General features: G+C 72.1%; 40 protein-coding genes and 1 pseudogene. 16 read left to right on the forward strand and 25 right to left on the reverse strand.

Annotated elements, in window-relative coordinates:
• A pseudogene (locus tag AOK22_RS11975) lies at positions 1-813 on the forward strand (serine/threonine protein kinase); the annotation flags it as partial.
• A gap of 74 nt (positions 814-887) precedes the next feature.
• Positions 888-1,079 carry a hypothetical protein gene (locus AOK22_RS39645; protein WP_079036504.1) on the forward strand — a complete coding sequence of 64 codons (192 nt, stop codon included), beginning with the start codon at positions 888-890 and terminating at the stop codon, positions 1,077-1,079.
• Here AOK22_RS39645 and AOK22_RS11980 read toward each other — a convergent pair.
• A complete protein-coding gene (locus AOK22_RS11980; protein WP_055698589.1) occupies positions 1,072-2,355 on the reverse strand; it encodes an adenylosuccinate synthase in 1,284 nt (427 codons plus the stop codon). The genes AOK22_RS39645 and AOK22_RS11980 overlap by 8 nt on opposite strands.
• A 175-nt stretch (positions 2,356-2,530) precedes the next feature.
• Between AOK22_RS11980 and AOK22_RS11985 the strand changes: the two genes are divergently transcribed.
• Positions 2,531-3,379 (forward strand): diacylglycerol kinase family protein, encoded by an 849-nt coding sequence (locus AOK22_RS11985; protein WP_055698590.1) that lies wholly within the window; start codon positions 2,531-2,533, stop codon positions 3,377-3,379.
• Positions 3,380-3,403: 24 nt separating this feature from the next.
• On the opposite strand, the gene AOK22_RS11990 is transcribed toward AOK22_RS11985, so the two are convergent.
• Complete coding sequence (locus AOK22_RS11990; RefSeq protein ID WP_079036505.1) at positions 3,404-3,940, reverse strand: GbsR/MarR family transcriptional regulator; 537 nt, start codon at positions 3,938-3,940, stop codon at positions 3,404-3,406.
• A 105-nt stretch (positions 3,941-4,045) separates the two neighbouring features.
• Between AOK22_RS11990 and AOK22_RS11995 the strand changes: the two genes are divergently transcribed.
• Positions 4,046-4,966 (forward strand): ABC transporter ATP-binding protein, encoded by a 921-nt coding sequence (locus AOK22_RS11995; RefSeq protein ID WP_055698591.1) that lies wholly within the window; start codon positions 4,046-4,048, stop codon positions 4,964-4,966.
• Positions 4,963-6,585 (forward strand): ABC transporter permease, encoded by a 1,623-nt coding sequence (locus AOK22_RS12000; RefSeq protein ID WP_055698592.1) that lies wholly within the window; start codon positions 4,963-4,965, stop codon positions 6,583-6,585. The genes AOK22_RS11995 and AOK22_RS12000 overlap by 4 nt, the downstream gene beginning before the upstream one ends.
• A gap of 15 nt (positions 6,586-6,600) precedes the next feature.
• Here the strand turns inward: AOK22_RS12000 and AOK22_RS12005 are convergent, their stop codons facing one another.
• From AOK22_RS12005 to AOK22_RS12035, 7 genes are all read right to left on the reverse strand, one after another.
• Entirely contained in the window at positions 6,601-7,818 is a 1,218-nt protein-coding gene (locus AOK22_RS12005; protein WP_055698593.1) for a cytochrome P450, read from the reverse strand.
• A gap of 55 nt (positions 7,819-7,873) precedes the next feature.
• A complete protein-coding gene (locus tag AOK22_RS12010) occupies positions 7,874-8,548 on the reverse strand; it encodes a response regulator (protein WP_055698594.1) in 675 nt (224 codons plus the stop codon).
• Positions 8,545-9,918 (reverse strand): sensor histidine kinase, encoded by a 1,374-nt coding sequence (locus AOK22_RS12015; protein ID WP_055698595.1) that lies wholly within the window; start codon positions 9,916-9,918, stop codon positions 8,545-8,547. The genes AOK22_RS12010 and AOK22_RS12015 overlap by 4 nt, the downstream gene beginning before the upstream one ends.
• 94 nt (positions 9,919-10,012) lie before the next feature.
• On the reverse strand, positions 10,013-10,894 hold the full coding sequence (locus tag AOK22_RS12020; RefSeq protein ID WP_055698596.1) for an alpha/beta hydrolase: 882 nt from the start codon (positions 10,892-10,894) through the stop codon (positions 10,013-10,015).
• A 90-nt stretch (positions 10,895-10,984) separates the two neighbouring features.
• Complete coding sequence (gene kynU / locus AOK22_RS12025; RefSeq protein ID WP_055698597.1) at positions 10,985-12,205, reverse strand: kynureninase; 1,221 nt, start codon at positions 12,203-12,205, stop codon at positions 10,985-10,987.
• Positions 12,198-13,091, reverse strand: coding sequence for a tryptophan 2,3-dioxygenase family protein (locus AOK22_RS12030; RefSeq protein ID WP_079036506.1), 894 nt, complete (start codon positions 13,089-13,091; stop codon positions 12,198-12,200). Before AOK22_RS12030 ends, kynU begins: the two co-directional genes overlap by 8 nt.
• 150 nt (positions 13,092-13,241) lie before the next feature.
• A complete protein-coding gene (locus AOK22_RS12035) occupies positions 13,242-13,838 on the reverse strand; it encodes a CGNR zinc finger domain-containing protein (protein ID WP_055698598.1) in 597 nt (198 codons plus the stop codon).
• A gap of 120 nt (positions 13,839-13,958) precedes the next feature.
• On the opposite strand from AOK22_RS12035, the gene AOK22_RS12040 reads away from it, so the two are divergent.
• Positions 13,959-15,089 carry an NADH:flavin oxidoreductase gene (locus AOK22_RS12040; protein ID WP_055698599.1) on the forward strand — a complete coding sequence of 377 codons (1,131 nt, stop codon included), beginning with the start codon at positions 13,959-13,961 and terminating at the stop codon, positions 15,087-15,089.
• Between the two features lie 52 nt (positions 15,090-15,141).
• Here AOK22_RS12040 and AOK22_RS12045 read toward each other — a convergent pair whose 3' ends face one another.
• The 8 genes from AOK22_RS12045 to AOK22_RS12080 form a co-directional block, all read right to left on the reverse strand.
• The gene (locus AOK22_RS12045; protein ID WP_055698600.1) at positions 15,142-15,555 is read right to left on the reverse strand and encodes a DUF3151 domain-containing protein; all 414 of its coding nucleotides are present in this window, start codon (positions 15,553-15,555) and stop codon (positions 15,142-15,144) included.
• A 101-nt stretch (positions 15,556-15,656) separates the two neighbouring features.
• Positions 15,657-16,679, reverse strand: a complete 1,023-nt coding sequence (gene fbaA, locus AOK22_RS12050) for a class II fructose-bisphosphate aldolase (protein ID WP_055698601.1) — start codon at positions 16,677-16,679, stop codon at positions 15,657-15,659.
• 157 nt (positions 16,680-16,836) lie between these two features.
• Positions 16,837-17,388, reverse strand: a complete 552-nt coding sequence (pyrE, locus tag AOK22_RS12055; protein WP_055698602.1) for an orotate phosphoribosyltransferase — start codon at positions 17,386-17,388, stop codon at positions 16,837-16,839.
• A gap of 10 nt (positions 17,389-17,398) precedes the next feature.
• Entirely contained in the window at positions 17,399-18,193 is a 795-nt protein-coding gene (locus tag AOK22_RS12060) for an aldose epimerase family protein (RefSeq protein ID WP_055698603.1), read from the reverse strand.
• Between the two features lie 102 nt (positions 18,194-18,295).
• A complete protein-coding gene (locus tag AOK22_RS12065) occupies positions 18,296-19,150 on the reverse strand; it encodes an SRPBCC domain-containing protein (protein WP_055698604.1) in 855 nt (284 codons plus the stop codon).
• A gap of 60 nt (positions 19,151-19,210) precedes the next feature.
• Positions 19,211-20,779 (reverse strand): polyamine aminopropyltransferase, encoded by a 1,569-nt coding sequence (locus tag AOK22_RS12070; RefSeq protein WP_055698605.1) that lies wholly within the window; start codon positions 20,777-20,779, stop codon positions 19,211-19,213.
• Positions 20,780-20,891: 112 nt separating this feature from the next.
• Positions 20,892-21,416, reverse strand: coding sequence for a DUF2617 family protein (locus AOK22_RS12075; RefSeq protein ID WP_055698606.1), 525 nt, complete (start codon positions 21,414-21,416; stop codon positions 20,892-20,894).
• Between the two features lie 405 nt (positions 21,417-21,821).
• Positions 21,822-22,127: a hypothetical protein gene (locus tag AOK22_RS12080; RefSeq protein WP_055698607.1), complete on the reverse strand. Its 306-nt coding sequence runs from the start codon at positions 22,125-22,127 to the stop codon at positions 21,822-21,824.
• 122 nt (positions 22,128-22,249) lie between these two features.
• On the opposite strand from AOK22_RS12080, the gene AOK22_RS12085 reads away from it, so the two are divergent.
• Positions 22,250-23,449 (forward strand): pyridoxal phosphate-dependent aminotransferase, encoded by a 1,200-nt coding sequence (locus tag AOK22_RS12085; RefSeq protein ID WP_193433235.1) that lies wholly within the window; start codon positions 22,250-22,252, stop codon positions 23,447-23,449.
• Positions 23,450-23,570: 121 nt separating this feature from the next.
• A complete protein-coding gene (locus tag AOK22_RS12090) occupies positions 23,571-24,791 on the forward strand; it encodes a glycosyltransferase family 39 protein (RefSeq protein WP_055698608.1) in 1,221 nt (406 codons plus the stop codon).
• Between the two features lie 9 nt (positions 24,792-24,800).
• Here AOK22_RS12090 and AOK22_RS12095 read toward each other — a convergent pair whose 3' ends face one another.
• Together AOK22_RS12095 and clpB are read right to left on the reverse strand one after the other, a co-directional pair.
• Positions 24,801-25,349: a YbjN domain-containing protein gene (locus tag AOK22_RS12095; protein ID WP_055698609.1), complete on the reverse strand. Its 549-nt coding sequence runs from the start codon at positions 25,347-25,349 to the stop codon at positions 24,801-24,803.
• A 166-nt stretch (positions 25,350-25,515) separates the two neighbouring features.
• On the reverse strand, positions 25,516-28,119 hold the full coding sequence (gene clpB, locus AOK22_RS12100) for an ATP-dependent chaperone ClpB (protein WP_055698610.1): 2,604 nt from the start codon (positions 28,117-28,119) through the stop codon (positions 25,516-25,518).
• Positions 28,120-28,256: 137 nt separating this feature from the next.
• On the opposite strand from clpB, the gene AOK22_RS12105 reads away from it, so the two are divergent.
• Positions 28,257-28,694, forward strand: a complete 438-nt coding sequence (locus AOK22_RS12105; protein ID WP_055698625.1) for a pyridoxamine 5'-phosphate oxidase family protein — start codon at positions 28,257-28,259, stop codon at positions 28,692-28,694.
• A gap of 109 nt (positions 28,695-28,803) precedes the next feature.
• On the opposite strand, the gene AOK22_RS12110 is transcribed toward AOK22_RS12105, so the two are convergent.
• Positions 28,804-29,160: a Rieske (2Fe-2S) protein gene (locus tag AOK22_RS12110; protein ID WP_079036507.1), complete on the reverse strand. Its 357-nt coding sequence runs from the start codon at positions 29,158-29,160 to the stop codon at positions 28,804-28,806.
• Between the two features lie 324 nt (positions 29,161-29,484).
• Between AOK22_RS12110 and AOK22_RS12115 the strand changes: the two genes are divergently transcribed.
• From AOK22_RS12115 to AOK22_RS12125, 3 genes are all read left to right on the forward strand, one after another.
• The gene (locus tag AOK22_RS12115; protein WP_063795244.1) at positions 29,485-30,474 is read left to right on the forward strand and encodes a hypothetical protein; all 990 of its coding nucleotides are present in this window, start codon (positions 29,485-29,487) and stop codon (positions 30,472-30,474) included.
• Complete coding sequence (locus AOK22_RS12120; RefSeq protein ID WP_055698612.1) at positions 30,471-31,478, forward strand: helix-turn-helix transcriptional regulator; 1,008 nt, start codon at positions 30,471-30,473, stop codon at positions 31,476-31,478. Before AOK22_RS12115 ends, AOK22_RS12120 begins: the two co-directional genes overlap by 4 nt.
• Before the next feature lie 280 nt (positions 31,479-31,758).
• Positions 31,759-32,733, forward strand: a complete 975-nt coding sequence (locus tag AOK22_RS12125) for a helix-turn-helix transcriptional regulator (RefSeq protein ID WP_055698613.1) — start codon at positions 31,759-31,761, stop codon at positions 32,731-32,733.
• A 74-nt stretch (positions 32,734-32,807) separates the two neighbouring features.
• On the opposite strand, the gene AOK22_RS12130 is transcribed toward AOK22_RS12125, so the two are convergent.
• The 5 genes from AOK22_RS12130 to dnaK form a co-directional block, all read right to left on the reverse strand.
• On the reverse strand, positions 32,808-33,326 hold the full coding sequence (locus AOK22_RS12130; RefSeq protein WP_055698614.1) for a hypothetical protein: 519 nt from the start codon (positions 33,324-33,326) through the stop codon (positions 32,808-32,810).
• Positions 33,327-33,424: 98 nt separating this feature from the next.
• Complete coding sequence (locus AOK22_RS12135) at positions 33,425-33,874, reverse strand: heat shock protein transcriptional repressor HspR (RefSeq protein ID WP_055698615.1); 450 nt, start codon at positions 33,872-33,874, stop codon at positions 33,425-33,427.
• Between the two features lies 1 nt (position 33,875).
• Positions 33,876-35,069 (reverse strand): molecular chaperone DnaJ, encoded by a 1,194-nt coding sequence (gene dnaJ, locus AOK22_RS12140; protein WP_055698616.1) that lies wholly within the window; start codon positions 35,067-35,069, stop codon positions 33,876-33,878.
• 33 nt (positions 35,070-35,102) lie between these two features.
• Positions 35,103-35,783, reverse strand: coding sequence for a nucleotide exchange factor GrpE (gene grpE / locus AOK22_RS12145; RefSeq protein ID WP_055698617.1), 681 nt, complete (start codon positions 35,781-35,783; stop codon positions 35,103-35,105).
• A complete protein-coding gene (gene dnaK / locus AOK22_RS12150) occupies positions 35,783-37,651 on the reverse strand; it encodes a molecular chaperone DnaK (protein ID WP_055698618.1) in 1,869 nt (622 codons plus the stop codon). The genes grpE and dnaK overlap by 1 nt, the downstream gene beginning before the upstream one ends.
• A 362-nt stretch (positions 37,652-38,013) precedes the next feature.
• Here dnaK and AOK22_RS12155 point away from each other — a divergent pair, with 362 nt between their 5' ends.
• From AOK22_RS12155 to AOK22_RS12170, 4 genes are all read left to right on the forward strand, one after another.
• A complete protein-coding gene (locus AOK22_RS12155; RefSeq protein ID WP_055698619.1) occupies positions 38,014-40,293 on the forward strand; it encodes a (Fe-S)-binding protein in 2,280 nt (759 codons plus the stop codon).
• A gap of 216 nt (positions 40,294-40,509) precedes the next feature.
• Positions 40,510-41,853 carry an FG-GAP repeat domain-containing protein gene (locus tag AOK22_RS12160; RefSeq protein WP_055698620.1) on the forward strand — a complete coding sequence of 448 codons (1,344 nt, stop codon included), beginning with the start codon at positions 40,510-40,512 and terminating at the stop codon, positions 41,851-41,853.
• 226 nt (positions 41,854-42,079) lie between these two features.
• On the forward strand, positions 42,080-43,474 hold the full coding sequence (locus tag AOK22_RS12165; protein ID WP_055698621.1) for an FG-GAP and VCBS repeat-containing protein: 1,395 nt from the start codon (positions 42,080-42,082) through the stop codon (positions 43,472-43,474).
• A gap of 81 nt (positions 43,475-43,555) precedes the next feature.
• Positions 43,556-45,031, forward strand: coding sequence for an FG-GAP and VCBS repeat-containing protein (locus AOK22_RS12170; protein WP_055698622.1), 1,476 nt, complete (start codon positions 43,556-43,558; stop codon positions 45,029-45,031).
• Positions 45,032-45,099 lie beyond the last annotated feature (68 nt).

A 45,099-nucleotide genomic window follows, 5' to 3' on the forward strand; every position in this document is an offset into this window, starting at 1 on the left:
GCCTTCGGCCCCACGCCTCCGCCGCCCGGCGCGCCCGGCGCCGCGCCCCTCGACCATCTGCCGACGATGGCGGCCGGTCAGGCGCCGCCGCCCACGCCGCCGCCCGGCACCCCCGCGTACGGCTATCCGCAGCAGCACCCGCAGCCCGTCGCCTACGGCTACCCCCAGCAGCCGCCGGGCCACGGCTCCACCCCGCCCTACGGCCCCGGTCTGTACCTCCCCGCCACCACGCCCGAACCCCCGCGCCGCAACGGCCGTTCGACCGCCGCGCTGATCGTCGTCGCGTTGATAGTGGCCATCGGAGCGGGCGGCACGGTCTACGCCGTCATGAACGGCGAGGGCACCGACAAGCACGGGGACGACGGCAAGAACGCGGCGAGCAGCGCCCCGACGACGCCGGGCGACGACTCGCCGACGCCGGGACCGACCACCCCGGACGCGACCACGCCCGCCGCGCAGGACGACACGATCCCCGACAAGTACCTGGGCACCTGGACGGGCGGCCTCGACACCGAGTCCGGTCACAGCACCCGTCAACTCACTCTCCAGCAGGGCGAGGTGGGCGACACCGTGCTCGCGGTGACGGCGGACGGGCCGACGAAGGACGGCGGCACCTACCACTGCGTGTTCCAGGGCAAGCTGGTCTCCGCCTCCGAGGACCGCCTGCGCATCGGCCCGACGGACGTCACCGTCGGCGAGCCGATGGAGTCCTGCACCCCCGGTGAGTCGAGCGTCATCACGATCCTCGGCAACGGCAAGCTGCGGCGCGCGAACACGGACGGCACGGGCGAGTTGACGTACGACAAGGGGTGAGCGGGCCGCGTGCGGGAAGGGCCCACGGCCGCCCCGGCCCCCGGGCACTCCCGCGCCGCCTACCGTCACCACCCATGGACTGGTTGAGCGCCGAGAACACCATCGTCGTACTCACGGCGGTCCTCGGCCTGGCCGCCACCGTCGGCGCGCTCTGGTACGAGCGCCGGGTGCCGCGCCGCGGGGCGCAGGCCGCTTCCCCACGCCGAAGGGGCGTCCCGGCCGAGCCGGAACGCCCCTTCGGCACCAGTGGACGTGCCCCTAGATGAACGAGTTGATCTCGATCGTCTCGGTGCGGCCCGGGCCCACGCCGATCGCGGAGATCGGGGCGCCGGACATCTCCTCCAGGGCCTTCACGTACCCCTGCGCGTTCTTCGGCAGGTCGGCGAAGGTCTTGGCCTTGGTGATGTCCTCGGACCAGCCCGGCAGGTACTCGTAGATCGGCTTCGCGTGGTGGAAGTCGGTCTGGTTGTACGGCAGTTCCTCGACGCGCTTGCCGTCGATCTCGTACGCGACACAGACGGGGATCTGCTCCCAGCCGGTGAGGACGTCGAGCTTGGTGAGGAAGAAGTCCGTCAGGCCGTTCACGCGGGTCGCGTAGCGGGCGATCGGGGCGTCGAACCAGCCGCAGCGGCGGTCACGGCCGGTGGTGACACCGCGCTCGCCGCCGATGGTGCGCAGCGCCTCGCCGTCGTCGTCGAACAGCTCCGTCGGGAACGGTCCGGCGCCGACACGGGTCGTGTACGCCTTGAGGATGCCGATGACGCGGCTGATCTTCGTCGGGCCCACGCCCGTACCCGTGCAGGCGCCGCCCGCGGTCGGGTTCGAGGAGGTGACGAAGGGGTACGTGCCGTGGTCCACGTCCAGGAGCGTGCCCTGGCCGCCCTCGAACAGGACGACCTTGTCCTCGTCGAGGGCGTTGTTGAGGATCAGCGTGGTGTCGGCGACATACTGCTTGATGTTCTCGCCGTGCTCCAGGAGCTGCTCGACGATCTGCTCGGCCTCGATGGCGCGGCGGTTGAAGACCTTGGTGAGCAGCTGGTTCTTCTGCTCCAGGGCCGCCTCGACCTTCTGCTGCAGAATCGACTCGTCATAGAGGTCCTGCACGCGGATGCCGGTGCGGTTGATCTTGTCGGCGTAGGTCGGGCCGATGCCGCGGCCGGTCGTACCGATCTTGCGCTTGCCGAGGAAGCGCTCGCCGACCTTGTCCACCGTGACGTTGTACGGCGTGATGATGTGCGCGTTACCGCTGATCAGCAGCTTGGACGTGTCGACGCCGCGCTCGTTCAGACCGCTCAGCTCGGAGAGCAGGACCGACGGGTCGACGACGACTCCATTGCCGATGACCGGGACACAGTCCGGGGAGAGAATCCCGGAAGGGAGGAGATGCAGCGCGTACTTCTGGTCGCCCACGACGACCGTGTGGCCGGCGTTGTTGCCGCCCTGGTAGCGCACCACATAGTCCACCGAGCCACCGAGCAGGTCAGTGGCCTTTCCCTTGCCTTCGTCACCCCACTGAGCACCGAGCAGCACAAGTGCGGGCACAGGCGTACACCCCTTCCGGGCGGGGCATGTCCAAGGTCTGGGGCGTCGCCGCCCTATGGGTGTGCCTTGGATGCTGCCCCGGAATAGACGAAGCCCCTGGCGCAATAGCGCAAGGGGCTCTTGCACAAAGATGCTACCCGAGGTCTCAAAGAACGGCTAAAAGAAAGGGAGCACGTTGTCGGCTCGCGACCAGCTCCTTGTCGTCATCGACCCGGTCGCCCGGCGCACGGACGGTGAGTCGGTACGGATCGCGAAGGACGTACTCGGCGCGGGTGCGGCGGTCCGGGTCTGTCTGCCCGAAGGCCCGGAGGACTTCACGAAAGCCCTGGCCAGGAGGGGTGCGCGGCGGCTCGTGGTGGTCGGCGACGACCGGGCGCTGCTGCGGGCGGTCGGCACGCTGCACCGGGAGCGGGACCTCGCGGGGAGCGCGCTCGCGCTCGTTCCCGTGGGCGCGGCGCAGACGCTCGCGCGGGCGCTCGGGGTGCCGCCGGGGGCCGTCGCCGCCGCGCGCGCGGTCCTCGAGGGGGCCGAGCGGCGGCTGGATCTGCTGGTGGACGACAGCGACGGTGTGGTGCTCGGCGACCTCCTGATCCCGTCGGTGCCGCCCGCCGCGGAGCCGGCGGCCGCGGGCGCCTCGGCGTCCACGGGCGAGGGGCACGCCTGGCTGCGTACGTGCCAGTCCTTCGTCCGCACCCTCGCCACGCGTCCCTCGCGGGTGGCGGCGCCCCTGGGGCCCGTGCCCGCGCGGCTCCGGGTGGAGGCGGACGGCGTCACGCTGGTCGACCTGGACCAGCCGGTCGAGGGCGTGCGGGTGACCGCGGGGGCCGGCGGGGGCGTGGCCCAGGTGGAGATCCGCCCTTCGTCGGTGGGCGCGGAGGCGGCGCCGCTGCGGGTGGGGGCGCGGACGGTGACGGTGTCCGGGGCGGACTTCCGCTATCGCGCGGACGCGGTGGTGGCGGGCCCGGTCCGCACGCGGACCTGGACGGTCCGGCCGGGGGCGTGGTCGCTGACGCTGCCCCGCTGAGGCTCCCGGCGCCGCCCGCGGGGGCTACTCCGGGCCGAAGAGGGTCTCCCGGTGGGTGCGCCAGCGGGACATCATGCCGGCCAGTTCCGCCTGTACGAACTCGAAGAACGCCAGCGTCTCCGTGAGGCGGCGGCCCGCCGGGGAGTCGGCGCCGAGGCTGGTGACGCCGTCCTGGAGGGCGTTCTCCCAGCGCTTGAGGATGCCGTCGCGGTTGGCCAGCGCCTCGTACCACTGGTTGCTGTGCACACGGAAGATGTCGCGGCGCGTGCCCGGCTCCCGTTCGCGGGCGACCATGTGCTGCTGCGTCAGATAGCGCACCGCCCCGGACACGGCCGCCGGGCTGACCCGCAGCCGCTCGCCGAGCTCCGCCGAGGTGAGGGCGCCGGAGTCGGAGGCGAGCAGGGCGGCGAAGATCCGTGCGGGCATCCGCGGCATGCCCGCCTCGACGAGCTGCGAGGCGAACTGCTCCACGAAACGGGAGACCACCTCCGCGTCCGGCTGCCCCTCGGACACCCCCGCCGCCGCGCCCTCGGCCCCGCTCACCGTCTCGTCCCGCGTCATCCTTCGATCATCTCCCCTGCCGTCCTCGCAGCTCACCCCGGTGGTCGCCAGTTTATACGCTTCCTTAACTTCACAACTTTGTGAAAGTAGCGTACGTTCAGAAACATGACGAAGGCAATCACCGTCTCCGGACTGCACAAGTCGTTCGGTACGACGCACGCGCTGGACGGCCTCGACCTGGACGTCGAGACCGGCGAGGTGCACGGCTTCCTCGGCCCGAACGGCGCCGGGAAGTCCACCACCATCCGGGTCCTGCTCGGCCTGCTCCGCGCCGACTCCGGCGCGGCCCAGCTGCTCGGCGGTGACCCCTGGCACGACGCCGTCGACCTGCACCGCCGCATCGCGTACGTGCCCGGTGACGTCACCCTGTGGCGCAACCTCTCCGGGGGCGAGGTCATCGACCTCTACGGGAAGCTGCGCGGCGGCCTCGACCAGAGCCGGCGCGCCCGCCTCGTCGAACGGTTCGAGCTGGACCCCACCAAGAAGGGGCGCACGTACTCCAAGGGCAACCGCCAAAAAGTCGCCCTGGTCGCCGCCTTCGCCTCCGACGTCGACCTGCTGATCCTCGACGAGCCGACCTCCGGCCTCGACCCGCTGATGGAGGAGGTCTTCCAGAGCTGCGTCGAGGAGGAGCGCCGCCGGGGGCGGACCGTCCTGCTCTCCTCGCACATCCTCAGCGAGGTCGAGACCCTCTGCGACCGCGTCAGCATCATCAGGAAGGGGCAGACGGTCGAGTCGGGGTCGCTGGCCGACCTGCGTCATCTGACGCGGACCAGCGTCACCGCCGAGCTCGCGGGCGAACCGAACGGCCTCGCGCACCTGCCGGGCGTCCACGACCTCGACGTACAGGGCCGCCGCGTCAAGCTCCAGGTCGACACCGACAAGCTCGACGCGGTCCTCAAGTCCCTCACGCAATCCGGCATCCGCTCGCTGACCAGCACCCCGCCGACCCTGGAGGAGCTGTTCCTGCGGCACTACCAGGACGACGTGACGCACGACGCCGGCGACGAGGTGATGGCGCGATGACCGCCGCGGCCCCCGCCGTCACCGGCTCCGGCCGCGCGCCGCGCGGCGCCACCCGCCAGCTGGCGGGCACCGGCACCCTGCTGCGGCTCGCGCTGCGCCGGGACCGGGTCATGATGCCGGTCTGGATCCTGGTCGTCTCCGGACTCGTCCTGGCCATGCCCGGCTCCCTGGAGTCCGTCTACGGCACCGCCGCCGAACGCGCCGACGCCATGGAGTCGATGAACTCCAACTCCTCGATGCGCGCCATGTACGGACCGGTCTTCGGGGACTCCCTCGGCGCGCTCACCACCTGGCGCGTCGGCGTGTACGCGGGCGTGCTCGCGGCCGTCATGAGCCTGGTCGTCGTCGTACGGCACACGCGCGACGAGGAGGAGACCGGCCGGCAGGAGATGCTCTCCGCCTCCATGGTGGGCCGCAGGGCGCCGCTCACCGCCGCGCTGCTCGCGGCCCTCGTGGCGAACGCGGCGGCCGGTCTCCTGATCACCGCCGGGCTCGCCGGACAGGGCACGGCGGGCGCGCTCGCGCTCGGCCTCGGGGTCGCCGGAACGGGCATGCTGTTCGCCACGACGGCGGCCATCGCCGCGCAGCTCACCGAGAGCGCGCGGCTCGCGAAGGGCATCACCGCGGCCGTGTTCGGCACCGCCTACGTCCTGCGGGCGGCCGGCGACGCGTCCACCGAGGACGGCTCCTCGGTCCTGACCTGGCTCTCGCCGCTCGGCTGGCAGGAGAACCTGCGGGCCTACGCGGGCGAACGGTGGTGGGTCGTGCCGCTCGTCCTCGCCGCGATCGCCGCGCAGGGCGTCGTCGCGTACACCCTCGCGGGCCGCCGCGACGTCGGCATGAGCTTCCTCGCGACGCGGCCGGGGCCCGCGCGGGGGCGGCTCGCCACGGCGGGCGGGCTCGCCTGGCGGCTGCAGCGCGGCGGCGTCCTCGGCTGGAGCGCCGGGTTCCTGCTCGCCGGGATCGTGTTCGGCGGGATGGCGGACGGCGCGGCCGACGTGGTCGGCGACAACGAGAGCACCCGCGAGATCATCCAGCGGATGGGCGGCCAGTCCGGGCTCACGAACGCGTTCCTGTCCACGATCATCGGCATGTTCGGCATGATGGCCGGCCTCTACGTCGTCTCCTCCGTGCTGCGCCTGCACGGCGAGGAGACCTCCCAGCGCGCCGAGCCGGTCCTCGCGAACGCGGTGGGGCGGCTGCGGTGGGCGGCCGGCCACCTGGTCATCGCCTTCGGCGGCGCGGCCCTCCTGCTCCTGCTCGCCGGGACCGGCGTCGGCATCGGCCACGGCGAGGACGTCGGCGCGGTCCTGGGCGCGTGCCTCGCGCAGCTGCCCGCGGTGTGGGTGCTCGGCGGGCTCGCGGTGCTGCTGGCCGGGGCGTTCCCCAAGGCGGCGGTGGCCGCGTGGGCGGCGGCGGGCGTCTGCCTCGCCATCGGCTGGGTCGGCCCCGCGCTCGACCTGCCGCAGGCCGTCATGGACCTCTCGCCCTTCGGGCACCTGCCGAAGCTGCCGGGCGGCGAGCCGGCCTGGACGCCCCTGCTGCTCCTCGCGGCGCTCGCGGCGGCGCTGGTCGCGGCGGGCCTCGCGGGGCTGCGGCGCCGGGACATGACCACCTGACGGCCGCGCGGCCCCCTAGACCGCGACGAGGAGTTCGCGCAGCCCCCGGATCACGAAGTGGGACCCGCGCCCGGGCTCCGCGGCGAGCGACAGCCGCGGGGCCCTGCGCAGCAGCGCCCGCATGGACGCGGCGAGTTCCATGCGGGCCAGCGGGGCGCCGATGCAGTAGTGGATGCCCGCGCTGAAGGAGATGTGCGGGTTGTCGCGGCGGGCGAGGTCGAGCTCGGCGGGGCGGTCGAAGACCGCCGGGTCGTGGTTGGCGGAGCCGAACAGGAGCGCCACCTCCGAGCCCCGCGGGATCGTCACCCCGCCGACCTCGATGTCGTCGAGGACCCACCGTTCGAAGAGCTGGAGCGGGGTGTCGTAGCGCAGCAGCTCCTCGACGGCGGAGGGGACCAGCGCCGGATCGGCGCGCAGCGCGGCCAGCTGGCCGGGGTGGCGGAAGAGCGCGTGCCAGCCGTTGACGGTGGCGTTGACCGTGGCCTCGTGCCCGGCGTTCAGGAGCAGCACGCAGGTCGAGATCATCTCCTGCTCGCCGAGGCGCGCGCCGCCGTCCTCGTCGTGCGCCGCGATCAGGCCGGAGATCAGGTCGTCGCCGGGCTTCTCACGGCGGTCGGCGATCAGCTCCCGCAGATAGGCCGAGAACTCCACGCCGGCGCGGACGGCGCGGGCGGCGGTCTCCTTCGACGGCTTCAGCTCGTACATGCCGCAGATGTCGGCCGACCAGGGCCGCAGCAGATGCCGGTCGCCCTCCGGGATGCCCAGCATCTGGGCGATGACCGCCACCGGCAGCGGCTCGGCGACGCGCGCCGCGAGGTCCCCGCCGCCGTCCGCCACCAGGCCGGCCACGAGCCGGTCCGCCAGCTCCTCCACGTAACCCCGCAGTCCCTCGACCGTGCGCGGCGTGAACGCCTTCGACACCAGGCGGCGGATGCGGGTGTGGACCGGCGCCTCCAGGTCGAGCATGCCGTTGTCGTTGAGGACGTGGAACGGCTCGTGCTCGGGCGGCGGCGCCTGGCGCCCGAACTCCTCGTGCCCGAAGCGGTGCAGATAGGTGCGGCCCAGGCGCCGGTCGCGCAGCAGCGCCGCGACGTCCGCGTGGTGCGGGATCAGCCACTGGTCGCTGGGGGCGTAGTGGTGCGCCCGGCCCGCGGCGCGCAGCTCCGCGTACGCCGGGTAGGGGTCGGCGACGAACTCCGGTGACCAGGGGGCGAAGACCGCGGCGGCGTCCATGCGGGGACGCTAGCCCCCGCGCCCCCGCGTGACCAGAACCCCCGCACGAGCGGGCTCAGCCCGGCGTGACCAGCCGCGCCTCGTACGCGAACACCGCCGCCTGCGTGCGGTCGCGCAGGCCCAGTTTCACCAGGACCCGGCTGACGTGCGTCTTGATCGTGGACTCGGCCACCACGAGCCGGGAGGCGATCTCCGCGTTCGACAGGCCCTGCGCGATCAGCACCAGGACCTCCGTCTCGCGCTCGGTCAGCTCGCCGTACTGCTGTGCCTGGACGGCCGCCGAGAGCCGCGGCGCGTCCGCGAGCTTGGAGAACTCCGTGATCAGTCGGCGCGTCACCGTCGGCGCGAGCAGCGCCTCGCCGGACGCCACCACGCGCACCCCGTCGGCCAGCTGGCGCGCCGAGGCGTCCTTGAGGAGGAAGCCGGAGGCGCCCGCGCGCAGCGCCTGGTACACGTACTCGTCGAGGTCGAAGGTGGTCAGGACCAGGACCTTGCAGCCGTCCTCGCCGCCCGCGGCGACGATCTCGCGGGTCGCCTCGATGCCGTTCAGCTCGGGCATGCGGATGTCCATCAGGACCACGTCGGGGGTCAGCTCGCGGACGCGGTCGACCGCCTCGCGGCCGTTGACGGCCTCGCCGACGACCTCGATGTCGGGCATCGCGTTCAGGAGGACGGAGAACCCTTCGCGGACCATCATCTGGTCGTCCGCGATCAGGACGCGGATCGTCATGAGCCGTCCTCCCCCGCCGGGTCGATGCGGTCCGCGAGCGGCACCGGCAGGAAGACCGTGACCTCGTACCCGCCGTCCGCCGTCGGCTCCGCCGTCATCTCGCCGTTCAGCATCGTGACGCGCTCGCGCATCCCGGTGATGCCGTGACCGGCGCCGGGCGACGGCTTGACCAGGCCCCTCGCGGGACCGTTGACGATGCGCAGGCCGAGGCCACCGAGGACGTACCCCACCTCCACGCGGGCCGGGGCGCCGGGCGCGTGCCGCAGGCTGTTGCTGAGCGCCTCCTGCACGATGCGGTACGCCGAGAGCTCCACGCCCTGCGGCAGCTCGCGCACCGCGCCGGTGATCACCTTGTCGACGGCCAGGCCCGCGTCGCGGACGTTGTCCAGGAGCCGGTCGAGGTCGGCGAGCGTGGGCTGCGGGGCGTCCGGCGCCTCGTAGTCCTCGGCCCGGACGACGCCGAGGACGCGGCGCAGCTCGGTCAGCGCCGACACCGCGTTCTCGCGGATCGTCACGAAGGCCTGCTCCAGCTCGGGCGGCGGGTTCTCCACGCGGTAGGGCGCGGCCTCCGCCTGGATGGCGACCACCGACATGTGGTGGGCGACCACGTCGTGCAGCTCGCGGGCGATGGTGGTGCGCTCCTCGAGGAGGGTGCGCTTGTCGCGCTCGATGGCGGTGACGGTGCGCTGCACGGTGACCTCGCGCTGCGCCTCGCGGCGCACGTGCACCAGGGTGGTGACCAGGAGCGCGAGCGCGGAGAAGAACAGCATCTCCGGGGCGTTCGTGCCGCTGCCGCCGAGGAAGACCTCCGCGGCCACCGCGAACGCGCCCGTGCCCGCCCACATCCACAGCGCCGTGCGCGGTCCGGTCCGGGCCGCGACCACGACCATCACCGTGGTGTGCGCGAAGAAGGCGGAGGGGCCCCACGGCCAGCCGTCCCAGCTGTTGCCGAGCGCGCCGGTGACCGGCGTGGACAGCAGCGAGACCCAGAACGCGCCGACCGGCCTGACCAGCGTCATCAGGATCGCCACGGCGGGGATGAAACCGGTCATGGCGTACGCGATGTCGTTGCCGACGTGGCCCATGCCGAGGGCGATGAGCAGCGCGAGCAGGGCGGCGGCCACCACGAGGGCGTGCCGGCTCCAGATCGCGTAGCCGCGTATCCGCTCGGGCATGCGGCTGCTCAGCGGGCCGAGCGTGTCCCTGGGCTGCAGGGGTCGGTAGGCGAAGGCGTCGTGGAACAGCGCCTGGCGCATGCCCCCGAAGACGTCCATCGCGTAGTGGTACTCCGGGGTCTTCTGGCTGTGCTGGCGGCTCTGGCCGCCGCTGCTCTGGCCCCTGGCCTTGAGCCGTTCAGTCGTGTCGGTCACGTCTACGAAGGTACGGGGGCGCCGCCGGTGGGGGCGTCCGCAGCAAGGGGGGTTCTGCCGGGTCCGTCCCAGGTACTACTCGGTCCCACCGGGGTCAGAACGCCAGCTGGGCGATCTCCTCCGCCACCACCGCGCACGCGTCCGCCGCCGGGTCGATCAGGGGGAAGTGGCCCACGTCCTCCAGGAGCGTCAGGCCCACCACCTCGCCCGCCTTCGCCGCGGCGTCGGCGTACGCCTCGGCCACGGCCTGGGGGACGGTGATGTCGGTGCGCCCCTGCACCACGGTCGTGGCGATGCCGGTCGGGAGCAGCGCGGCCGGGTCGGCGTACGGCAGGCGCTCCGCGAACCGCTCCGCGCCGCCGAGCAGCTGCGCCGACGCGCCCCCGCACACCGCGAGCTCCTCGGCGACCGTGAAGTCCGCGATCGGCGCGAGGGCGACGACGCCGCGCAGCGGGGCCGGGCGGTCGGTGCGCCAGGGCGCGTCGGCGGGCAGCACGTGCCGCGCGGCCGCCCACAGCGCGAGGTGGCCGCCCGCGGAGTGCCCGGTCACGACGGTGCGGCGCGGGTCGGCCGACGGCAGGGCGTCCCGTACGAGCGCGGGCAGCGCGTCGAACGCGGCGGCCACGTCGTCGAACGTCTCCGGCCAGCGCCCGGCCACCGGGCCGTCGCCGCCCTGCGCGGGAATCGAACTGCCCCTGCGGTACTCGACGTTGGCCACGGCGAAGCCCCGGCGGGCCAGGAAGTCCGCGAAGGGCGTGATGTGCTGCCGGTCGTACGGCGCGCGCCAGGCGCCGCCGTGCAGGACGACGACCAGCGGCGTCGGGCGGGGCGGCCCGTCGCCCCGGGGGGCGTAGAAGTCGACGACCTGGTCGGGATGTTCGCCGTACGAGGCGGTGGCGTCCGGCTTCACGGCGGGGTGCGCGAAGGCGGCGTCCGCCTCGGCGGCGTCGCGGGCCACGGCGGCGTCGTCCGGCATGCGGCAACCTCTCAACAGCAGTGCGGCTGGCGGTGATGCTCCCACTCTTCCGTGGTGCGGAAAAGTGGGAGCAAGATCCGCCGGACGCTATCAGTCCAGCGTGCGCGCCAGCACACGAGCCGCCCGCTCCGCGTCCGCGAAGGAGACGTACAGCGGGGTGAATCCGAAGCGCAGCACGTCGGGGGCGCGGAAGTCGCCGACCACGCCCTGCTCGACCAGCCGCTTCATCACGTCGCCCGCACCGTCGCACCGCAGCGCGACCTGGCTGCCGCGCTCGGCGTGCGCGCTCGGCGTGAGCGACTCGACCCGCCCCTCGGGTACGTACGCCTCGACGCACCGCAGGAAGAAGTCCGTCAGGGCGAGGGACTTGGCGCGCACGGCGTCGACGGAGACGCCGTCCCACGCGTCGAGCGCCGCCTCGAGGGCGAGCATCGACAGGATGTCCGGCGTGCCGACGCGGCCGCGCAGCGCGCCGTCCGCGGCCTCGAACTCCGGCCGCATGCCGAAGGGTTCGGCGTGCGAGTTCCAGCCGGGCAGCGGCGAGTCGAAGCGGTCCTGGAGGCTTTCGCGCACGTAGATGTAGGCGGGCGAACCCGGCCCGCCGTTCAGGTACTTGTACGTGCAGCCCACCGCGAGGTCGACCCCGTGCTCGTCCAGGCCGACCGGCAGGGCGCCCGCCGTGTGGCACAGGTCCCAGACGACGAGGGCGCCCGCCGCGTGGACGGCCGCCGTCAGACCGGGCAGGTCGTGCAGGCGCCCGGTGCGGTAGTCGGCGTGGTTGAGGAGGACGGCGGCGGTGCGCTCGCCGAGGACGCCGTGCACCTCGCCCGGCGCGACCGGGATGAGCCGGCATCCGGTGAGGCGGGCGGCGGACCGCGCGATGTACCCGTCCGTGGGGAAGGTCGTGGCGTCAACGACGATCTCGTCGCGCCCCTCGTCCGGGTGTGCGGGGTCCCGGGCGATGCGGACGGCGGCCACCAGCGCCTTGAAGACGTTCACGCTGGTGGAGTCGCCGACCACGATCTGTCCGGGGGCGGCGCCGACGAGCGGGGCGATGCGGTCGCCGATGCGCTCGGGCGCGGTCCACCAGCCGCTCTCGTCCCAGGAGCGGATGCGGAGCCTTCCCCACTCGTGGGCCACCACCTCGGCGAGGCGGTCCGGCACGTTCGCGGGCAGGGCGCCCAGGGAGTTGCCGTCCAGGTAGACCGTGTCGTCGAGGACGAACAGGTCGCGCCTGGCGCGGAGTTCGTCCTTGGCGTCCAGGACCTCGGCCTCGGCCCGCAGGCCGGCTCCGTGCAGTCCGTCAGACATGGCTCCTCGCAGTCCACAGCTCGGGGAACACGTTCTTCGTCGCGCGCTTCTCCAGCCACGCCACACCGGCGGAGCCGCCCGTGCCCGTCTTGGCGCCCATGGCGCGGCGGGTGGCGACCAGGTGGTCGTTGCGCCAGCGCCAGACCAGTTCGGCGACGTCCGTCAGCGTCTCGCCGAGGCGGGCGAGGTCGCCGCTCTCGTCGCCGGAGTAGAGCTCCGTCCAGACGGCCTCGACCTCGGGCGACGGCTCGTACCTCCTGGCCGGGTCGCGCTCCAGGACGGCGGCCGGTATCGCGTGCCCGCGCCGGGCGAGGAGCCGCAGCACCTCGTCGTACAGGCTCGGCTCCTGGAGGGCCTTCTCCAGCTCCGCGTGGACGCGCGGGGCGCCGCGGTGCGGGACCAGCATCGACGCGGACTTCTCGCCGAGCAGGAACTCCATGCGGCGGTACATCGCCGACTGGAAGCCGGAGCCCTCGCCGAGCGCGCTGCGGTAGGAGTTGAACTGGGCGGGGGTGAGCTGGGCGAGCGGGCGCCAGGAGGCGTTCAGGGCCTCCAGCTCGCGCAGGCTGCGCTTGAGCGCGGCGACCGCGACGGGGATGTCGTCGCGGCGCAGGGCGTGCGCCGCGGTCTCCCACTCGTGGACGATCACCGTGAACCACAGCTCCATGACCTGGGTGGTGACCAGGAAGACCATCTCGCCGGGGTCGTCCGAGCGGGGGTGCTGGAGGTGGGTGAGGACGTCCGCCTGGACGTAGTCCTCGTACGGGGTGGTGCCCGCGAAGTCGAGGTTGGGGCTCTCGCCCTCGTGCGCCTCGGTGGACCCGTCACGCTCCTCGGTGGACGCCGTGTGCGTGGGGGTGGACGCCTCATGCGTCTCTGGGGACATCGCTGTCTCCTCGATACGTACTCCGGGTAGCGGTCCGCCCCTACCGGTACCGGCACGGGGGCCCCGGTCCCCACCGGAATCTTCTGCAACTTTCCCCGAATCGGCAAGGGATCCCCGGCCCGGGGCAGTGCCCAACGCGGAACGCTGCTGTCAGGCCTGGGTGCGGCGGCGCTCCCGGCAGGCCCGCTGGTGGGCGGCGTTCCCGCAGCCGCGCACCGAGTGCCAGACGCCGCTGTTGTTGCGGGAGCGGTCGAAGAACGCGGCGGCGCAGGGTTCGTTGCGGCAGATCTTCAGGCGGCGCCAGACGCCCGAGGTCTGGGCGAGCAGCCCCTCGGCGAGCACGGCGGAGGCCAGCCAGCGCGCGCCCGCGCCCTCGGGCTCCACGGTCAGGCAGCCGTTGCCGCCGAGGGCGACCACGACGGGCGCCGAGGTGAAGCGCACCGCGTCCCCGCCCCCGTCACCAGCGGCGAGCGCCCGCCGCAGCTGGTCGCGCAGGCAGCGCAGCTTGGGCAGGTCGTCGTCGGTCAGGGCGAGGCGCACGTCGCCGCGCCCGGTCTCCCGTGCCCAGTCGCGCACGGCGCCGTCGGCCCATTCCTGGGCAGCGTCGAGCGCGCCGTCGGCCAGCAGGTCGGGCAGGCCGGCGGCGCCGGAGTGGCCGGCGGGCGCGGTGTTCAGGAGGTCCTGGACGAGCGCGAGGCCGCCGGGCGCGGGGGTCAGACAGTGCCGCTCGGTCGCTGGCCAGTTCATGCCGTTCAAGGTACCTGCTCGGGGCCCGCCCTTCAGGCGGCATCACCAAAAGACGTACAGTGCTGTCACTGATGTAAGACGATGTCCGTGCCGAAAGCATCGAGAGCCCCAGGAGAACCCATGGAAGCCACGGAAACCACGACGTCGCGCGCCGCGCGGATCCTCGGCCGCCCCTTCGACATCAACGGCCTCACCCTGCGCAACCGCATCGCCATGGCCCCCATGACCCGCCAGTTCTCCCCGGACGGCGTGCCCGGCGCCGACGTGGCGGAGTACTACGCGCGCCGTGCCGCGGGCGGCGTCGGTCTCATCGTCACCGAGGGCACCTACGTCGACCACGCCTCGGCCGGCAGCAGCCACCGCGTCCCGCGCTTCCACGGCGACGCCGCGCTCGCGGGCTGGCAGAAGGTCGCCGAGGCCGTGCACACGGCGGGCGGGAAGATCGTCCCGCAGCTCTGGCACGTCGGCGCGACCCGCAACGACGGCGAAGGCCCCTTCCCCGACGCGCCGCCCGCCGGCCCCTCCGGCCTGGACCTCGACGGCGCCGCGAAGGGCCACGCGATGACGTCCGCCGACATCGACGAGGTCATCGCGGCGTTCGCCCGCGCGGCGGCCGACGCGGAGCGGCTCGGCTTCGACGGCGTCGAACTGCACGGCGCGCACGGCTACTTGATCGACCAGTTCCTCTGGGGCCGCACCAACCGCCGCACCGACGGCTACGGCGGCGGCCTCGCCTCCCGCGCCCGGTTCGCCGCGGAGATCGTCGCGGCGGTGCGCGCGGAGGTGGCGCCGGACTTCCCCGTGATCCTCCGGCTCTCCCAGTGGAAGGCGAACTCCTACGACGAGAAGCTGGCCGCGGACCCGGCCGAACTGGATTCCCTGCTCACGCCGTTGGTGGCCGCGGGCGTCGACGCCTTCCACGCCTCCACGCGGCGCTACTGGCTCCCCGAGTTCGCCGGCGACGACCTCAACCTCGCGGGCTGGATCAAGAAGCTCACCGGCAAGGCCGCGCTGTCCGTCGGCTCGGTCGGCCTCGACAAGGAGTTCACGGCCGCGGAGACGTTCTCCACGGAGACCACGTCGAGCACCGGCATCGACCTGCTCCTGGACCGCATGGAGCGCGACGAGTTCGACGTGATCGCGGTGGGCCGCGCGCTGATATCCGACCCGGAGTGGGCGCAGAAGGCCCTCACGGACCGCCTGGCGGACGCGGTGCCGTACGACGCGGGTCAGCTGCGTCGGCTGGTCTGAGATCCGCGGCGGGGGCCCCGGGGCGACAGCACCCCGGGGCCCCCGCGCGACGTCAGCCGAGCGTCTCGGCCGCGGTCTGCGAGGAGTCGCGGAGGAAGCCCGCGCAGCGCTCGTACTCCTCCTGCTCGCCGATCGCCTGCGCCGCCCGCGCCAGGGCGTGCAGCGCGCGCAGGAAGCCGCGGTTGGGCTCGTGCTCCCACGGCACCGGGCCGTGGCCCTTCCAGCCGCTGCGGCGCAGGGCGTCCAGGCCGCGGTGGTAGCCGGTGCGGGCGTACGCGTACGACTCGACGACGCGGCCGCCCTCGTACGCCTCGTCGGCGAGGCGGGCCCAGGCGAGCGAGGACGTGGGGTACTTGGCGGCGACGTCGGTCGGGTCCGCGCCGCCCGCGAGCAGCTCGCGGGGCTCCGGGTCGTCGGGCAGGTGGGTCGGGGGCGGTCCCCCGAGCAGATCCTTGTGAATGGCCATGGGTGCCAGTCTGCGCCATACGCGTACGGACCCGGCACCCAGGGAAGGGGTGCCGGGCCCGTACGGAACCTGCCGGTGGCTCCCCGGGGGAGCCGCGCCGGTTACTTCAGCCTCGTGCCCGTGGACCGCAGGGCCGCGCAGGCCTCGGAGACGCGCCCCGCCATGCCGGCCTCGGCGAGCTTGCCCCAGGTGCGCGGGTCGTACGTCTTCTTCGAACCGACCTCGCCGTCGACCTTCAGGACGCCGTCGTAGTTCTTGAACATGTGGTCGGCGACCGGACGCGTGAACGCGTACTGGGTGTCGGTGTCGAGGTTCATCTTCACGACGCCGTTCTCCAGCGCGGTGGCGATCTCCTCGGCGGTCGAGCCGGAGCCGCCATGGAACACGAAGTCGAAGGGGGACGTCTTGCCGTACTTGGCGCCGACGCCCTCCTGGAGGTCCTTGAGCAGCTCGGGACGGAGGACGACGTTGCCCGGCTTGTAGACGCCGTGGACGTTGCCGAAGGACGCGGCCAGGAGGTAGCGGCCCTTCTCGCCCAGGCCCAGGGCCTCGGCGGTGCGCAGCGCGTCGTCGACGGTGGTGTACAGCTCGTCGTTGATCTCGTGGCTGACGCCGTCCTCCTCGCCGCCGGTCGGGGTGATCTCGACCTCAAGGATGATCTTGGCGGCGCGGGCCTTCTCCAGGAGCTCCTGGCCGATGGCCAGGTTGTCCGCGAGGGTCTCGGCGGAGCCGTCCCACATGTGGGACTGGAACAGCGGGTTCTGACCGGCCTTGACGCGCTCGGCGGAGACGTCGAGCAGCGGGCGGACGTAGCCGTCGAGCTTGTCCTTGGGGCAGTGGTCGGTGTGCAGCGCGACGGTGATGTCGTACTTGGCGGCGACGATGTGCGCGAACTCGGCGAGGGCGACGGCGCCGGTCACCATGTCCTTGTTGTGCTGGCCGCCCAGGAACTCCGCACCACCGGTGGAGATCTGGATGATGCCGTCGCTCTCGGCCTCAGCGAAGCCGCGCAGCGCGGCGTGCAGGGTCTGCGAGGAGGTGACGTTGATCGCCGGGTAGGCGAACTTGCCTGCCTTCGCCCGGTCGAGCATCTCGGCGTAGACCTCGGGAGTTGCGATGGGCATGTGTCCGCTCCTTGTGATGTGCGGGTGTGTGCTGGGCCCTGACCTATGGGGGCGACGTCATCGTCGCCCCCATCTTTCCAGACTTGCCGGACAGCTCCAGCCGGAGTGCGGCCGGATCCTCGGGACCCAGGTCCTTCTTCGGCAGGTCCGGAGGCCGTCAGTCGGCGAGCCCGAGGTCGTCCTTCGAGTACGCGAAGAGGTACGGCACGCCCGCGCCCTCGGTGATCTTCTCGCCGGCGCCGGTCGCGCGGTCCACGATCGTGGCGACGCCGACGACCTCGGCGCCCGCCTCGCGGACGGCCTCGACGGCGGTCAGCGGCGAGCCGCCGGTGGTGGAGGTGTCCTCGACGACCAGGACGCGGCGGCCCTTGATGTCCGGGCCCTCGACGCGGCGCTGCATGCCGTGCGCCTTGGCGGCCTTGCGGACGACGAAGGCGTCCAGGCGCTTGCCGCGCGCGGCGGAGGCGTGCAGCATCGCGCCGGCGACGGGGTCGGCGCCCATGGTCAGACCGCCCACGGCGTCGAAGTCGAGGTCCTTGGTGAGGTCCAGGAGCACCTGGCCGACCAGCGGGGCGGCCTCGCCGTCGAGGGTGATCCGGCGGAGGTCGATGTAGTAGTCGGCCTCCAGGCCGGAGGAGAGCGTCACCTTGCCGTGCACGACGGCCTTGTCCTTGATCTGCTGCAGCAGCTCGCCGCGTACGTCAGTCATGCCCTAGAGCTTAAAGCCGCCGCCAGGTCCAGGTCGTCGCCGTCTCCAGGGGCTCGATGGGGGTGACCAGGCGCGGGTCGGTGTTGAGGCCGTCGGGCGGTCCGGTCTGCGGCTCGACGCAGACGGCGGCCTCCTGCTCGTCGTACACGACGACCCACTGCTCGCGGCTCGTGACGTTCACTTCGAGGCGCTCGGGCCAGGTCAGCGTCACGTCGACGCCGTCCGGCATGCCGAAGCAGTCGTCCCAGGGGCCGGGGGCGGGGTCGACGCGGCGGCCGGTGGGCAGGTGGTCGTCGCCGCGCTCCTCCTGCCAGGCGGGGGCGAAGTCGAGGCGGACGGGCTCGCCGCCGCCGTCGAGGACGCGGTGGAACCAGGGGTGCCAGCCGGCCTGCGCGGGGAAGGAGCCGCCGTGCGTCTCGATGCCCAGCCGCAGCGTCAGCGACTCCTCGGTGAGCTCCACGATCTGGGTGACGCGGCCGGGGTAGGGCCAGGGGTCGGCCAGTTCGTACGTGAAGACGGCCTCGGTCTTCGAGGTGCGCGCGGTGCGCCACTCCGCGTCGCGGGCGAAGCCGTGGATGGCGTGCGGCGGGGAGTTGAGCGGCATCTGGTGGACGACGGCGCCGTCACGGAACCGCCCGTCCCGGATCCGGCCGCACCAGGGCACCATCGGGAAGCAGCCGTACCGCTCCCCCTGCCTCAGCAGCTCGACGCCGCCGATGCGCAGACTGCCGACACGGCAGCCGTTGCCCGGCTGCACGATCACTTCCGCGTCGCCCGCGGTCAGGGTCACGTCTTCGGTACTCACGACCCGACCCTACGGGGTACCGCCTCGCCGGGACGAGACGGGACGGAGCAGCCGGGGAACCCTTCGGCCGGGGCCGTCAGAGGAACCCTTCGGCCGGCGCCGTCAGCGGCGCCGGCGCAGTGCCCGGCCGACGACGATGGCCGAGGCGAGCGCGACGGCCGCGGCGGGCGCGGCCCACCGCAGCGTGGCCCGCGTGGACAGCGCCTCCGGCGCGGGCGCGGGCGCGTACCGCCCGCGGGGCGGCGCGTGGTCGACCTCCTCGGCGCTGCGGCCGATCATGGTGCGACGCGCATGCGCGGCCTCGGCGGGCGCCACCCCGAGGTCGTCCGTGCCGTCCAGCAGGTCCTCGGCGTCGTCGACGTCGATGTCGTCCGTGTCGTCGAGGCCGTCGAGGTCGTCGAGGTCGTCGCTGAGCGGGTCGAGGGACGGCGGCGGCACCTCCGTCTCGAAGACGGAGGGCGCGGCGGCCGGGGCCTGCGGCGCCGCGGACGCCCCGTCGGCACCGGGCTCCTCCGGCGCCGTGTCGGGCGGCGCCCCCGCGCCGAGCCCCTCCGCGAACCGTTCGAGGAGTTTTCGCACAGCGGATTCCACAGCCTGTGGAGAACTTTCCGCGATCCGCCCGTCGGCGGCCGCGCTCCCGGCGAACACCAGCGTCGTCCCCGCGGCGGCCGGCACGAGCCGCACGGTCAGCGACAGCTTCACGGAGCCGGAGCCGCGCACCTCGGCGCCCTCGCCCTCGACGGCGTACGTCCCGTCCTCGCGCGCCGCGGACGTCGCCGCGCCGCGATACGTGATGGTGTGCCCCCCGACGCGCACCCGCAGCCGCCCGGAGAGCGGCCCCGCCGTCTCCTCCGCGTCGCGCTGAAGCCCGGGGACCGCCCCGGCGACCCGCTCGGGGTCGGCCAGGACCTGCCGGAGCCGCTCTGCCGAGACCGGAACGAACACCTCATGCTCCATGGCAGCCGAGCCTACCCATGCGGGCGCCCGCATATACGTGTGTTCGGCGGAGCGTGTACGTCAGTTCGCGTAACGCGGATGCACGAGGGTGGAGGGCGCGAGCCCCGGCAGCCGGGTCCGCTCGGCCGCCCGCACCCCCGTGCGCACCACCTCGGCCCCGGCCGAGCGCAGCAGCACGGGCCGGGTCCGCGAGGCCAGCAGGAAGCCCCAGTCGCGCGGTGCCCGCGCGCCCTCCGCCGTCCGGTCGGGCCCGGCGGCGAAGCCGGACTCCCGGCCGCCGACGCGGTACGGCACGGTCCGCAGGCCCGCCGCGCGCAGCGTCGCCTCCACCGTCCAGAAGACGCGCGCCCGGGTGGACAGCGGCCCCGCGTGCACGGCGAGCCGGCCGCCCTCGGCGAGGACGCGGGTGGTGAGGCCGTAGAACTCCTGGGAGTACAGCTTCGTACTGGCCGTGATGCCCGGGTCCGGCAGGTCGGAGATCACCACGTCGTACGTCGCGCGGGACGAGCGCAGCCAGCGGAACGCGTCGGCGTTCACCACGTGGACGCGGGGGTCGGCGTACACATGGCCGTTGAGCGCGCTGAGGACCGGGTCGTGGCGGGCCAGGCGGACGACGCCGGCGTCCAGCTCGACGATGTCGACGCGGCGCACGCCCCGGTGGCGCAGCACCTCGCGCGCCGCGAGTCCGTCGCCGCCGCCGAGGACCAGCACGCGCGCGTGGGGCCCGCGCATCGCGGGGACGACGAGCCCCTGGTGGTAGCGCTTCTCGTCGCGTCCGCTGATGCGCAGCCGGCCGTCGAGGAAGAGGTGCAGGGTGCTGCGCCTGGCGCCGGTGAGGACGACCTCCTGCACGTCGGTCTGGACGGCGACCCGCACGTCCCCGCCGTACACCGCCCTGCGCGCGGCTCGTTCGAAGTCGTCGACGAGGACGGCGGCGGAGGCGAGCAGCGAGAGCACCACGACGTTCGCGGTGAGCAGCACCCAGCGCCCGCGCGTGCTCAGGTCACGCCCGAAGAGCCCGAAGACGAGCGCGCCGCCCGCGAGCGCGTTGACCGCGCCGGTGAACAGGGCGCCCGTCAGCTGCCCGAACAGCGGGAGCAGCAGGAAGGGGAAGGCGAGACCGCCGACGAGGGCGCCCACGTAGTCCGCGGCGAACAGGTCGGAGACGGCGCCGCTGGCGTCCTGGCGGCGGATGCGCTGGATGAGCACCATCAGGAGCGGCACCTCGGCGCCGATGAGGACGCCGATGGCGAGGGAGAACGCGACGAGCAGATAGCGCGATCCGCTCGCCCACACCTCGCCCTTGTCGCCGGTCCACGCGAACGCCGCGTACAGGGCCATGGCGCTGCACCCGCCGACCAGCGCGAGCGCGGCCTCGACGAGGCCGAACCAGGCGGAGGCGCGGCACCGCAGCCGCTTGGCGAGCAGCGAGCCGATGCCCATGGCGAACACCATCACGGAGAGCACCACGGAGGCCTGGGTGACGGAGTCCCCGATCAGGTACGAGGCGAGCGCGACGAGTTCCAGTTCGTAGACGAGCCCGCAGGCAGCGCAGACGAACACGCCCACGAGAACGAAGAACCGTCCTGCCCCGGGCGAGACCGGCAACCGCACCGACGACTCGATCACGCCAGCACGCTACGTCACCGCGCACTCGCACCGGGTCCCCCACAAGGGTGCATCTAGGTGTAGACGCGGCACCCCGGGTGGACCAGCGGCGGGCGGGCGCGCCGCCCGCCGGTCACAGCGCGGCGGGCATCGGCATCCGTACGCCCACCCGGGTGCGCGTCGCCACCAGCTGCCCGTCCTGCGGATACGCGTGCCACGTACGCCACATCACCGAGCCCTCGTGGCGCTGCGCCAGCATCGCGGTGAAGGCGTGCGGGCTGCCGGGGAACACGCCGGCCAGGCCGTGCGGATGCTCGGCCACCAGGGCGAGCAACTCCTGCGCGCGGCCCGCGAACTGACCGCTCGACAGCGTCTCGACGCGCGCCGCGAACTCGTACTCCCAGTCCCCCACGCGCTTGGAGACGCCGAGCGGCAGGGGGGTACTGCTGCCGGGGATGCAGGCCACGGTCTCGGAACAGCTGCCGTGCTCCTCCTCGAGGAGCACTTGGTGCGAGGCCCCCAGCAGTCTGAGCTGCATCTTCGCGTCGGCCAGTTCCAGTTCGAGAGTGGCGAGCGCGGGCAGCGGCTCGCGCCCCAGGGCCCAGGCGAGGTCCGCGGCGCGCGTGTCGGTATAGACAGTCTTCAGGGTCGTGAGCATGGGTCGGCTCCGCTAACACGCAATGGAGGTGGGGCCGGCGCACCCGCATGGAACACCGGGCGGTCGGAATGCCGGCTCGTGCCCACAAGAACGTCGTGTGACGAGTCCCCGGACCGGGATCCGTGAAACCTGTGACGGACGATTGAGGGCGGTGCTGACGATTAAGAGGGAATCATGGTCGGCGACAGTGCCACAGCGTTTTTACCCAACTTCGTAGGGTTTCCATCCCCCCGAGGGCTGCACAGTTCAACTGTTCAGTAGTCCTTCACGGCACGGCGCCGGAGCGCACCTCCGTCGCACCACGACGCACCACGACGCACGACGACGCGCAACACGAGAGCGCCCGGCGGGAGTTGTCTCTCCCGCCGGGCGCCCCCGTGGAACCGGTGGACCAGCTGCCCCGTGTCAGCTGCCTCCGCCGCATCCGCCCCCGCCGCCTCCGCACGAGGAACCGCCCCCGCACGAAGACCCGCCTCCGCACGAGGAGCTGCTGCTCCCGCAGGCGTGCCCGCCGCCACCGCCGTGGTGGTGCCCGGAGCCGTAGGTCCCGTCGTAGGACCCGGCCCACCAGCTGCCGCCGGCCGTGCTCGACGCGGTGCCGGAGCGCCACGCCGAGCGCTTGCGCCGCCGGCTGCTGCCGCCGAAGCTGATCGCCGCCGCCAGGGCGAACACGAACAACGCGATGAAGATGAAGGCCACGGTCACGGCCATCACACTCCTTCCGTTCCCCCGAAGCGGGTCCCCCGTGGGTCTCGCTTCTCGCGTGACAGGGGAATGCCCGTGCGCACGGCGGCGCAAAGCAGAGTTGAGGAAGTCCAGAGGTTCGGCGCAGGATGACGGCCATGACCTCCACTTCCGGGAGCGGGCGCCCGCTGCTCAACCGCCGCCTCGCCGAGTTCGGTACGACGATTTTCGCCGAGATGTCAGCACTCGCGGTGAAAACGGGCGCGATCAACCTCGGCCAGGGATTCCCCGACACCGACGGCCCCGAGTCGGTGCGCGAGGCCGCGGTGCGGGCGCTGCGCGACGGGCGCGGCAACCAGTACCCGCCGGGCCCCGGCGTCCCGGAGCTGCGCGAGGCGGTCGCCGCGCACCAACTCGGCCGCTACGCCCTCTCCTACGACCCCGACCGCGAGGTCCTCGTGACGGCGGGCGCGACCGAGGCGATCGCGGCGTCCCTGCTCGCCCTCGTCGAGCCGGGCGACGAGGTCATCGCACTGGAGCCCTACTACGACTCGTACGCCGCCTCGATCGCCCTCGCGGGCGGCACGCGCGTGCCGGTCACGCTGCGCCCGCGCGACGGCCGCTTCGTCCTCGACCTGGACGAGCTGCGCGACGCCGTCACCGACCGCACCCGGCTGCTCCTCCTCAACACCCCGCACAACCCGACCGGCACGGTCCTCACCCGCGCCGAGCTCACGGAGATCGCGAAGCTGGCGGTCGAGCGGGACCTCCTGGTCATCACCGACGAGGTGTACGAGCACCTGGTCTTCGACGACGCCGAGCACATCCCGCTCGCCTCGCTGCCCGGCATGCGCGAGCGCACGGTCACCATCGGCTCGGCCGGCAAGACGTTCTCCTTCACGGGCTGGAAGGTCGGCTGGGTGACGGCCACGCCGGAGCTGGTCACGGCGGTCCGCTCGGCCAAGCAGTTCCTCACGTACGTCTCCTCGGGGCCCTTCCAGTACGCGGTGGCCGAGGCGCTCGCCCTGCCCGACTCCTACTTCGCCGACTTCCGCGCGGACATGCTCGCCAAGCGGGACCTGCTGAGCGCGGGGCTCACGGCGGCGGGCTTCGACGTCTACCGGCCGGCCGGCACGTACTTCATCACCACCGACATCACGCCCCTCGGCGAGACCGACGGGTTCGCCTTCTGCCGCTCCCTGCCGGAGCGGGCCGGTGTCGTCGCCATCCCGAACGCGGTCTTCTACGACCACCGGGACGCGGGGGCGCCCTTCGTGCGCTTCGCCTTCTGCAAGCGGACGTCCGTCCTGGAGGAAGCCGTCACACGGCTCAAGTCGCCGGCGGGCTGAGGACGCTGAGGGACCGGCGGCTCTGAGGGGCGGACGGCTCCGAGAGGGTGACGGACCGTCGGCTTACCCCGCACGGACGACCCGGGTCGCGCGGGGGCCGTGCGGGGCGCAGGGTGCGGGTGTGAGTCGTACCCTGCCGGCCGCCCCCGTATCGGCACCCCGCACCGGGGATCGTGCCACCCCGTCCCGCCGTGCGGGACGCCTCCACACCACGCTCCCCGGCCCTGTCCTCGCCCTCGGCGTCTTCGCCGCCGTCCGCCTCACCGGGCTCCTGTGCGTCGCCCTCGTCGCGCGCCTCACCCACCAGGACACGTTCCGGCTGCTCGGGATGTCGTGGGACTCGCGGTGGTACACGGGGATCGCCGCGCACGGGTACGGGCGCACCCTCTACTTCGAACCCGGCGTGGTCCAGAGCGACCTCGCCTTCTTCCCGCTCTACCCGGGGCTCGTGCGCGCCGTCACCGCCGTGCTGCCCGTCGGCCACGGCGCCGCGGGGCTGCTGCTGTCCTGGCTCGCGGCGGGCGCCGCGGCCTGGGGTGTGTACGCGATCGGGGAGCGGCTGCACGGGCGGCGCACCGCCGTCCTGCTGGTGGCGCTCTGGGCGCTGCTCCCGCACTCCGTGGTGCTGTCCCTCGCGTACACGGAGCCGGTGCTCACCGCGCTCGCGGCCTGGTCGCTGTACGCGGTGCTGAGCGGGCGGTGGCTGTGGGCCGGCGCACTGGCGGCCCTCGCGGGGCTCGCGCGGCCCAACGGCTTCGCGGTGGCCGCGGCGGTCTGCGCGGCGGCGGCGTACGAGACCGTCCGGCGATGGCGCCACCGGGGCCGGGACGTTCCCCACAGCCTGTGGAAAGTCTGCGCGGGCGCGGTGCTCGCCCCGCTCGGCTGGTCCGCTTACGTCCTCTATGTCGGCATCCGCAGGAACGATCCGCTGCACGGCTACTTCGCGGTGCAGGACGGCTGGGGGTCGCGCTTCGACTTCGGCGCGGGCTCGCTGGCCTTCGTGAAGCACCTGCTGCGCGACGGGGACAAGCTGGTCTTCGCGATGACGATGGTGATCGTCGCGGCGGCCCTGCTCCTGTTCGCGCTGCTCGTCGCGGACCGCGCCGCGCCGCTGCCACTCCTCGTCTACACGGGCGTGCTGGTGCTGATCACGGTCGGCGGCTCCGGCTTCTTCGAGTCCAAGCCGCGTTTCCTGCTGCCGGCGTTCCCGCTGCTGATCCCGCTGGCCCTGGCCATGACGAGAGCCCGGCCGAGGAGCGCCCACCTGGTGGCGGGCGCCCTGGCCGGGCTCTCGTTCGCGTATGGGACGTATCTGGTGACGATCGCCCACATGCCGTTGTGAGGCGGGGGCTCAGGCCTGCTCGTCGCCGGGCTTCTCGTCGCCCTCGCCCTCGGCCGAGTCGACGTCGGCCTCCAGGCCGAGCTGCTCCACGAGCCAGCGGTCGAACTCGATCGCGGCGCGCACCCAGCTGACCGTCGACGACACGAAGTGCTCCAGCGAGACGCCGGTGCCGATCAGCATCTGGGCCTCGCCGATGAGGCGGACCGTGCCGTCGTCGTGCGTGTGGCTGTAGACCTTCGGCCACAGCGTGCGGCGGTTCCAGTCGTCGATCGACTCGAGGAGCTGCTGCTTCTCCTCGATCTGGTGCGGCCGGTCGTAGAACGTCCGCACGGAGAAGACCTGCTGGTCCCCCTCGCCGCGGAACATGAAGTAGGTACGGAACTCCTCCCACGGCGCCGCGAGGTCACCCTCGTCGTCGACGACGTGCTTGAGCTCCATCTGGTCCAGGAGCTGCTTGACCAGGTCCTGGTCGGGGACGACGGGGCCCGCCGGTCCTGCGCCCTGCTGCGGTTCGGGCTGGCCCCCGAAATTCGGAATCGAGGACGGGTCGATGCTCACGTGCTGTGTCCCTTCGTATGGATGGGCCCATCCTCTCCCAGGAAGGGCCCCCGGGGGCAAGCCCGGTTGCCCTCCTGCCGGGTTTCCGACGTTCGCCGACTGCGGACAGGCCGGGGCCGGTCGCGCGGGCCCCGCGCCCCTGACGGGGCGCGGGGGTCACGTCGTCCTAGAGGGACTTGCCGGTCGCCGGGCCGACGATCAGGCCGTCGCCGAACGTGTCCACGCGGACCGTGTCGCCGTCCTTCACCTCGCCCGCCAGGATCTCCTTGGCGAGGCGGTCGCCGATGGAGGTCTGGATGAGGCGGCGCAGGGGGCGCGCTCCGTACGCCGGGTCGTTGCCCTCGTCCGCCAGCCAGGCCAGCGCCTCGGGCGTGACGTCCAGGGTCAGGCGCCGGTCGGCGAGCCGCTTGGCGAGGCGGTTGATCTGCAGCTCGGCGATGTGCGCCAGCTCGTCCTTGTCGAGCGCGGAGAAGACCACGAGGTCGTCCAGGCGGTTGAGGAACTCCGGCTTGAAGGAGGCCCGCACCACTTCGAGGACCTGCTGCTTCTTCTCCTCCTCGCCGGTCAGCGGCTCGACCAGGTACTGGCTGCCGAGGTTGGACGTGAGGATCAGGATGGTGTTGCGGAAGTCGACCGTCCGCCCCTGTCCGTCCGTGAGCCGCCCGTCGTCGAGCACCTGGAGCAGGACGTCGAAGACCTCGGGGTGCGCCTTCTCGACCTCGTCGAGCAGGACGACCGAGTACGGCCTGCGGCGGACGGCCTCGGTCAGCTGGCCGCCCTCCTCGTACCCGACGTAGCCGGGCGGGGCGCCCACGAGCCGCGCGACGCTGTGCTTCTCGCCGTACTCGCTCATATCGATGCGGACCATGGCCCGCTCGTCGTCGAAGAGGAAGTCCGCGAGCGCCTTGGCCAGCTCGGTCTTGCCGACGCCGGTGGGGCCGAGGAAGAGGAAGGAGCCGGTGGGCCGGTCCGGGTCGGCGATGCCGGCGCGGGTGCGCCGCACCGCGTCGGAGACGGCCCGCACGGCCTCGCTCTGGCCGATCAGGCGCTTGCCGAGCTCGTCCTCCATGCGCAGCAGCTTCTGCGTCTCGCCCTCCAGGAGCCGCCCGGCGGGGATGCCGGTCCACGATCCGACGACGTCGGCGATGTCGTCGGGGCCGACCTCCTCCTTGACCATGGTGTCCTTGGCGGCCTCCTGCTGGGCCTCGGCCTCGCTGGCCTCCGCCAGCTCCCGCTCCACGCCCGGGATCTCGCCGTACAGCAGCTTGCTGGCGGAGTCGAAGTCGCCGTCGCGCTGGGCGCGCTCGGCCTGGCCGCGCAACTCGTCGAGCTTCTCCTTCAGCTCGCCGACGCGGTTGAGGGACTGCTTCTCCTTCTCCCAGCGGGCGTTGAGGCCGCGCAGCTCCTCCTCCTTGTCGGCGAGGTCGCGGCGCAGCTTCTCCAGGCGCTGGCGGCTCGCCGGGTCGGTCTCCTTGCCGAGCGCCAGCTCCTCCATGCGCAGCCGGTCGACGGCGCGCTGCAGCTCGTCGATCTCGACGGGCGAGGAGTCGATCTCCATGCGCAGCCGGGAGGCGGCCTCGTCGACGAGGTCGATGGCCTTGTCGGGCAGGAAGCGGGAGGTGATGTACCGGTCGGAGAGCGTGGCCGCGGCGACCAGCGCGCTGTCGGCGATCTGGACCTTGTGGTGCGCCTCGTAGCGCCCCTTGAGCCCGCGCAGGATCGCGATGGAGTCCTCGACGCTCGGCTCGGCGACCAGCACCTGCTGGAAGCGCCGCTCCAGGGCGGGGTCCTTCTCGATCCGCTCGCGGTACTCGTCGAGCGTGGTGGCGCCGACCATGCGCAGCTCGCCGCGCGCGAGCATCGGCTTGAGCATGTTGCCCGCGTCCATGGCCGAATCGCCGCCGGCTCCGGCGCCCACGACGGTGTGCAGCTCGTCGATGAACGTGATGATCTGCCCGTCGCTCTCCTTGATCTCGGAGAGGACGGTCTTGAGCCGCTCCTCGAACTCGCCGCGGTACTTCGCGCCGGCGACCATGGCGCCGAGGTCGAGGGAGACGAGGCGCTTGTTCTTCAGCGACTCGGGGACGTCCCCCTTCACGATCCGCTGCGCGAGGCCCTCCACGACGGCGGTCTTGCCGACGCCGGGCTCGCCGATGAGGACGGGATTGTTCTTCGTACGCCGTGACAGCACCTGGACGACCCGCCGGATCTCCTGGTCCCGTCCGATGACGGGGTCGAGCCTGCCCTCGCGGGCGGCGGCGGTGAAATCGGTGCCGAACTTCTCCAGGGCCTTGTACTGCCCCTCAGGGTCGGGTGTGGTCACCCGGCGCCCTCCCCTTGCCTTCTCGAATGCGTCCAGCAGCTTCTTGCTGCCTGCCCCGTGCTTGTCGAGTACGTCCCCGGCCCGGCCGCCCTTGGCGGCGATGCCGATGAGCAGGTGCTCGGTGGAGAGGTAGTCGTCCCCGAGCTCCTTCGCGCGCTGCGCGGCGTCCGAGACGACGGCCAGCAGCTCACGGTCGGGCTGCGGCGGCGCGACCGTCGAACCGGTCACGCTCGGCAGCGCCGCGAGGACCCGCTCGGTGTCCGCGCGCACGGCCGCCTGGTCGGCGTCGACCGCGGCGAGCAGGTCGGTGATGTTCTCGTTGTCCTGCCCCTCGAGCAGTGCGAGCAGCAGGTGCGCGGGCGTCAGATCGGCGTGCCCGTCCTTGACGGCCCTGCTGGTGGCCGCGTTGATCGCGTCCCGGCTCCTGTTGGTCAGCTCGGCGTCCACGTGCGCATGTCCTCCTTACGGTGTGCTGCCTGGTCCATCCCCGGCGTCCTGACTTACCCAACGTACACAAAGTTGAGTCTATTCCACTCAAGGAGGGGGAGGAAGCCCGCAGTACCGGGTGGCTTATGTTCCGGGGCATGACGAGCACGAGTCCCCGCAGGGCACGGATCGACCCTCTCGACCCGCCCGAGTCCTACCTCAGCTTCTGGCGCGAACGGCACCTGTGCACCTTGACGACCCTGCGCCCGGACGGCACCCCGCACGTGGTGCCCGTCGGCGTGACGTACGACCCGGAGGCGCGCGTCGCCCGGGTCCTCGCGCGCAAGACGAGCCGGAAGGTCGTCCACGTCCTCGCGGCGGCCGGCGTGGACGGGCCGGGGGCGCGGGTCGCGGTGTGCCAGTTCGCCGGTCGGCGCTGGGCGACGCTGGAGGGCCGGGCGACGGTCCGGACGGACCCGGCGGAGATCGCGGCGGCGGAGGAGCGCTACGAGGAGCGCTACGAACGGCGTCCGTCGCCGAACCCGGACCGCGTGCTGATCGAGATAGCGGTGACGCGGATGCTGGGCAAGCCGTAGGCGCCCCGCCTCCCCGCACACACCACAGCGGCGCCACCGTGTTCAGGTCCACGGTGGCGCCGCTGCTGGGGGAAGCACCTGCGCGATTTACAACGACGGGGGAATCGCGTCAGGCACTGCGGGGGGTGGCTGTGATGTTGTCCGGAGCGCTCATGGCGCCCGGGTCCTGCTCCTGCCGCTGCCCGACCACCTGGTGGTCGCGCCGGTCCAGGTTGACGAAGACCATCCCGTACCGGATGGCACACCGCACGGGCTGCGGCGCGCCACGGGGCCTGCGCAGGCACCGGTAGGCACGGATCTCCTCCTCGTCGTCACGGGTGACGACGATCGGCTCGCCGAGGAGGGTGACCATCAACGAGTCGCCGCGGTGGGGGATCGCGGTGACGAGATCGATGAAGTGCCAACCGGAGCGGTAGGCGGTGGCCATTTCTCGGCGGAAGGTGCGGTCGTCGGGAGGGGTGCTCATGCCCGGCCGCCCTTCGGTGCGACGGTCCAGCCGGTGTCGGCTGCCGGGGCCGCTCCCACACTGGTCCAACCAGTGTCGGTACCCCCCGCCACCTGGGAACTTCCGCTGCCGGAGCTCGCGCCGCTCAGGGCACCGAAGGCCACCGCGGCAGAGAAGACTGCGGCAAGCACTGAGCCAAGTATTCTCACGCGCATAGTCGGCTTCGTCCTCACTTGATGGATTCTTCTCCCCCGGCCATGAAGACGATGGCTCATTCAGGCATGTCAACGCCACAGGAGCGATGCATCATGTTCTTGCACGTTCAGGACCCTGGGGGGTGGAGATATGACCACAAGTAACTCAAAAGCGACACATCCCCATGCTGTCACTGAGCTGTGCGACGAGGGGGCTCGGCTTTACGCCAGCGCGCTGCGCTCAGGACGCATCAATCGTGTCGAAGTGGAACTGGCTCCTTGCCTTGTGGAGTTCGCCCTTCTCCACCCAGACCCGGACGACGACAACTGGCTGCGCCCGGTTCCGCCGTCCGTCGCGCTCGCACAACGTCTTCACCCGCTGGAGCGCGAGATCCAGGACCGTCGTCGGCTCGCCATCGAACTGACCGACTCCTTCGAGCAGTTTGTCGCCATCAGCACCCAAAGCCCGGCGAACATTCACGCGATCACCGTTCTTGAGGGCTTCGACCGCATCAACGCGGCGCTGAATTCGGCCACTGCCGAGTGCACCACCTCGGTCCTGACCGTCCAGCCGGGCGGGGGACGTCCCGTGGACGCCCTGACCCAGGCCCTGGAGCGGGACAGGCCACTCACCGATCGCGGGGTGAGCATCCGCACGCTGTACCAGCACACCGCGCGCCACAGCCAAGGAACGCTCGCCTACGTGGACCAGATGTCCAGCGGCAAGGTTCAGGTCCGCACCCTCGAGGAACTGATCGAGCGCCTGATCATATTCGACCGCACCGTCGCCTTCATTCCGGCGAGCGACGACCGGCGCGTGGCCCTCGAACTGCGCCACCCCGGACTGGTCGAGTACCTCAGCAAGGTCTTCGAACAGCTCTGGGAGCGTGCCGTCCCGCTGACGGAGGAAGTCCCGTACGACATCGAGCCGAACGGCATAACCGGCGTCCAGCGCTCCATCGCCCGCCTCCTCATCGAAGGTCACGTCGACGAGGCGATCGCCCGTCGGCTCGGGATGAACGTCCGCACCTGCCGCGCCCACATCGCCAAGATCGCCGCCGCCCTCGGCAGCGGAAGCCGCGCCCAACTCGGGTATCTCATCGCCCAGTCGGGGATCCTCGACCAGGACCGTGCCCCATGACCACTGAGCTCCACCGCCCCCATGGACCCGACGAGCTGTGCGAGGAGGGCTCGGCGCTCTACGGCCGCGCGCTCCGGGAGAGCCGCGTGCCGCGCGCGGACGCCGAACAGGCGCCCTGCCTGGTCGACTTCGCGCTGCTGCGCCCCGACGCGCAGGACCCGGGCTGGCTCCGCCCCACCGCCCCCTCCATCGCCCTGCCCCGGCTGCGCGAGGCCATCCAGGAGGACATCGCGCGGGAGATCCGCCGCGAGACCCTGCTGACCGAGGCGTTCGAGCCACTCATGGCGCTCGCCGCCGCGGCGCCGGCCTCCGCGGCCGCCCTCGCCGCCGCGGCCGTCGAGGAGTCCGCCGCCATCCGGGTCCTCGAGGGGCTCCCGCAGATCCAGGACGCCCTCGCGCGGGCGCTGGCCGGCACCGACGACGAGGTGCTCTCCATCCAGCCGGGCGGCGTGCGGCCCAGTCCGCTGCTCGCCCAGTCCCTCGACGACGCCCACGAGTTCCTCGCCCGGGGCGGCAGCCTGCGGACGCTGTGCCAGCACACGTCGCGCCACTCGCTGCCCATGCTCGCCCAGTACGAGCAGCTCGACGGCGACGCCGAGGTCCGCACGCTCGACGAGGTCCCCGAGCGCCTCTTCGTGTTCGACAGGACCGTGGCCGTCATCCCGGCGAACAAGGAACGCAACATCGCCCTGGAGATACGCCACCCCGCCCTCATCGAGTACTTCGTCACGACCTTCGAGCGGCTGTGGCGCCTCGCGGTCCCGATGTTCCCGCGCGCCATGCAGCTCCCCTCGGCCAACGGCATCACCGCCCGCCAGCACGCCATCGCCGGCCTCCTGGTCGAGGGCCTGACCGACACCGAGGTGGCCGACCGCCTCGGCATGAACGTGCGTACGGCCCGCGTGCACATCGCCAAACTCGCCTCCACGCTCGGCAGCGAGAGCCGCGCGCAGCTCGGCTACCTCATCGGGCAGTCCGGGATCCTGGACCCGTCCGCCTCCTGAGGGGCGTGATCGCCATGGCCATGATCGTGCGCCTTCGGCCAAAGCGCGGCGGACGGCCGGGCGCGGGACGTGCGAGAGCGCGGGGTGCGGAATGCGCCACCGGGCCCGGAAAGGAACGCTTCCGGCCGTCCGGCCGCCCCCTTCGGCACTCCGGCATTTCCGGCCAGACGCGACGAAAACGCGCCCACGAGAAGTGGACACTTCAATAAGCGCCCACACCCCCGCCCAAGTGCCCCCTGCATAGAATCGCCGCGCTTCAACCGAGCGGGAGGGAGCGCACATGGTCAAGGAGCATGCGCCACATGGCGTGGAGGAACTCTGCGACGAGGGTTCCGCCGTATACGCCCGGGCCCTCCGCGAAGGCCGGATCCACGGCAAGGACGCCGAACACGCCCCCTGCCTGATCGACTTCGGCCTGCTCCACCCCGACGTCGACGACATGCGGTGGCTGCTTCCCACCGCGCCCGCCGCCGCCCTTCCCCAACTCCTCCGCACCATCGAGGACCGCATCGCCGACCAGCGGCGCCGCGAGGAGCGGCTCACCGCCGCGTTCGAGCCGCTCATCGCCCTCGACGCGCAGCTGTCGTCCGCCACCGACGGCCCGACGATCACCGTTCTCGACGGCCTGGAGCGCATCAACTCGGCCATCGACCGCGCCATGCACGACGTCACCGAGGAGTTCCTCGCCATCCAGCCCGGCGGCACCCGCCCGCCCGAAACGTTGGCCGAAGCTTTTCCCCGGGACCAGGCGATCCTCACCCGGGGCTGCCGGATGCGAACCCTCTACCAGCACACAACGCGCCATTCTCTGCCCGTACTCGCGTACTTCGAGCAGCTGGACGGCGACGCCGAGGCCCGCACCCTCGACGAGGTCACCGAGCGCCTCTTCGTCTTCGACCGGACCGTGGCCTTCATCCCGGCGAGCAAGGACCGCACGATCGCCCTCGAACTGCGCCACCCGGCGCTCGTCGAGTACTTCGCCACGACGTTCTGGCGGCTGTGGCGGCTGGCCACGCCCATGTGGCCGCTGGCGGCCCCGCAGCCCTCGGAGGGCGGCATCACGCCCCGCCAGCGCGCCATCGCGGGCCTCCTCGTCGAAGGCCTCACCGACGCCGAGATAGCCGACCGCCTCGGCATGAACATCCGCACGGCCCGCGTCCACATCGCCAAGCTCGCCGCCACCCTGGGCAGCGAGAGCCGCGCCCAACTCGGCTACCTGATCAGCCAGTCCGGCATCATCGAACGCGGCCAGTGAGGTGCCGTCCCGGACCGCGAGTTCCCGCCCCGGCCGTGAGCTCCCGTCCCGGCGGTGAGCTCCCGTCGGCGGCCTCAGACCACCTCGGCCGCGCCCGTCCACTCCCGCAGCAGCGCCTCCCGCTCCGCCGTCCGCGGCGTGCCGCCCTCGTGGCGGCGGCCCCAGTCCGACATGGCGGTCAGGGTGGCGAGGAGCGTGCCCGCGCCCTCCGTCAGGCGGGCCAGGAGCTCGCGGGAGAGGTCGCACTCCGTCTGGGAGTAGCCGACCGCCGCGGCCGTGTACGCCTTCAGCTCCGACTCGCCGCCCTCGGTGTCCACGACGCGCACCGTCATCCGCGGCGCCTCGTCCTCGCCGCCGAGGCCCACCGTGAGGACCAGGTCGACCGCGACGCCCACATGGCGCTTGAGGGACTTCACCGGGACGTCGTCGACGGTCAGCTCGCGCACGTCCTCCCAGGACCACATGCCCGACTGGCGGTCACCGAGCGCCACCACGCCCTCCGGCGTCAGCCGCACCCCGGGGGCGAGCCCGGACGGCTTCGCACCCACGTACACATCGCCCTCGGCGATCCAGAACAGCCCCACCATCGCCATGGTCAGCTCAACTCCCCGTACCCCGTGCCCCTATGCCCATGCAGGGCCGGGAGGTTGTCACCTCCCGGCCCTGCACCAGACTACTCAGAGCGCCGGACCTACTGCTCGGGCGACCGCTTGGGCCGCCACACCACCAGCGCGCTCGCCTGCTGCACGTCCTGGTAGGGGACGAGGTCGCGGCGGTACGAGGCGTGCACCGCCGCCTCACGTTGCTGCATGGCGGCGGCGGCTCCCTCCACGGCCGCGGAGAGCTCCGCGACACGGGACTGGAGCGCCGCGACCTGGTTCTCCAGCTCGATGATGCGCTTGATGCCGGCGAGGTTGATGCCCTCCTCCTGCGACAGCTGCTGCACCGTGCGGAGCAGCTCGATGTCACGGGCGGAGTAGCGTCGGCCGCGGCCCGCGGTGCGGTCCGGGGAGACCAGGCCCAGGCGGTCGTACTGCCGCAGGGTCTGGGGGTGGAGGCCGCTCAGCTGGGCGGCCACCGAGATGACGTACACCGGCGTCTCGTCGGTGAGTTGATACGGATTTCGACGACGGCCGTCCATCTCATGCTCCCTTCGCGGCCTGGAACAGTTCTGCCCGCGGGTCGTCGCCCGCGGTCGCCTCGCGGTAGGACTCCAGGGCTTCCTTCGCGGAGTCGGACAGCGATGTCGGGACCGACACCTCCACCGTCACCAGCAGGTCGCCCCGGGTGCCGTCCTTGCGGACCGCGCCCTTGCCGCGCGCCCGCATGGTGCGGCCGTTCGGCGTGCCGGGCGGCAGCTTCAGGGTGACGGCGGGCCCGCCCAGGGTCGGGACCTTGACCTCGCCGCCGAGCGCCGCCTCCGGATAGGTCACCGGCACCGTGACCGTGAGGTTGTCGCCCTTGCGGCCGAAGACCGGGTGGGCGTCGACGTGCACGACCACGTACAGGTCGCCGGCCGGGCCGCCCCGCTCGCCGGGCGCGCCCTTGCCGCGGAGCCTGATCCGCTGGCCGTCGCTGACGCCCGCCGGGATGCGCACCTGCATGGTGCGCGAGGACTTCGCGCGGCCCGAGCCGCCGCAGACCTCGCAGGGGTCCTGGGCGATCAGCCCGCGGCCCTTGCAGTCCACGCACGGGTCGGTGAGGGAGAACCCTCCGCCGCCGCCCCGCGAGACCTGGCCCGTGCCGACGCAGGTCGGGCACACACGCGGCGTGCCGTTCTTGTCGCCGGTGCCCGAGCAGGTCTTGCAGGGCGCCTGGGAGGACATGCGCAGCGGCACCGTCGCGCCGTCCACGGCCTCCGTGAAGCTCAGCGTGACCTCGGACTCGATGTCCTGGCCGCGCCTCGGCTGCGTACGCGTGCCCGTTCCGGCACCCGCGCCGCCGCGGTTGAACAGGCCCCCGAAGACGTCACCGAGACCGCCCCCGAAGCCGCCGCCGGCCGCTCCACCGCCACCCGGGGCGCCGCCTCCGAAGAGGTCGCCCAGGTCGAAGTTGAACGAACCGCCGCCGCCTCCGGGGCCCGGCCGGAATCCGCCGTTGCCGAAGAGAGCACGCGCCTCGTCGTACTCCTTGCGCTTCTTGGGGTCGCCGAGGACGTCGTTCGCCTCGGAGATCTCCTTGAAGCGCTCCTCCGCCTTGGCGTTGCCCTTGTTGGCGTCCGGGTGGTTCTCGCGGGCGAGCTTCCGGTACGCCTTCTTGATCTCGGCCTCGGTGGCGTCCTTGGGGACGCCGAGGACCTTGTAGTAGTCCTTCTCGATGAAGTCCTTGGTGCTCATCCCCGACGTCCCTCCTCACTCATGTCGTTGCCGTCAGCCCTCGTCCGGGCCACCGGTCTCCTTCTCGTCGGCCGCGTCCGCCGGGGTCTCGGCGGACTCCTCGCCCTTGACGGTCTGCGCGCCCGGCTGCGGCTCGGCCACGGCCACCCGCGCGGGGCGGATGGTGCGCTCGCCGATCCGATACCCCGGCTGCAGGATCGCGACGCACGTCGTCTCGGTGACGTCCGGTGCGTAGCTGTGCATCAGGGCTTCGTGGATCGTCGGGTCGAAGGGCTCGCCCTCCTTGCCGAACTGCTGGAGGCCCAGCTTCGCGACGACCGTCTCCAGGGATTCGGCCACCGACTTGAAGCCGCCCACCAGCTCGCCGTGCTCGCGCGCGCGGCCAATGTCGTCGAGGGTCGGGAGGAGCTCGGAGAGGAGGTTCGCCGAGGCGATCTCCTTCACCGCGACCTTGTCCCGCTCCACCCGGCGGCGGTAGTTCTGGTACTCGGCCTGGAGCCGCTGGAGGTCGGCGGTGCGCTCGCTGAGCGCCTTCTGCACCTGGTCCAGCTGGGCGGTCAGGCCCACGTCTCGGCTTGCGTCCCCGGCCGGGGCCGCCGGACCCTCCTCGGAGGAGGGCTCGGCGGCCTTCGGCGCGGCGTCATCAGGGGTGGCGCCGGAGGGGACGTCGGGGTTCTCGGCGTTCTCGCCGGGGCCCGGGGTCTCCTCGGTCATCAGGCGGCGCCGCCCTTCGCGTCACCGGGCTTCTCGTCGTCGACGATCTCGGCGTCGACCACGTCGTCGTCCTTCGACATGTTCGGCGCGTCGGCACCCGGGGCAGCGCCCTCGGCGCCGGCGGCACCCGCGGCCTGGGCGTCGGCGTACATGGCCTGGCCCAGCTTCTGCGAGACGGCGGCGACCTTCTCGGTGGCGGTGCGGATCTCGGCGGAGTCCTCGCCCTTGAGCTTCTCCTTCAGCTCGTTGACGGCTTCCTCGACCTCGGTCCTGACGTCACCGGGGACCTTGTCCTCGTTGTCCTTGAGGAACTTCTCGGTCTGGTAGACGAGCTGCTCGCCCTGGTTGCGGGACTCGGCGGCCTCGCGGCGCTTGTGGTCCTCGTCCGCGTACTGCTCGGCCTCCTGGCGCATGCGGTCGACCTCGTCCTTCGGCAGCGAGGAGCCGCCGGTGACGGTCATCTTCTGCTCCTTGCCCGTGCCCAGGTCCTTGGCGGTCACGTGCATGATGCCGTTGGCGTCGATGTCGAAGGAGACCTCGATCTGCGGGACACCGCGCGGGGCCGGCGGCAGGCCCGTGAGCTCGAACATCCCGAGCTTCTTGTTGTACGCCGCGATCTCGCGCTCGCCCTGGTAGACCTGGATCTGCACCGACGGCTGGTTGTCCTCGGCCGTCGTGAAGATCTCGGAGCGCTTCGTCGGAATCGTGGTGTTCCGCTCGATGAGCTTGGTCATGATGCCGCCCTTGGTCTCGATGCCGAGGGACAGCGGGGTCACGTCGAGGAGCAGGACGTCCTTGACCTCACCCTTGAGGACACCGGCCTGGAGCGAGGCACCGATGGCGACGACCTCGTCCGGGTTCACGCCCTTGTTGGCGTCCTTGCCGCCGGTCAGCTCCTTGACGAGCTCGGCGACGGCCGGCATACGGGTCGAGCCACCGACGAGAACGACGTGGTCGATCTCGGAGAGCTGGATGCCCGCGTCCTTGATGACGTTGTGGAACGGCGTCTTGCAGCGCTCCAGGAGGTCGGACGTGAGCTGCTGGAACTGGGCGCGCGTGAGCTTCTCGTCCAGGTGCAGCGGGCCCTCGGCGGAGGCCGTGATGTAGGGCAGGTTGATCGTGGTCTCCGTGGAGGAGGACAGCTCGATCTTGGCCTTCTCGGCCGCCTCGCGCAGGCGCTGGAGCGCCATCTTGTCCTTGGAGAGGTCCACGCCGTGGCCGTTGTTGAACTGCTTGACCAGGTAGTCGACGACGCGCTGGTCCCAGTCGTCACCACCGAGGTGGTTGTCGCCGTTCGTGGCCTTCACCTCGACGACGCCGTCGCCGATCTCGAGGAGCGAGACGTCGAAGGTGCCGCCACCGAGGTCGAAGACCAGAATGGTCTGGTCGTCCTTGTCGAGGCCGTAGGCCAGGGCGGCGGCGGTCGGCTCGTTGACGATGCGCAGGACGTTCAGACCCGCGATCTCGCCGGCCTCCTTGGTGGCCTGGCGCTCCGAGTCGTTGAAGTACGCCGGGACGGTGATGACCGCGTCGGCGACCTTCTCGCCCAGGTAGGCCTCGGCGTCACGCTTCAGCTTCTGGAGGATGAACGCGGAGATCTGCTGGGGGTTGAACCCCTTGTCGTCGATGTCCACCTTCCAGTCGGTGCCCATGTGGCGCTTGACCGACCGGATGGTCCTGTCGACGTTGGTGACCGCCTGGCGCTTGGCGACCTCGCCGACGAGCACCTCGCCGTTCTTCGCGAAGGCGACGACGGACGGCGTGGTCCTGGCGCCTTCGGCGTTGGTGATGACGGTGGGCTCGCCGCCTTCGAGAACGCTGACGACGGAGTTAGTCGTGCCCAGGTCGATGCCGACCGCACGTGCCATTTCGATTCCTCCAGAGGTACATCTTGAGTGGATCTGGCTCAAGAATGCATGAGCGCCCCGCCGGAGTCAACAGAGCTGAGTCAGGTCGACTCAACTCTTATCTCGCACTTACGCGCAACTAGGCTCTACGTGAGAAGCGGGGGCGCACCCGTGGGGCCGATGGGGCCGGTCGCGCGGCTCCGCGCACACCCTTGCGGGGCACGGACACGGGAAGGGTTGCCTGAGCGACGCAGATCACCGCCTTGCTGGCTACAGTGCGGCGCAGTAAGTGGGTAGTCTCAGACGGACTGCATAAGTTACCGCTTAGTAATCAGTCGTAGTCCGCTACGAAGTCCCGCCTCGCAGGCCCGAGGAGCCCCGAAATGCAACTCGCCGCGATCATCGTGTCGCTGGTCCTCATCGCAGTCGGCGTCGCGCTGTTCGGCCGTGCCATCCTGCAGATCGTCCAGCTGATGCGGCTCGGTCAGTCCGTGCCCGCCGGCACCAGGACCGACCTCCCCCTCCAGCGCACCCTCACCGTGGTCCGGGAGTTCCTCGGGCACACCCGGATGAACCGGTGGGGCATCGTCGGCTTCGCGCACTGGTTCGTGGCGGTGGGCTTCCTCACGCTGCTGCTGACCATCGTCAACGCCATCGGCCAGCTCTTCAAGGCCGACTGGATCCTGCCGGTCATCGGCGACTGGGCGCCCTACAACATCTACGTCGAGTTCATGGGCACCATGACCGTGCTCGGCATCCTGGTCCTGATCGTCGTCCGCCAGCTGAGCAAGCCCAAGCCGGGGCGCAAGTCCCGCTTCGCCGGCTCCAAGACCGGCCAGGCGTACTTCGTCGAGACCGTCATCCTCATCGTCGGCGTCTGCATCTTCACGCTGCACGCCCTCGAAGGCGCCCAGCACCACGTGGACGGCTACGAGGCGTCGTTCTTCATCTCGTACCCGGTGGTCTCCTGGTTCGAGGGCATGGACGTCTCCACCCTCCAGAACCTCACGTACTTCTTCGCCGGCCTGAAGATCGCGACCTCCTTCATCTGGATGATCACGGTCTCGGTGAACATCAACATGGGTGTCGCCTGGCACCGCTTCCTCGCCTTCCCGAACATCTGGTTCAAGCGGAACGCGAAGGGCGCCACGGCCCTCGGCGAGCTGCAGCCGATGACGTCCGGCGGCGCGCCGATCGACTGGGAGGACCCGGCCGAGGACGCCGTCTTCGGTGTCTCCCAGGTCGAGCAGTTCTCCTGGAAGGGCCTGCTGGACTTCTCCACCTGCACCGAGTGCGGCCGCTGCCAGTCGCAGTGCCCCGCCTGGAACACCGGCAAGCCGCTCTCGCCGAAGCTCCTGATCATGTCGCTGCGCGACCACGCGCACGCCAAGGCCCCCTACCTGCTCGCCGGTGGCGGCAAGTCCATGGAGGGCGAGGAGAAGGCGACCGAGGAGCAGCTCAAGGACGTGCCCGCCGCCGCCCTCGCGGAGGCCGAGCGCCCGCTGATCGGGACGCACGAGGAGAACGGCGTCATCGACCCGGACGTCCTGTGGTCCTGCACCACCTGCGGCGCCTGCGTCGAGCAGTGCCCGGTCGACATCGAGCACATCGACCACATCGTCGACATGCGCCGCTATCAGGTGATGATCGAGTCCGCGTTCCCGTCCGAGGCGGGCACGATGCTCAAGAACCTGGAGAAGAAGGGCAACCCCTGGGGCCTGGCGAAGAAGCAGCGCCTGGAGTGGCTCAAGGAGCTCGACTTCGAGGTGCCGGTCGTCGGCAAGGACATCGAGGACCTCACCGAGGTCGAGTACCTCTACTGGGTCGGCTGCGCCGGCGCCCTGGAGGACCGCGCGAAGAAGACCACCAAGGCCTTCGCGGAGCTGCTCCACATCGCGGGCGTCAAGTTCGCGATCATGGGCGGCGACGAGAAGTGCACCGGTGACTCCGCCCGCCGCCTCGGCAACGAGCCGCTGTTCCAGCAGCTCGGCCAGGAGAACGTCATGGCGCTGAACATGGCGTTCGGCGAGGAGTACGACGACGACGGCAAGGTCACCGACGAGTCGAGGAAGCCGAAGACGGCCAAGAAGATCGTCGCGACCTGCCCGCACTGCCTCAACACGATCGGCAACGAGTACCCGCAGATCGGCGGCGACTACGAGGTCATCCACCACACGCAGCTGCTCCAGCACCTGGTGGACGAGGGCAAGCTCGTCCCGGTGACGCCGGTCGAGGGCATCATCACGTACCACGACCCGTGCTACCTGGGCCGCCACAACAAGATCTACACGCCGCCGCGCGAGATCATCGCCAACGTCCCGGGCCTCCGGAACGAGGAGATGCACCGCCACAAGGAGCGCGGCTTCTGCTGCGGCGCCGGCGGCGCCCGCATGTGGATGGAGGAGCGGATCGGCAAGCGCATCAACACGGAGCGGGTCGACGAGGCGCTCAGCCTCAACCCCGACATCGTGTCGACGGCGTGCCCGTTCTGCCTGGTGATGCTCACCGACTCCGTCAACGGCAAGAAGAACGACGGCAAGGCCAAGGAGTCCCTCCAGGTCGTCGACGTCGCCCAGCTGCTGCTCGAATCCGTCAAGACGCCGGTCGACCCGGCGGGCGACGAGGAGTCGGCGGACGCGCCGGAGCCCGAGCCGGTCAAGTAGCCTCCCGCACCAGCCCTTCAGGCCGGTTCCGCCCTCGGGCGGGACCGGCCTGTTGCGTGGAAGTGACCAAAGTGGCATCCCGCCGGACTTACCGGCTCCGCGCCGCGGGAGCATCATGTGCTGGTTGTTTCTGGTTGTTGTCTCATGGGGCGGTCGGGGTCGGCGTTGATGACGGGCATACGGAGAGCGGGCACACGGAGAGACAGACGGCGCGGCATGCCGGTACGCCTGGCCGCGGGGACGCTCGGCTGCGCGCTGCTGCTCGCGGGCTGCGGCGGCCACGACGGAGGCGACGGCACCGGCGCGAAGAACGGCGACGGGCGGCCCGTGAACATGGCGGGCAAGGGCGCGGCCCAGCAGCCCGTGCCGCGGGGCAAGGGCAGCAAGGTCGACGACGACTTCAACGGCGACGGCGCGCGTGATCTCGTACTCGACGATCTCGTGCACCGCGACCACGGCGACGACGCGGGCATCGGCGTCGTCTACGGCTCCAGGGGCGGGCTGCGGCCCGGCGCCCGGCAGCTCCTGAGCGCCCACGCCAACGGGGCGCGCACCAAGGGCGAGCTGCCCGCCGCCTTCGACGCCGAGGCCTCCTGCGACCTCGACGGGGACGGCTTCACCGATCTGCTCGTCTCCACCGATCCGCCCTACGACGGGCAGGGGCAGCCGCCCGTGCCGCTGCAGATCCTCTTCGGCTCGCCGAGGGGACTCGTCGGCAAGGCCGTGCGGCTGAAGGTGCCCGCGCAGGCGCGTTTCGGCAACGACTGGCCCGACCAGCCCGTGTGCGGGGACTTCGACGGGGACGGCGCGAGCGACCTCGTGCTGCACGCCAGCGGGGCGCGGATGACGTTCCTGCGGGGCCCGTTCAAGCGCGGCGGCGCGCCGCGGGCCGCGGGCAAGCCGGTCACCGCGCCGGGCAACGGCCTCGTGACGGGCCGCGCCACCGACGTCGACGGCGACGGCTACGACGACGTGCTGGTCCGCAAGGCCGCGGGCGCGTCCGGCGCCGCCGGCGCCCTCGTCCTGGGCGGCCCGAAGGGCCCTGCCGAGACCGGGGTGCTCTTCCCCGCGGGCAAGGACATCGCCTTCGGCCGCTTCGGCAAGGGCAAGGGCATGGACGCGGCGATCGCGTCGCCGCGCGGTGTCGCGCTGCGCTACGACGTGCCGGGCACCGCGCGCGCCACCCTGGAGGCCAAGGACGTCGCCGTCGACGCGGGCGACCTGGACGGCGACGGTCTGAGCGAGCTGATCCTCAGCGGCGGGGGCAGCGGGAGCGGCGGCGGCGCCGGGGAGGTGCGGGTCCTCCGGGGTCGTACGACGGGGCTGGCCGCCAACGCCTCCGCGACCATCGTGCCCACCGCGAAGGGCACCACGCAGGTCCTCCAGGTCGCCGACTTCGACGGCGACAAGCGGGCCGACCTGGTCCTGCGCACGTACCGCGGGGAGGGCGAGGACACGGTGGGCGTCTACCCGGGCCTGAAGAACGGCGAGTTGGTGTCGCGCAAGCCGATCCTGACCTTCTCCACGGCGGAGTTCCTGGCTCTGGGCGACGGTTCCTGACGCGGCGGGGGCAGGCGGCGCCGGCTACACGGGTGGTGCGGGGCGGCGCGGGTGGTGCGGGTGGTGCGGATCGTGTCCCAACTGGCCGCGCAGTAGGGTGATGTGCCCCTCCCGGCCGTTCACCTCGCGGCCACCCCACCGCCCCCGTCGCACAACCCTTCGTACGCCACACGAGTCACACACCCGGAAGCCTTACCCCAAGCCTGCCCCCCACCGGGAGTCCCACGTGCGCGTAAGAAACCTGGCCGTCACCGCCACCGTCGCGGCCCTCGCCGCGGCCGGGCTGACGCTGCCCCTGGCCGGTCCGGCGAGCGCCGCCTCGACCCTGAAGGACGACTTCAACGGCGACGGCTACCGCGACCTGGCGGTCGGCTCGCCGAACTCCAACTCCGTGACCGTCACGTACGGTTCGGCCTCGGGCGTCTCCGAGGGCCGCTCGGCGACCGTCACCCAGGACACGCCCGGCGTGCCCGGCGTGCTGGAGCCGGAGGACGAGTTCGGCGAGAACGTCACCAGCGGCGACGTGAACCACGACGGCTACGCCGACCTGATCGTCGGCGCCCCCGGCGAGCGGGTCGAGGGCAGGCCCTCCGGCTCCGTCACCGTCATCAAGGGCGGCAAGAACGGCTTCACCTCCGGCGGCCGGGTCCTCAACTCCCCCGCCGACACCACCGGCCGCTTCGGCGAGGCCACCGTCTGGACCGACCTCGACTACGACGGCTCGCCCCAGCTCGCCGTGATCAGCGGCGACAACTGGTACTACTACTCCGGCGCGGGCGAGGACGGCCGCACGCACGGCCTGGAGGTCGACTTCCTGCCCGAGGGCGTCCGCCTGAACGGCATGGTCGCCGGCAACTTCACGTACAAGGACGGCGTCGGTTTCGTCCTGTACGGCAAGCGCGCCGACGGCGGCCTCTACACCGCGCACATGAACGGCGGCGTCGGCGACTACGGCTACCAGGCCGAGGTGCTCGCCGAGGGCGACGCCCCGACCGCGACCGGCGACGCGGCCACGGCGGGTGACGTCGACGGCGACGGCTACGACGACCTGATCACCGGCAACCGCCTGGACACCGCGGCCGGCAGGGGCGGTTCGATCACCGTGCGGCGCGGCGGCGACGGCGCGTTCGGCGCCCCCGTGACGTACAACCAGGACAGCCCCGGCGTGCCCGGCGCCGACGAGGCCGACGACGGCTTCGGCGGCTCCGTCTCGGCGGGCGACGTGAACGGCGACGGGCTCGCCGACCTCGTGGTGGGCGCGCCCGGCGAGACCGTCGGCACGGTCGAGGGCGCCGGCAGCGTCACGTACCTCACGTCCACGGCGGGCAGGTTCACTTCGGGCCGGGCCTGGCACCAGGAGACCGCGGGCGTGCCCGGCGTCGCGGAGGCGGGCGACCACTTCGGCGCGTCCGTGCGCCTGAAGGACATCAACAAGAACGGCCGGGCCGACCTGTCCACCGGCGCGACCGGCGAGGACATCGGCACGACGCGGGACGTCGGCGCCGTGTGGGTCCTGCGGGGCACGACGACGGGTCCGACCTCGTCGTACGCGGCCTCCTTCAACGGCACGGACTTCGGGCTCGACGGCGTGGACGCGGGCTTCGGCCGCACGCTCCGCTGACGACCGCCCACGTCCTCAGCGACAACACCCCACATTCATCTGCGAGTTGGAGACGATCCAGTGGCCTCAGCGCCTCAGCACGTGCGGAAGCCTTCGCGTACCTCCGCGAGGAAGCCCGCACGGAACAAGATCCTCGCGGCGGCCGCCCTCTGCGCCGCCACCGCGCTCGGCGTCACGGGCCTGACGGCGGGCGGCGCGTCCGCCGCCGCACAGCCCTCGAAGCTGCGCGCCGACTACAACGGCGACGGCTATGTGGACCTCGCGGTCGGCGTGCCCGACGCGACGGTCTCCGGCAAGGCGAAGGCCGGCTACGTGAACGTGGTCTGGGGCGGCGCGAACGGCCTCGGCAGGCACGGCTCGACGACCGTCAGCCAGGCCACGCCCGGCGTGCCCGGCACCGTCGAGGCGGGCGACCGCTTCGGCACGGCGCTCGCCTCGGACGACATGAACGGCGACGGCTACTCCGACCTCGTCGTCGGCACGCCCCACGAGGCCAACTCCGCGGGCCTGGCGGCGGGTACCGTCACCGTCGTGTGGGGCTCCGCGAGCGGCTTCAAGGGCGGCTTCACCGCCGCCAACGGTGACCTCAGCAGCGCCAACTACGGCGCGCTGCTCGCCACCGGCGACTTCGACAAGGACGGCGACAAGGACATCGCCTTCAACTCCCACTTCGACGAGAGCAGCTCCGTCGTCGTGCGCTCCGGCCCCTTCACCGAGGGCTCCTCCGCGAAGCTCTCCCGGGTCGACGGCTGGCACTTCGGCGGCCCGTCCGTCCTCGCGAGCGGCGACTTCGACGGCGACGGCGGCGACGACCTCGCGATCTCGTACAAGGGCATGGAGATCAGCGGTACGACGGTCAGGAGCCGTACCGCGTCCGGCGAGTGGCAGACGGTGTGGGACACGCCCGACAGCAGCCGCACCGCGCTCGCCACCGGCGACTTCGACGGCGACGGCAGCGACGACCTCGCCATCGGCGACGTCCAGGCCAACCCCGAGACCGAGTCGACGAACTGCGAGGACCGCCTCGGCGGCGCCGTCCTCACGGTCTTCGGCAAGAAGGGCGGCAAGCTCGGCGACGGCGGCCACTCCTGCACCACGCAGGGCAGCCCCCAGGTCGCCGGGACGCCCGAGGCCGAGGACGACTTCGGCGCGCACCTCGCCGTCGCCAACCTCGACCGGGACGGCATCGACGAGCTGGTCGTCGGCGCGGACACGGAGGCCGTCGGCACGGCGAAGGACGCCGGCACATACTGGGTCCTCGCCTCCCTCGGCACGGGACAGCCCTTCACGGGCCCCTCCTTCAGCCAGAACTCCGCGGGCGTCGCGGGCACGGCCGAGGCGGGCGACCGCTTCGGCGCGGCCGTCGCCACCGGCGACTACAACGGCGACACCTACCCGGACGTCGCGGTGGGCGCGCCCGGCGAGGACGAGGGCAAGGGCGGCGTCTGGTACGCCCCGACCCCGAAGGACGGCCCGAAGCCGCCGGTCACGTCGGTGACGCCGGGCAAGCTGGGGCTCGCGGGGGCGCGGGCGTACGGGGGTGTTCTCGGGCGGTGAGTCTCGGGCGGTAGGTCTCGGGCGGTGAGTACGGCTTCGTCGGACTTGGTGCCGTCGGACTCGGTGCC

Origin of the sequence: Streptomyces silaceus (assembly GCF_001419745.1) — a bacterium.
Classification (GTDB): domain Bacteria; phylum Actinomycetota; class Actinomycetes; order Streptomycetales; family Streptomycetaceae; genus Streptomyces; species Streptomyces silaceus.

What these genes read in the sequence shown, in the direction of transcription:
- AOK22_RS39645 (WP_079036504.1), top strand. Translation starts at nt 888, where the DNA reads ATGGACTGGTTGAGCGCCGAGAACACCATCGTCGTACTCACGGCGGTC.
- dnaK (WP_055698618.1), bottom strand. Translation starts at nt 37,651, where the DNA reads ATGGCACGTGCGGTCGGCATCGACCTGGGCACGACTAACTCCGTCGTC.
- AOK22_RS12030 (WP_079036506.1), bottom strand. Translation starts at nt 13,091, where the DNA reads ATGTCCCCAGAGACGCATGAGGCGTCCACCCCCACGCACACGGCGTCC.
- AOK22_RS12105 (WP_055698625.1), top strand. Translation starts at nt 28,257, where the DNA reads ATGACGAGCACGAGTCCCCGCAGGGCACGGATCGACCCTCTCGACCCG.
- AOK22_RS12000 (WP_055698592.1), top strand. Translation starts at nt 4,963, where the DNA reads ATGACCGCCGCGGCCCCCGCCGTCACCGGCTCCGGCCGCGCGCCGCGC.
- AOK22_RS11990 (WP_079036505.1), bottom strand. Translation starts at nt 3,940, where the DNA reads ATGACGCGGGACGAGACGGTGAGCGGGGCCGAGGGCGCGGCGGCGGGG.
- AOK22_RS11995 (WP_055698591.1), top strand. Translation starts at nt 4,046, where the DNA reads ATGACGAAGGCAATCACCGTCTCCGGACTGCACAAGTCGTTCGGTACG.
- fbaA (WP_055698601.1), bottom strand. Translation starts at nt 16,679, where the DNA reads ATGCCCATCGCAACTCCCGAGGTCTACGCCGAGATGCTCGACCGGGCG.
- AOK22_RS12130 (WP_055698614.1), bottom strand. Translation starts at nt 33,326, where the DNA reads ATGGCGATGGTGGGGCTGTTCTGGATCGCCGAGGGCGATGTGTACGTG.
- AOK22_RS12115 (WP_063795244.1), top strand. Translation starts at nt 29,485, where the DNA reads ATGACCACAAGTAACTCAAAAGCGACACATCCCCATGCTGTCACTGAG.
- AOK22_RS12035 (WP_055698598.1), bottom strand. Translation starts at nt 13,838, where the DNA reads ATGAACTGGCCAGCGACCGAGCGGCACTGTCTGACCCCCGCGCCCGGC.
- AOK22_RS12120 (WP_055698612.1), top strand. Translation starts at nt 30,471, where the DNA reads ATGACCACTGAGCTCCACCGCCCCCATGGACCCGACGAGCTGTGCGAG.
- dnaJ (WP_055698616.1), bottom strand. Translation starts at nt 35,069, where the DNA reads ATGAGCACCAAGGACTTCATCGAGAAGGACTACTACAAGGTCCTCGGC.
- AOK22_RS12065 (WP_055698604.1), bottom strand. Translation starts at nt 19,150, where the DNA reads ATGGAGCATGAGGTGTTCGTTCCGGTCTCGGCAGAGCGGCTCCGGCAG.
- AOK22_RS12110 (WP_079036507.1), bottom strand. Translation starts at nt 29,160, where the DNA reads ATGAGCACCCCTCCCGACGACCGCACCTTCCGCCGAGAAATGGCCACC.
- AOK22_RS12075 (WP_055698606.1), bottom strand. Translation starts at nt 21,416, where the DNA reads ATGCTCACGACCCTGAAGACTGTCTATACCGACACGCGCGCCGCGGAC.
- AOK22_RS12155 (WP_055698619.1), top strand. Translation starts at nt 38,014, where the DNA reads ATGCAACTCGCCGCGATCATCGTGTCGCTGGTCCTCATCGCAGTCGGC.
- AOK22_RS12010 (WP_055698594.1), bottom strand. Translation starts at nt 8,548, where the DNA reads ATGACGATCCGCGTCCTGATCGCGGACGACCAGATGATGGTCCGCGAA.
- kynU (WP_055698597.1), bottom strand. Translation starts at nt 12,205, where the DNA reads ATGTCTGACGGACTGCACGGAGCCGGCCTGCGGGCCGAGGCCGAGGTC.
- AOK22_RS12080 (WP_055698607.1), bottom strand. Translation starts at nt 22,127, where the DNA reads ATGGCCGTGACCGTGGCCTTCATCTTCATCGCGTTGTTCGTGTTCGCC.
- AOK22_RS12045 (WP_055698600.1), bottom strand. Translation starts at nt 15,555, where the DNA reads ATGGCCATTCACAAGGATCTGCTCGGGGGACCGCCCCCGACCCACCTG.
- AOK22_RS12085 (WP_193433235.1), top strand. Translation starts at nt 22,250, where the DNA reads ATGACGGCCATGACCTCCACTTCCGGGAGCGGGCGCCCGCTGCTCAAC.
- AOK22_RS12125 (WP_055698613.1), top strand. Translation starts at nt 31,759, where the DNA reads ATGGTCAAGGAGCATGCGCCACATGGCGTGGAGGAACTCTGCGACGAG.
- grpE (WP_055698617.1), bottom strand. Translation starts at nt 35,783, where the DNA reads ATGACCGAGGAGACCCCGGGCCCCGGCGAGAACGCCGAGAACCCCGAC.
- AOK22_RS12160 (WP_055698620.1), top strand. Translation starts at nt 40,510, where the DNA reads ATGCCGGTACGCCTGGCCGCGGGGACGCTCGGCTGCGCGCTGCTGCTC.
- AOK22_RS12005 (WP_055698593.1), bottom strand. Translation starts at nt 7,818, where the DNA reads ATGGACGCCGCCGCGGTCTTCGCCCCCTGGTCACCGGAGTTCGTCGCC.
- AOK22_RS12040 (WP_055698599.1), top strand. Translation starts at nt 13,959, where the DNA reads ATGGAAGCCACGGAAACCACGACGTCGCGCGCCGCGCGGATCCTCGGC.
- AOK22_RS12135 (WP_055698615.1), bottom strand. Translation starts at nt 33,874, where the DNA reads ATGGACGGCCGTCGTCGAAATCCGTATCAACTCACCGACGAGACGCCG.
- pyrE (WP_055698602.1), bottom strand. Translation starts at nt 17,388, where the DNA reads ATGACTGACGTACGCGGCGAGCTGCTGCAGCAGATCAAGGACAAGGCC.
- AOK22_RS12020 (WP_055698596.1), bottom strand. Translation starts at nt 10,894, where the DNA reads ATGCCGGACGACGCCGCCGTGGCCCGCGACGCCGCCGAGGCGGACGCC.